Source organism: Hirschia sp., assembly GCF_058892565.1.
In genome coordinates this window covers 82,196-139,866 of the sequence record NZ_JBZXVU010000032.1, presented here as the reverse complement: position 1 = coordinate 139,866, position 57,671 = coordinate 82,196, and the positions used below count along the sequence as shown (strand labels likewise).

Annotated in this window: 57 protein-coding genes, 1 pseudogene and 1 riboswitch (2 of these 59 running past the window's edge); of the genes and pseudogenes, 25 read left to right on the top strand and 33 right to left on the bottom strand. The window is 46.7% G+C overall.

Features of this window, described 5'->3' with window-relative positions; all coding sequences use genetic code 11:
* From AC5EF3_RS12585 to AC5EF3_RS12565, 5 genes are all read right to left on the bottom strand, one after another.
* Window positions 1-655, bottom strand: the 5' portion of a protein-coding gene (locus tag AC5EF3_RS12585; RefSeq protein ID WP_493548282.1) for a glycosyltransferase family 4 protein. Its footprint begins 458 nt before the window's first position; only the first 655 of its 1,113 coding nucleotides appear in the window; its start codon is at window positions 653-655; its stop codon lies beyond the left edge, outside the window.
* An 89-nt stretch (window positions 656-744) separates the two neighbouring features.
* A complete protein-coding gene (locus AC5EF3_RS12580; RefSeq protein WP_493548281.1) occupies window positions 745-1,644 on the bottom strand; it encodes a 4-(cytidine 5'-diphospho)-2-C-methyl-D-erythritol kinase in 900 nt (299 codons plus the stop codon).
* A gap of 35 nt (window positions 1,645-1,679) precedes the next feature.
* Window positions 1,680-3,443, bottom strand: coding sequence for a tetratricopeptide repeat protein (locus AC5EF3_RS12575; RefSeq protein WP_493548280.1), 1,764 nt, complete (start codon window positions 3,441-3,443; stop codon window positions 1,680-1,682).
* 38 nt (window positions 3,444-3,481) lie between these two features.
* Window positions 3,482-5,425 carry a tetratricopeptide repeat protein gene (locus AC5EF3_RS12570; protein ID WP_015826917.1) on the bottom strand — a complete coding sequence of 648 codons (1,944 nt, stop codon included), beginning with the start codon at window positions 5,423-5,425 and terminating at the stop codon, window positions 3,482-3,484.
* Window positions 5,426-5,637: 212 nt separating this feature from the next.
* Window positions 5,638-7,323, bottom strand: coding sequence for an electron transfer flavoprotein-ubiquinone oxidoreductase (locus AC5EF3_RS12565; protein ID WP_015826916.1), 1,686 nt, complete (start codon window positions 7,321-7,323; stop codon window positions 5,638-5,640).
* 117 nt (window positions 7,324-7,440) lie between these two features.
* Here AC5EF3_RS12565 and AC5EF3_RS12560 point away from each other — a divergent pair, with 117 nt between their 5' ends.
* Window positions 7,441-8,247: a uracil-DNA glycosylase gene (locus AC5EF3_RS12560; protein WP_493548279.1), complete on the top strand. Its 807-nt coding sequence runs from the start codon at window positions 7,441-7,443 to the stop codon at window positions 8,245-8,247.
* A gap of 2 nt (window positions 8,248-8,249) precedes the next feature.
* Here AC5EF3_RS12560 and AC5EF3_RS12555 read toward each other — a convergent pair whose 3' ends face one another.
* On the bottom strand, window positions 8,250-9,968 hold the full coding sequence (locus tag AC5EF3_RS12555; RefSeq protein WP_493548278.1) for a GAF domain-containing hybrid sensor histidine kinase/response regulator: 1,719 nt from the start codon (window positions 9,966-9,968) through the stop codon (window positions 8,250-8,252).
* A 217-nt stretch (window positions 9,969-10,185) separates the two neighbouring features.
* Here AC5EF3_RS12555 and AC5EF3_RS12550 point away from each other — a divergent pair, with 217 nt between their 5' ends.
* The 5 genes from AC5EF3_RS12550 (at window position 10,186) to AC5EF3_RS12530 (ending at window position 14,529) form a co-directional block, all read left to right on the top strand.
* Window positions 10,186-10,884, top strand: a complete 699-nt coding sequence (locus AC5EF3_RS12550) for a TIGR04283 family arsenosugar biosynthesis glycosyltransferase (RefSeq protein ID WP_015826913.1) — start codon at window positions 10,186-10,188, stop codon at window positions 10,882-10,884.
* 3 nt (window positions 10,885-10,887) lie between these two features.
* On the top strand, window positions 10,888-11,493 hold the full coding sequence (locus AC5EF3_RS12545; protein WP_493548277.1) for a TIGR04282 family arsenosugar biosynthesis glycosyltransferase: 606 nt from the start codon (window positions 10,888-10,890) through the stop codon (window positions 11,491-11,493).
* A 98-nt stretch (window positions 11,494-11,591) separates the two neighbouring features.
* Window positions 11,592-12,806, top strand: coding sequence for a PA0069 family radical SAM protein (locus AC5EF3_RS12540; protein ID WP_493548276.1), 1,215 nt, complete (start codon window positions 11,592-11,594; stop codon window positions 12,804-12,806).
* A 188-nt stretch (window positions 12,807-12,994) separates the two neighbouring features.
* Window positions 12,995-14,086 carry a site-specific DNA-methyltransferase gene (locus tag AC5EF3_RS12535; protein WP_015826910.1) on the top strand — a complete coding sequence of 364 codons (1,092 nt, stop codon included), beginning with the start codon at window positions 12,995-12,997 and terminating at the stop codon, window positions 14,084-14,086.
* Window positions 14,087-14,139: 53 nt separating this feature from the next.
* On the top strand, window positions 14,140-14,529 hold the full coding sequence (locus tag AC5EF3_RS12530; protein WP_493548275.1) for a VOC family protein: 390 nt from the start codon (window positions 14,140-14,142) through the stop codon (window positions 14,527-14,529).
* A 7-nt stretch (window positions 14,530-14,536) separates the two neighbouring features.
* Here AC5EF3_RS12530 and AC5EF3_RS12525 read toward each other — a convergent pair whose 3' ends face one another.
* Window positions 14,537-15,208, bottom strand: coding sequence for a M23 family metallopeptidase (locus AC5EF3_RS12525; protein ID WP_493548274.1), 672 nt, complete (start codon window positions 15,206-15,208; stop codon window positions 14,537-14,539).
* A 79-nt stretch (window positions 15,209-15,287) separates the two neighbouring features.
* Window positions 15,288-16,373, bottom strand: coding sequence for an A/G-specific adenine glycosylase (locus AC5EF3_RS12520; RefSeq protein ID WP_493548312.1), 1,086 nt, complete (start codon window positions 16,371-16,373; stop codon window positions 15,288-15,290).
* 47 nt (window positions 16,374-16,420) lie between these two features.
* On the opposite strand from AC5EF3_RS12520, the gene AC5EF3_RS12515 reads away from it, so the two are divergent.
* The 8 genes from AC5EF3_RS12515 to AC5EF3_RS12480 all read left to right on the top strand — a co-directional run bounded on the left by AC5EF3_RS12515 (window position 16,421) and on the right by AC5EF3_RS12480 (window position 24,383).
* Entirely contained in the window at window positions 16,421-17,155 is a 735-nt protein-coding gene (locus AC5EF3_RS12515) for a DUF721 domain-containing protein (protein WP_049763127.1), read from the top strand.
* Window positions 17,156-17,293: 138 nt separating this feature from the next.
* Entirely contained in the window at window positions 17,294-18,004 is a 711-nt protein-coding gene (locus AC5EF3_RS12510) for a thioredoxin domain-containing protein (protein ID WP_015826905.1), read from the top strand.
* 29 nt (window positions 18,005-18,033) lie between these two features.
* Window positions 18,034-21,531: a chromosome segregation protein SMC gene (gene smc, locus AC5EF3_RS12505; protein WP_493548273.1), complete on the top strand. Its 3,498-nt coding sequence runs from the start codon at window positions 18,034-18,036 to the stop codon at window positions 21,529-21,531.
* Between the two features lie 177 nt (window positions 21,532-21,708).
* A complete protein-coding gene (locus tag AC5EF3_RS12500) occupies window positions 21,709-22,029 on the top strand; it encodes an AtpZ/AtpI family protein (protein ID WP_015826903.1) in 321 nt (106 codons plus the stop codon).
* A complete protein-coding gene (locus AC5EF3_RS12495) occupies window positions 22,026-22,811 on the top strand; it encodes a F0F1 ATP synthase subunit A (protein ID WP_015826902.1) in 786 nt (261 codons plus the stop codon). Before AC5EF3_RS12500 ends, AC5EF3_RS12495 begins: the two co-directional genes overlap by 4 nt.
* An 80-nt stretch (window positions 22,812-22,891) precedes the next feature.
* Window positions 22,892-23,116 (top strand): F0F1 ATP synthase subunit C, encoded by a 225-nt coding sequence (locus AC5EF3_RS12490; protein ID WP_015826901.1) that lies wholly within the window; start codon window positions 22,892-22,894, stop codon window positions 23,114-23,116.
* A gap of 112 nt (window positions 23,117-23,228) precedes the next feature.
* The gene (locus AC5EF3_RS12485) at window positions 23,229-23,765 is read left to right on the top strand and encodes a F0F1 ATP synthase subunit B family protein (protein WP_015826900.1); all 537 of its coding nucleotides are present in this window, start codon (window positions 23,229-23,231) and stop codon (window positions 23,763-23,765) included.
* A 3-nt stretch (window positions 23,766-23,768) separates the two neighbouring features.
* Window positions 23,769-24,383, top strand: coding sequence for a F0F1 ATP synthase subunit B family protein (locus AC5EF3_RS12480; RefSeq protein ID WP_493548272.1), 615 nt, complete (start codon window positions 23,769-23,771; stop codon window positions 24,381-24,383).
* A 127-nt stretch (window positions 24,384-24,510) separates the two neighbouring features.
* Here AC5EF3_RS12480 and AC5EF3_RS12475 read toward each other — a convergent pair whose 3' ends face one another.
* From AC5EF3_RS12475 to AC5EF3_RS12445, 7 genes are all read right to left on the bottom strand, one after another.
* Window positions 24,511-24,867, bottom strand: coding sequence for a hypothetical protein (locus tag AC5EF3_RS12475; RefSeq protein WP_015826898.1), 357 nt, complete (start codon window positions 24,865-24,867; stop codon window positions 24,511-24,513).
* Between the two features lie 201 nt (window positions 24,868-25,068).
* Window positions 25,069-26,595 carry an aminomethyl-transferring glycine dehydrogenase subunit GcvPB gene (gcvPB, locus tag AC5EF3_RS12470; protein WP_493548271.1) on the bottom strand — a complete coding sequence of 509 codons (1,527 nt, stop codon included), beginning with the start codon at window positions 26,593-26,595 and terminating at the stop codon, window positions 25,069-25,071.
* On the bottom strand, window positions 26,592-27,938 hold the full coding sequence (gene gcvPA / locus AC5EF3_RS12465; protein ID WP_493548270.1) for an aminomethyl-transferring glycine dehydrogenase subunit GcvPA: 1,347 nt from the start codon (window positions 27,936-27,938) through the stop codon (window positions 26,592-26,594). Before gcvPA ends, gcvPB begins: the two co-directional genes overlap by 4 nt.
* A gap of 6 nt (window positions 27,939-27,944) precedes the next feature.
* Entirely contained in the window at window positions 27,945-28,319 is a 375-nt protein-coding gene (locus AC5EF3_RS12460) for a glycine cleavage system protein H (RefSeq protein ID WP_015826894.1), read from the bottom strand.
* A gap of 13 nt (window positions 28,320-28,332) precedes the next feature.
* The gene (gene gcvT, locus AC5EF3_RS12455) at window positions 28,333-29,496 is read right to left on the bottom strand and encodes a glycine cleavage system aminomethyltransferase GcvT (RefSeq protein ID WP_493548269.1); all 1,164 of its coding nucleotides are present in this window, start codon (window positions 29,494-29,496) and stop codon (window positions 28,333-28,335) included.
* Window positions 29,497-29,665: 169 nt separating this feature from the next.
* Window positions 29,666-29,755, bottom strand: a riboswitch (glycine riboswitch).
* A gap of 119 nt (window positions 29,756-29,874) precedes the next feature.
* Entirely contained in the window at window positions 29,875-31,707 is a 1,833-nt protein-coding gene (gene argS, locus AC5EF3_RS12450; protein ID WP_493548268.1) for an arginine--tRNA ligase, read from the bottom strand.
* 97 nt (window positions 31,708-31,804) lie between these two features.
* Window positions 31,805-32,398, bottom strand: coding sequence for a hypothetical protein (locus AC5EF3_RS12445; RefSeq protein WP_015826891.1), 594 nt, complete (start codon window positions 32,396-32,398; stop codon window positions 31,805-31,807).
* A gap of 188 nt (window positions 32,399-32,586) precedes the next feature.
* On the opposite strand from AC5EF3_RS12445, the gene ispH reads away from it, so the two are divergent.
* Together ispH and AC5EF3_RS12435 are read left to right on the top strand one after the other, a co-directional pair.
* Entirely contained in the window at window positions 32,587-33,537 is a 951-nt protein-coding gene (ispH, locus tag AC5EF3_RS12440) for a 4-hydroxy-3-methylbut-2-enyl diphosphate reductase (RefSeq protein WP_015826890.1), read from the top strand.
* A 4-nt stretch (window positions 33,538-33,541) separates the two neighbouring features.
* On the top strand, window positions 33,542-34,474 hold the full coding sequence (locus tag AC5EF3_RS12435) for a sulfite exporter TauE/SafE family protein (RefSeq protein WP_493548267.1): 933 nt from the start codon (window positions 33,542-33,544) through the stop codon (window positions 34,472-34,474).
* Between the two features lie 14 nt (window positions 34,475-34,488).
* Here the strand turns inward: AC5EF3_RS12435 and AC5EF3_RS12430 are convergent, their stop codons facing one another.
* Complete coding sequence (locus tag AC5EF3_RS12430) at window positions 34,489-34,833, bottom strand: DUF3147 family protein (RefSeq protein ID WP_174256050.1); 345 nt, start codon at window positions 34,831-34,833, stop codon at window positions 34,489-34,491.
* 185 nt (window positions 34,834-35,018) lie between these two features.
* On the opposite strand from AC5EF3_RS12430, the gene thrB reads away from it, so the two are divergent.
* The 3 genes and pseudogenes from thrB to rnhA (AC5EF3_RS12415) all read left to right on the top strand — a co-directional run bounded on the left by thrB (window position 35,019) and on the right by rnhA (AC5EF3_RS12415) (window position 37,014).
* Complete coding sequence (gene thrB / locus AC5EF3_RS12425) at window positions 35,019-35,981, top strand: homoserine kinase (RefSeq protein ID WP_493548266.1); 963 nt, start codon at window positions 35,019-35,021, stop codon at window positions 35,979-35,981.
* Between the two features lie 67 nt (window positions 35,982-36,048).
* Window positions 36,049-36,486, top strand: a pseudogene (rnhA, locus tag AC5EF3_RS12420) (ribonuclease HI); the annotation flags it as partial.
* Window positions 36,487-36,585: 99 nt separating this feature from the next.
* Window positions 36,586-37,014, top strand: a complete 429-nt coding sequence (gene rnhA, locus AC5EF3_RS12415; RefSeq protein WP_493548311.1) for a ribonuclease HI — start codon at window positions 36,586-36,588, stop codon at window positions 37,012-37,014.
* A 4-nt stretch (window positions 37,015-37,018) separates the two neighbouring features.
* Here the strand turns inward: rnhA (AC5EF3_RS12415) and AC5EF3_RS12410 are convergent, their stop codons facing one another.
* Window positions 37,019-37,396, bottom strand: coding sequence for a winged helix-turn-helix transcriptional regulator (locus AC5EF3_RS12410; RefSeq protein WP_493548265.1), 378 nt, complete (start codon window positions 37,394-37,396; stop codon window positions 37,019-37,021).
* Between the two features lie 134 nt (window positions 37,397-37,530).
* Between AC5EF3_RS12410 and AC5EF3_RS12405 the strand changes: the two genes are divergently transcribed.
* The 3 genes from AC5EF3_RS12405 to AC5EF3_RS12395 are packed head-to-tail and all read left to right on the top strand — an operon-like array spanning window position 37,531 to window position 38,749.
* Window positions 37,531-38,157, top strand: coding sequence for a glutathione binding-like protein (locus AC5EF3_RS12405; RefSeq protein WP_493548264.1), 627 nt, complete (start codon window positions 37,531-37,533; stop codon window positions 38,155-38,157).
* A 2-nt stretch (window positions 38,158-38,159) separates the two neighbouring features.
* On the top strand, window positions 38,160-38,537 hold the full coding sequence (locus AC5EF3_RS12400) for a nuclear transport factor 2 family protein (RefSeq protein WP_015826883.1): 378 nt from the start codon (window positions 38,160-38,162) through the stop codon (window positions 38,535-38,537).
* 2 nt (window positions 38,538-38,539) lie between these two features.
* Complete coding sequence (locus AC5EF3_RS12395) at window positions 38,540-38,749, top strand: tautomerase family protein (protein WP_493548263.1); 210 nt, start codon at window positions 38,540-38,542, stop codon at window positions 38,747-38,749.
* Between the two features lie 70 nt (window positions 38,750-38,819).
* Here the strand turns inward: AC5EF3_RS12395 and AC5EF3_RS12390 are convergent, their stop codons facing one another.
* The 3 genes from AC5EF3_RS12390 to AC5EF3_RS12380 all read right to left on the bottom strand — a co-directional run bounded on the left by AC5EF3_RS12390 (window position 38,820) and on the right by AC5EF3_RS12380 (window position 40,944).
* On the bottom strand, window positions 38,820-39,284 hold the full coding sequence (locus tag AC5EF3_RS12390) for an NfeD family protein (protein ID WP_015826881.1): 465 nt from the start codon (window positions 39,282-39,284) through the stop codon (window positions 38,820-38,822).
* Between the two features lie 90 nt (window positions 39,285-39,374).
* The gene (locus AC5EF3_RS12385) at window positions 39,375-40,349 is read right to left on the bottom strand and encodes an SPFH domain-containing protein (RefSeq protein WP_015826880.1); all 975 of its coding nucleotides are present in this window, start codon (window positions 40,347-40,349) and stop codon (window positions 39,375-39,377) included.
* 112 nt (window positions 40,350-40,461) lie between these two features.
* Entirely contained in the window at window positions 40,462-40,944 is a 483-nt protein-coding gene (locus AC5EF3_RS12380) for a peroxiredoxin (protein WP_015826879.1), read from the bottom strand.
* Window positions 40,945-41,162: 218 nt separating this feature from the next.
* Between AC5EF3_RS12380 and AC5EF3_RS12375 the strand changes: the two genes are divergently transcribed.
* On the top strand, window positions 41,163-41,720 hold the full coding sequence (locus AC5EF3_RS12375) for a YqgE/AlgH family protein (RefSeq protein ID WP_015826878.1): 558 nt from the start codon (window positions 41,163-41,165) through the stop codon (window positions 41,718-41,720).
* A 16-nt stretch (window positions 41,721-41,736) separates the two neighbouring features.
* Here the strand turns inward: AC5EF3_RS12375 and AC5EF3_RS12370 are convergent, their stop codons facing one another.
* From AC5EF3_RS12370 to coxB, 11 genes are all read right to left on the bottom strand, one after another.
* Window positions 41,737-42,834 carry an EAL domain-containing protein gene (locus AC5EF3_RS12370; protein ID WP_015826877.1) on the bottom strand — a complete coding sequence of 366 codons (1,098 nt, stop codon included), beginning with the start codon at window positions 42,832-42,834 and terminating at the stop codon, window positions 41,737-41,739.
* 103 nt (window positions 42,835-42,937) lie between these two features.
* Window positions 42,938-44,221 (bottom strand): M16 family metallopeptidase, encoded by a 1,284-nt coding sequence (locus tag AC5EF3_RS12365; RefSeq protein WP_493548262.1) that lies wholly within the window; start codon window positions 44,219-44,221, stop codon window positions 42,938-42,940.
* On the bottom strand, window positions 44,218-45,606 hold the full coding sequence (gene thrC / locus AC5EF3_RS12360; protein WP_493548261.1) for a threonine synthase: 1,389 nt from the start codon (window positions 45,604-45,606) through the stop codon (window positions 44,218-44,220). Before thrC ends, AC5EF3_RS12365 begins: the two co-directional genes overlap by 4 nt.
* A 24-nt stretch (window positions 45,607-45,630) precedes the next feature.
* On the bottom strand, window positions 45,631-46,320 hold the full coding sequence (locus tag AC5EF3_RS12355) for an SURF1 family cytochrome oxidase biogenesis protein (protein ID WP_493548260.1): 690 nt from the start codon (window positions 46,318-46,320) through the stop codon (window positions 45,631-45,633).
* Between the two features lie 65 nt (window positions 46,321-46,385).
* Entirely contained in the window at window positions 46,386-46,763 is a 378-nt protein-coding gene (locus tag AC5EF3_RS12350) for a DUF983 domain-containing protein (RefSeq protein WP_015826873.1), read from the bottom strand.
* Window positions 46,764-46,785: 22 nt separating this feature from the next.
* Window positions 46,786-47,676 carry a cytochrome c oxidase subunit 3 gene (locus AC5EF3_RS12345; RefSeq protein WP_493548259.1) on the bottom strand — a complete coding sequence of 297 codons (891 nt, stop codon included), beginning with the start codon at window positions 47,674-47,676 and terminating at the stop codon, window positions 46,786-46,788.
* Between the two features lie 56 nt (window positions 47,677-47,732).
* On the bottom strand, window positions 47,733-48,305 hold the full coding sequence (locus AC5EF3_RS12340) for a cytochrome c oxidase assembly protein (protein WP_493548258.1): 573 nt from the start codon (window positions 48,303-48,305) through the stop codon (window positions 47,733-47,735).
* On the bottom strand, window positions 48,302-48,601 hold the full coding sequence (locus AC5EF3_RS12335) for a cytochrome c oxidase system small membrane protein (protein ID WP_493548257.1): 300 nt from the start codon (window positions 48,599-48,601) through the stop codon (window positions 48,302-48,304). Before AC5EF3_RS12335 ends, AC5EF3_RS12340 begins: the two co-directional genes overlap by 4 nt.
* Window positions 48,598-49,563, bottom strand: a complete 966-nt coding sequence (gene cyoE / locus AC5EF3_RS12330) for a heme o synthase (RefSeq protein WP_493548256.1) — start codon at window positions 49,561-49,563, stop codon at window positions 48,598-48,600. Before cyoE ends, AC5EF3_RS12335 begins: the two co-directional genes overlap by 4 nt.
* 115 nt (window positions 49,564-49,678) lie before the next feature.
* Window positions 49,679-51,352: a cytochrome c oxidase subunit I gene (gene ctaD, locus AC5EF3_RS12325; protein WP_015826868.1), complete on the bottom strand. Its 1,674-nt coding sequence runs from the start codon at window positions 51,350-51,352 to the stop codon at window positions 49,679-49,681.
* A gap of 22 nt (window positions 51,353-51,374) precedes the next feature.
* Window positions 51,375-52,301 carry a cytochrome c oxidase subunit II gene (coxB, locus tag AC5EF3_RS12320; RefSeq protein WP_493548310.1) on the bottom strand — a complete coding sequence of 309 codons (927 nt, stop codon included), beginning with the start codon at window positions 52,299-52,301 and terminating at the stop codon, window positions 51,375-51,377.
* 524 nt (window positions 52,302-52,825) lie between these two features.
* On the opposite strand from coxB, the gene tldD reads away from it, so the two are divergent.
* Window positions 52,826-54,220, top strand: coding sequence for a metalloprotease TldD (gene tldD, locus AC5EF3_RS12315; protein WP_015826866.1), 1,395 nt, complete (start codon window positions 52,826-52,828; stop codon window positions 54,218-54,220).
* A gap of 97 nt (window positions 54,221-54,317) precedes the next feature.
* Here the strand turns inward: tldD and AC5EF3_RS12310 are convergent, their stop codons facing one another.
* Window positions 54,318-56,066, bottom strand: a complete 1,749-nt coding sequence (locus AC5EF3_RS12310; RefSeq protein WP_493548255.1) for a peptide MFS transporter — start codon at window positions 56,064-56,066, stop codon at window positions 54,318-54,320.
* 286 nt (window positions 56,067-56,352) lie between these two features.
* Between AC5EF3_RS12310 and AC5EF3_RS12305 the strand changes: the two genes are divergently transcribed.
* The gene (locus AC5EF3_RS12305; RefSeq protein WP_493548254.1) at window positions 56,353-57,384 is read left to right on the top strand and encodes a retropepsin-like aspartic protease; all 1,032 of its coding nucleotides are present in this window, start codon (window positions 56,353-56,355) and stop codon (window positions 57,382-57,384) included.
* 53 nt (window positions 57,385-57,437) lie between these two features.
* Here AC5EF3_RS12305 and AC5EF3_RS12300 read toward each other — a convergent pair whose 3' ends face one another.
* Window positions 57,438-57,671 carry the final stretch of a glutamate--cysteine ligase gene (locus tag AC5EF3_RS12300; protein ID WP_493548253.1) on the bottom strand. 1,143 nt of this gene lie beyond the right edge of the window, so the window shows 234 of its 1,377 coding nt (coding positions 1,144-1,377); its start codon lies off the right edge, out of view — the gene reads right to left on this strand; it ends in the stop codon at window positions 57,438-57,440.

Sequence of the window (57,671 nt, the reverse complement as noted above, 5' to 3'; positions counted from 1 at the left end):
CGAGCGCTCCGGCATCACCAGCAAATAGTTTTCCGCCAACATTCCAGATGAGGAAGCCTATCAGCGCACCCGTCAGCGCAGCAGCAGCGATGGCTAATTCCCACTCACCCGCAAAGCCTGCAACGCCGCAAAACCCCATACACGCAAAACTTGCCATGCCCATGGAAACACCATTGGCACCATCCATAAAATTGACGGCATTGGTCACGACAACAAACCAAATAACTGCCAGAATAATGCCGCCAATCATTCCAAATTCACGCACCTTGCCAAACCCTGGCGATATCGCATCGGCATAAACGCCGGCGCAAGCCACACCAACACCTATTGCTATTTGGGCAAATAACTTGGCTTTGGCATTTATCGCGGCAAGGTCATCGATTAGCCCCAACACCATCATAGCGACGACGCCAACGCCTAACCATCCAATGGGCGTGTCTAATTGAAAAGCGACGCTAGAAGCCAACAGGGCCAACAAACCCGCAGGTATAAACCCAGCCCCGCCAGAGCTTGGCACTGCTTTCTTTTGGGATACCAGTTTGCGTTCGCTATCGGGTGTATCCATCAAGCGCACAGCAATGAGCACGCGGCACGCAATCGCGGAGATGAGTAATGCCAAAGCGCCGACTACAAATATATTTAAAGCCGGATGCATGTCTGTCACCATAATTGGAAAAACGAATTCAAAGCTTGAGATGGTTTGCCGTCTGTTTCAGCCAAGGACAAGCTATTTTCTCAAAAAAACTAGCGCGACCCAGAAAGCAAACTTGCCTTCACCCACCATTTTTTCTTGCGTTTGGAAATGATATAGGCGGCTGCTTGCGCCGCTTCCATCGTTTCAAATACACCAAAGCAAGTCGGTCCACTGCCCGACATGCGCGCCATTAATGCACCTTCGGTTTTCTCAATGGTGTCCAAGACATCTTTGACGGCTGGACATAGTATTTTTGCTGGCACTTCCAAATCATTGGAATAGCGCTCTAATGATCTGGCTAGGACTTCAGGGCCGCCCGATGAGTCAGGGCCTTCTCTTTCTTTGAAGTCACTACCTAAGCCCATTGCATCAAACTTTTTAAAAACATCAGCCGTTGATAATGGGACGCTTGGATTGACCAATACAATCGGCAATGGCTGCATTTTAAACGGTGTGAGCTGCTCTCCAATGCCACGCATCAAAACCGGTTCAGACTGCAAACAGGCTGGCACATCTGCGCCTAATTCAGCCCCAAGATTGAGGATAGCTTGATCGCCAAAACCAATATCCCAATAATGGTTTAATGCTTGAAGCGTTGCGGCTGCATCTGCTGAGCCGCCACCAATTCCCGCTGCAACGGGAAGCTCTTTATGTAAATTGAGCGCCGCCCCTAAATCGCTACGCCCCGCCGCATCCATCAGTAATTTGGCAGCGCGCAAAACAAGATTGTTTTTTTCGCCTTTGAGCGCTTTAGCTGCTGGGCCATCTACTTTTAAAACAACGGTCTGATAGGGGCGCACAGAAACACGGTCAGCTGCATTGCCATCGGCAAACATAACCAGACTATCTAGCGGGTGTCGCCCATCTGGCAGCGGCTTACCTACATGCAGGTAAAGATTGACTTTTGCGGGTGCCCAAACAGTGGACAGGCTGGTCGCCCTATCAATCATTTTGTGTACTCACTCGTCCCAATTCACAAAGAATTTTATTTGGAGACCTGTAGCTCGGTCAATTGAGCATCCAGACCATGTTGCAGTTTTTGTTTTGCAGACGCTTTAAGAAATGGATCTTCAGAATATTGCGCCACGCGGGACCATTGATACTCAGCTTGCGTATGGCGGCCAATGCGCCAATATGCGTCACCCAAATGATCATTAATGACGGGATCAGACGGATCGAGTGCGGCAGCTTCTTCCAAAAACTTCACTGCTTTTTCATAATGGCTAAGGCGGTAATAAGCCCAACCAAGACTATCTCTAATATATCCCTGATCTGGGCGTTGTTCCATAGCGCTTTGGATCATTTGGAATGCGCGATCAATGTTAACGCCGCGATCTACCCATGAATAACCTAGATAATTGAGGACTTCCGGCCTGTCTGGTGCATATCCAAGCGCTGCAATAAGATCTGCTTCTGCCTCTTCCCAACGTAAGAGTTTATCTCTCATGCCAGCACGGGCAAACAAAACGCGCCAATCGACAAATCCTTCTTCAGCGTCTTTTTTAAAGACATCATCAAAGAGTTGTTCGGCCTGCTCATACATTTCAAGACTTCGATACAAGTCTCCTATCTGCATTTTCAAAGAGCGGCCCGGTTTTGTTTCCAAAGCGGTTTGCGCCAGATTGATCGCGCTGTCATGCTTGTCCTGATCGTAAAGCACCCATGCCTCACGCGCACGGGCCGCGCCATAATAGACCGATCTATCATCTATATATTGAAGTTGTTCTATGGCCGCATCTAACCGATCAGCGCTGCGCATTGAATCAGCCAACAAAAGCCGCGCTGCATCTTGGTCTGGATCAAGCAGTAACACGATTGAATAATATAGATTGGCGATATCTCCGCTCTGGCCGGCGGCAATTGCAAGTGCAAATCCTAAAATAGACGAGGCTGCGCCTTCATTGGGCGACAAGCGAGGGGCAGAGATATCAATACCTGCACGCAAGTCTTTATCGACCTGGTCAATCAGTGGATTGTCACCGATTTCTTCGTAAAACTGATCAACAATGTTTTTGGCGGCGTCCAAATCGCCCTTTTCTGCATGCAAGCGCACCAAAGCATCCACACCGACAGGATAACGGCCACCCAGTTTCCATGCTTTTTCCAGACTTTCTAAGGCTTGCTGATCTTGGCCATTGGCCAATTGCAACAATCCATCAGAATATAAACGGACACCGCGAAACAGGCGGGATTCTTTTCCTGTATAAGCGATGGGCAGTAATACACCCTCTTCCTGCAATCCTAATTGCGACCAATTCCGCAATGATCTGGCGACAACATTGCGCATCAGGCCAGTGCTTAATTCGCCTTGGAAATTGACGGTTGATTTGTATTTTTCGCGTGAGAATTTATCAACGGCGAGCAAAATTTCGACCATGCTGCCATTATCTTGCGTGTTGGAAGCATTCTCTTTTGCTAATTTCAAAGCTTGCTTCGTGTCACCTGCCACAAGCGCGTATATAATAGCTCTTTCCAGCAGGGATTCATCATCTGGCGCGCGCTTCAAAGCCTGAGAATAATATGTTGATGCAGACCCACCATCGCGCATTAGGCCGGCATACCGCGCAGACAAATAATCAGCATATTGCGGCCGATTTTCATCTAGCCCCGCCAAACCACCAGAATTTGTTGATGAAAGCCCTGCACAGGAAACCATGCTTATGCACGCACTTCCCACCAATAAGCTTTTCCAGAAGGCAGTTTGCCCAAACAGACCAGAAAATGCCGTTTGCAATTGAGATTTCTTCACGAATTTTTCCACGGCAGATCTACTACTTTACACTAAAACTATATCGAACGTATTTTAGGCGGAGCTTCATTTTTTGGTACAAATGGCGGCACACGCGGAACCGGCGCTGCTTCTGTTAGCCCATTTTCCAATTTAGACGCAATGGTTGCGCGATCTAACGCTGGCGGAAATTGATCAAGTGAAGTCTGCCAAGACGCACGCGCATCATCTTCACGGCCCAAACGCCAATAGACATCGCCTAAATGCGAATGCAATTCCCAATGATCAAATGGCAAAAACAAATCTAGCGCTTTGCTGATATATTCTTCTGCGCGCTCATAATCACCATAGAGATAATATGCCCAACCAAGACTATCTAAAAGGTTTGGCTCAAATGGGGTGATACGGTTTGCTCGCTTAAGGAGGCGAAAACCCTCATCTAGTTCTTTGTCTGTGGTTGCGTTTACGATCAACGCATATCCGAAATTATTCATCATGCTTGGACTGTCAGGGGACTGAATGAACAATTCTCGATATATATCCAGCCCTTCTTCGCGCGTCACATCCGATTTGGTGAGTGTCGATGCTAGAAATCCTCGTGTTTGATCAGAATCATCAACTTCCACAGCCACGCGTGCCGCTTGTGAAGCCGCAAGCAAATCACCCGCTTGCTGTTTATTTTCAGCAAATAGGATATTGGCATATGCGCGCGTCTTTGGATCTAAATCTTCTTTATCAAGAATTTGCATGATCAACGCATCAGCGCGATCTGTGTCACTGATGCGCACCATTAAATCAGCGATATTAAGCAATGTGAAAGGCTCGTCCGTCAACGTTAAAGCACGTTTATTCAGGCTTTCCATAGCTTCAGAATTGCCAGCTTCCAGATGCGCTTCTGAGGCACGAATTAGCAGGCTTGCTTTCGCATCATCATCCTCGACATTTCCAGCAAGCGCAAATCGAGCAGCAGCATCGAAAAAGCCATACTGATACAAATTGTCAGCTTCAATCTGACGAATTTCTAGGCTTGATGGATTTAGCAAAGCCGCCGTCTGACGTATCGCGCTTAGAAAGTGATTAAACGGACTTTTCGCGCCTTTGGCCAATACCATGCCAGCAAACACTTCGCGCTGTTGAATAAGCTCGGCTTGATCAGCCAATGCCACACCAAGCGCTGTGTGTGCGGTGTGAAATGGTTTTACCTTTTTTTCACCCGACGATAATTCTTTCATACGCGCATTTGTGTAGGCATCATCTTCATTGGCGTGAAGCAAAGAGGTGTAAATCACCATCGCTTCGGCATCGCGGTCTAGCTTCACAAGCAGATCAGCATGACGCAGTGCTAAAATGCGTTCCGCGTTAAATGCCAAACTTTCAGCGATAAATTTTTGATAGGCTTCAGCAGTATCCACATCATCTTCATCTGGATTTACGAAAAAATCCGGACCTTGCTGATAAATACCTAAAGCTTCTTCATACAGGCCCACACCTTCTAAAAGCAGCGCCTGATACCCACGAAAGCTGTGATTAGGCATAGTGTCTTTTTGTGCAAGCATTGCTTCTTTGGCAAGTTCCACATCGCCTTTTGCGCCCAATATCCAAGGACGCAAAAAGTCAGATGTCATCGCTGCCCATGGCGTTGTTTGCTGCGGCATTTCATTAAGCACAGTCAACGCTTCAGTGTATTGGCCGGCCAACATCATATCGACCGCAGTAAAGCCCCAAGCGCCTGACTTTTCAGATTTCAGATAGGCATCGCGCGCTTCAAGCATGAAAGCTGCCATATCAGCATTTTCAAGCATCGCATTTGGACTGTCATATGATGTCACTACACCAGACTGAGTCTTAGCTGCAATTTGAGAAATACCCGATTGAGAAATTACATATGCAGATGGTTCAACATCGCTTTTAGGAGAGACAGCACAACCAGCTAATAAGCCCCCTATCAGTACACTCGCACATACCTGAGTTAGTTTTGTGTATCTAAATGAGGAACGGCGCATATATAACTCCAGCTTACAACTCGTCTTTGATTGACGTAGTGACATCACTTTATGACCAAATCGAGCCGCACTTGAAGTCATGCAGATGTTATTTTTGACCAAACTTCAAAAAATATGGCTTTAGAGACGCTGAAAAAACCTTAACGCGCCGAATATTAGCGTAAAAAGGGAATTCAGGCTCCAAAGCCATACAATTTTTGGACTGATATCAATTACATATTTGGATAGTTGGGACCGCCAGCACCCTCTGGTGTCGTCCATGTGATGTTCTGATTAGGGTCTTTGATATCACATGTTTTACAATGCACGCAGTTTTGTGAATTGATCTGGAAGACATCTGTGTCCTGAGCATCCTTGACCCACTCATAAACACCAGCCGGACAATAACGTGCAGATGGGCCAGCAAACACAGCCAATTCTGAATTTTTCTGAAGCGCTAAATCTTCCACTTTCAAGTGGATTGGCTGGTCTTCTTCGTGATTGGTGAAGGAATACGACACGCTGGTCAGCTTATCGAATGAAAGCACACCATCCGGCTTTGGATATTTTATAGGCTTGTGCTTCTTGGCTGGCTCTAGGCTTGCTGCGTCTGTTTTGCCATGCTTGAGCGATCCGCCAAATGGCGTGAATGGTGACCATCCGCCAAACAGAGTCGTGCTCCACAAATCCAAGCCAAACGCAGGAATACCCATTGTTGTACCAAGCTTAGACCAAAGCGGTTTAGCGTTGCGAACTTTCTTAAGTTCTTTTGCCACCCAGCTTTTGTTATAAGCAGTTTGATACTCAATCAATTCATCAGACTGACGGCCATTTACAATTGCATCAAAGGCAGCTTCAGCCGCCAACATGCCTGTTTTCATTGCATTATGACTGCCTTTAATACGCGGCAGATTCACAAAACCAGCTGAACATCCGATAAGCGCACCACCGGGGAAAGTCAGTTTCGGCACGGATTGATATCCGCCTTCAGTAATTGCCCGCGCACCATAAGAAATACGCTTACCGCCTTTTAAGTGCTGCGCGATATCTTCATGGTGCTTCATACGCTGGAATTCATCATATGGAGACAGGTATGGGTTTTTGTAATTCAGGTGAACCACAAGGCCCACGGCCACGTAATTATCACCAAAGTGATAAAGGAATGATCCGCCACCTGTTTTATCATCTAGCGGCCAACCAAATGTGTGTTGTGCAAGACCTGATTGGAAAACCTCATCAGGCACCTGCCAAAGCTCTTTAATACCAATACCGTGTTTTTGTGGCTCTTTGCCTTTTGCCAGATCGAAATCGGCAATCACTTTCTTGGCAAGCGATCCACGGACACCTTCAGCTATGAAGACGTATTTACCGTTAAGCTCCATGCCTGCTTCAGCACCAGGCTTGGGTTGACCATCTCGGCCAATACCAGCGACACCGGCAACCACACCTTTGATCGAACCATCTTCATTGTAGGTAAATTCAGAGGCAGCAAACCCCGGATAAATTTCTACACCCAACGCCTCGGCTTGTTCAGCCAACCAACGCGATACATTTCCAAGAGACGCGATGTAATTGCCGTGGTTTTTGATCATTGGCGGAAATGCAAATTCCGGCAATGTGATCGAACCAGCAGGTCCAAGATACATAAACTTGTCTTTTGTAACCGGTGTTTCCAGCGGCGCGCCTTTTTCTTTCCAATCTGGAATAAGTTCATTCAGCGCGATTGGGTCAATCACAGCACCAGAAAGAATATGTGCGCCTACCTCGGATCCCTTTTCAAGAACAACAACACTAAGCTCTTGTCCTGTTTCTTGAGAGCGCTGCATGAGTCGAATAGCGGCACTTAATCCAGCTGGACCACCCCCAACAATAACAACGTCCACATCCATGGATTCACGTTCTATTTCTTCCAATGCCATTCTATTTCTCCCGAATCCAGCCGATTCCCTACAGCTCGCTATTTTCTTATTTTATAATTCGCTTATAGTCACTTAATCTGTATTGCAGCGCAACAAAAGAGATAATTTTAGTCAAAAATGCAATGGTCTCCCGAAGAATTAGCGCTAAAAAGTCTCCATGAGTGGTGGATTGACGCAGGGGTTCCACCAGATCAGCCTATTTCTTTAAAGAAAAAACCCACACCTACAGCTGCGACTAAAACGCCCGCCCCAATTTCCAAAGCGGAAAAAAGCGCGCCAGCGCAACCGCGCCGCTTGCGAACTGACCAGATTTTGGCTGCTCAAAAACTTGCAGACCATGCTCAAACCATTGAAGACTTAAAAAAATCCGTCAATGATTTCACAGGTTGCGATCTTAGAGCCACGGCACGCTCTACTGTGCTTTGCGATGGCAATATCAATGCTGACATGATGATCATTTGCGGCGCACCTGATCGTGAGGAAGATAAATCAGGTCGGCCAGCAGCTGGTGCCAACGGGCAATTGCTGGACAAGATGTTTGCAGCCATCAATTTTACTAGACAGGACAATCTTTACATCGCGTCATTAATGCCATGGCATATGCTGGGCGAGCGTAATCCAGATGATCAGGAATGGGCGATTTGCCGTCCATTCTTGCAGAGACAAATTGAACTGGTCTCTCCCAAGATAATCGTCACGATTGGCAAAATGTCTTCGCAAATCTTGCTCAACAAAACAGATAATATTGCAAAATTGCGCGGTCAGGAGTTTCAGTACAAACAAGAAAGCCTATCTCAGGAAATTCCTTGCTTTCCTTTATTTGCCCCAAGCTATCTGCGCGTGCGGCCAGCTGAAAAAGCTAAGACTTGGAAAGATCTGCAACTGATCAGAAAACGCGCCGAGCAACTGGGCGCGATTTCCTGAAACTAAACGCATTTGGATAAAGCGCTATGCATAAGCGCCCAATCAAACGGCTTGGCAAGAATATCATCAAAGCCAGCTTCCTGACATTTGGCATACGCATCTTGTGTCGTATCCGCACTACACGCGATCAAACGTGTCGACGAAGTATATTGACGTAATTCTCTCGCTACCTCAAACCCAGATTTATGCGGCATGTGAAGATCAAGAATAATCGCGTCAAAACTATGCGACTTGGCTTCCTGTAGTGCATTATTTCCATTTTCGGCGATAATTGCGTCACATCCCCATGTTTCCAATACGCGAGATAAGATAAACAGGTTTTGACTATTATCGTCCACAACAAGCACTTGCAGACCTTTGAGTGCATCAGCATCAACGGCCTCTAGGCTTCCTTCTTTTATGTCTTCCAATTCAGGGCGTCTATCTACAACCCAACCATCTTCAACGATTTCAAAAGTGGGGATTTGTATCTTTAACTGCGTGCCGACACCTCGCTGCGAACGCACGGCAATAGTGCCCTCCATGCGATCCACTAATTGTTTAACGAGTGTCATGCCAAGGCCCGTGCCACCATATTCACGATCATCACCGACATTGGCCTGATTAAATGGCACAAATAAATTCGCAACTTCAGCCTGCGTCATGCCGATACCGGTGTCACTCACCTCAATGTTCAACAAGCACGCATTTTCGATGTTATCCTCACGCGGCAAGAGGCTGATGTCACAACTCACCTCGCCTTTGCCCGTAAATTTCATCGCATTATGGATAAGGTTAAAGAGAATTTGACGGATGCGCGTAGGGTCAGCTTCGATATGTTGAGAAAACTCACCCAGACCATCAAACCGAATATTCAGATCTAGGCCCTTATTTTCAGCAAGTGGCTTAAAGTGATTTTTTAATTTTTCACAGAATGCGATCAAATCAAACGACTGATTATGTATCTGAACACCATCTGCTTCTATTTTAGCCGCATCTAGGGTTTCATTTAATAATTGCAACAAATCCGAAGCACTGGACCAGACTGTATTAAGCAGCTCTTTTTCAGCTTCATTGTCCTCATATGCTCGGTTATTCACTTTGGCGATCAACATGTCTGTCGCGCCCATAATACCAGCTATAGGCGTACGAATTTCATGTGAAATCAAAGACAAAAAAGACGATTTTGCATTGAAAGCTTTTGTTGCCGCAAATCTTAGTGATGCTTCTTCCTGCATTTGCAATAAAAGCCGTAATTCACTTTCAATTTGGTCAGCCAAACAGCGCAAAACATTACGCTCTTCTGAACTCAAAGTCCGTGGAGATTTACTCGCCAGCACAAAATGCCCACATACTTCTCCAGAAGGACCGGCGATAGGGGCAGACGCATAAAAACGTATCCCTGTTGTACCGTCAAAACTGGGAAGATCGAAATAATCCGGATCTAATCGTGCATCCGGGATCTCAAATACATCATTAGATCGCGTTTCAGCTTGTAGCGGCTTGAGATCATGGATGAGGTGCTGTTCATCACAATGCTCTAAGCTGTAAAGCCAGTATTTTTTTCCGCCTAATAAAGATACAAATGCAATTGGAGCAGATAGCACTTTAGCGGCAAGCCATGCGATTTTTTCAAATGCACTTGCCTGTGTACTATCCAAGACACCTGAACTGAAAAGTTCGTCTAATCCATCAGGGTAAAATGTCTCGTCATCTATCGCTCTAGCATACTCAGAAGCCAAACCGTCTCGCCTTTAATCAAAATACCCACTTCCCTCAATGTTAACCTTATCAAAAAAACCTTACAAATCGTTTCATTTTTCACGATTTGAATAGGGATAGACCGCACTTATTATCTGAAAATATTGCTTTATCTATCTCTTTGCGTGTATTTAATGACCTATTCAACGCTACACATATATTTTGTAAAAAAGACTCCCATATCCGAGGTTTTAGGATATGACACCAACTATGACACGCGGCGAACTATCTATCATTATCCCAACCCTAAATGCGGAAAAGCATCTGCCGCATTGCCTTGATTCTCTCAGCGCGGGATTAGGGTCAGGATTAATTCGAGAAGTTCTAATTGTTGATGGCGGTTCCACAGACCATACAATCGCAATGGCAGGCAGTGCTGGATGCCGCGTTATAACCAGCCCCAAAGCTGGACGCGGACGTCAACTTCATATCGGCGCAAAAAATGCCAAATCCAACTGGTTTCTGTTTCTACACGCCGATACAGCCTTGGAATATAATTGGGCGGATGCCGTGAATGCACAAATGCATTTTCCAAAATTTGCGGCAGCTTTCACGCTCGCCTATGACAGCCCCAAAAAGGAAGCACGCTGGCTGGAGAGACGTGCAGGTCAACGCGTCCGCGCATTAGGGCTGCCCTATGGAGATCAGGGATTGCTTATTCACAAATCTGTTTATGAAGACATTGGCGGATTTAAAGATATCGCGCTCATGGAAGATGTTGATATTGCCCAACGCATTGGCAAATCCCGCCTTCGGATCATGACGACAAAAGCTATCACATCCAGCGAAAAATATGAGCGTGATGGCTGGAGAAAACGGTCTTGGAAAAATGCTTTTCTTCTCTCCAGATTCCTTATGGGTGCCTCCCCCGACAAACTCGCCAAGGCCTATAAATAACCCATGCAGTCCACGCTTCTAATTTTTGCAAAACCACCGCGCATGGGGCTCGCAAAAACACGTTTGGCCACGGCAATCGGAGCAACACACGCACAGCGCATTAATCGCTATTGCCACACAAAAACCATGCAAGCAGCCCTATCACCGCGCTGGAAATCCTATTTATGCATCGCGCCAGATAAAGATATACTCTCGCCGACGGGAAATTTGTGGCCAGCAAATTTTGTGAGGCAAGCGCAAGGCCAAGGCGATTTAGGCCAGAGGCTTTCTCTCGCTTTTAGATCTGCCCCCAAAGGCCCCGTCATTGTCATTGGCACAGATGCACCAGATATTTGCAAAAGCGACATTCACTTCGCTTTTAATAGCTTAAAAAAACATGATGCCGTTTTTGGCCCAGCAGATGATGGCGGCTTTTGGTTATTTGGTGCATCAACCCAATTGAGACGGCAAGCTTTGCACTTTAATCCGGTCAGATGGTCCAGCCAATATGCCCTCGAAGATATGCGCCAAACCCTGCCAAACGGCACGCAAACAAAACTTCTCCACAGCCTGATTGATATTGATGATTTAGACTCTCTAAAAAAATGGTCTGCGAATTCAAAACAATAGCCGTTTCGTAAAACAAATCGATTGTGTTTTTGTTTTGTTCCGCTATTGTTCTATTCCTATTCAATATATCCTACCAATTACCTTTTAGGCATTCTATTGTGGAAAACTCAACCAATAAACGTGCGCGCGCTAAGCCTGATAGGCATAGAATAATTGATGATACGCCCCAAAATCTGAGTGCAAATACCGACGATGACGACATACCAAACAGTCTGGAATGGCCTAAAGAAATGGGATGGGAAGCTACCCAATTGCGTGCACGTGGACGCGGCGCAGTTTCAAATGCAACGGGCAGATATGAAACCTATGCCCGACTGCCATTTGATGATGGCTGGAGTGATTTTTCCGAAGATATCCAACCTATCCGTACAGAAACAATTCGCGAATCCGCCAAGAAGGCAATCACCTATAATTCATCACCGGATTTACCTTTTGACCGGACAATAAATCCATACAAGGGCTGCGAACATGGATGTATCTATTGCTATGCGCGACCAAACCACACTTATGCAGGATTATCGGCAGGCATTGATTTTGAAAGCAAAATTTTCATAAAACCCGGCATTGCCAAATTATTGGAAGCTGAAATTGCAAAACCCAGATATCGCCCTAAGACATTGATTTTAGGCGGTGACACCGATATCTATCAACCGGTTGAACGCGACCTAAAAATCACGCGTGAGATATTGCGCGTCGCCTCTGAAGCGCGACACCCTATCGCATTCGTCACAAAATCAGCGCTCGTTCTGAGAGACTTAGATATTCTCGCCCCCATGGCCGAGCAAGGTCTTGTGCGCGCCTGCATTTCTTTGACATCGCTGGACAATAAGCTCTCACGCAAAATGGAGCCGCGTGCAGCCGCCCCTCACCGCCGTCTGGATGTTATCCGTCAATTAGCGCAGGCGGGCATCCCTGTCACTGTTATGACAGCGCCAATCATTCCCGCTATAAATGACATGGAAATAGAAAACCTATTAGAAGCTGCCGTAAATGCTGGTGCAGACAATGCTGGCTATGTTCTCCTAAGATTACCCAATGAGATCGCATATCTTTTTGAAGAATGGCTGCAAGTAAATTACCCTGACCGTGCAGATAAAGTCATGAATATCTTGCGCAGTATGCGCGGCGGTAAAACCTACCAATCCGATTTTGGATTACGTCAACGCGGGACCGGTCCATATGCTAAACTCATCGCCCAACGCTTCAAACTCGCGATTGAGCGACTGAACATAAGAAATACCAGATCAGAGCTACGAACGGACCTTTTTCGTCCACCAAGACCAGACGGATATCGGCAAATGAATCTTTTTTAGATTTTACCCAATGATTCAAGATTGACTCTTTAACGACTCATCTATTTGGAAACATGCATTTTTTTGAATTCAGGTAATATCTTGTTAACCTGAATTTTCTCGAACTTCTTGGAATCGTTAGAGTTTCTTAACCTGAATTCGGCTTCCTTAGAGCGAATCACTCATTCGTTCTGGAGCTAAAGCAAGACATGTCGAAAATAGATTTCCCAAAAGATCACATTCTTATTGGCGACTGCATTGAACTCATGAATTCATTGCCGGAAAAATCTGTCGATTTGGTTTTTGCAGACCCTCCTTATAATTTGCAGCTTGGCGGCGACCTTGTGCGTCCTGACAATTCCAAAGTGGATGCTGTGGATAATGAATGGGATCAGTTTGCCTCTTTTGAGACATATGACAATTTCACCAAGGATTGGCTGACAGCTGCCCGCCGCGTCCTAAAAGATGATGGTGCTATCTGGGTGATTGGCTCTTATCACAATATTTTCCGCGTCGGATCTCAGCTTCAAGATCTTGGCTTCTGGATATTAAACGATGTGATCTGGAATAAATCCAACCCAATGCCAAACTTTAAAGGCACGCGTTTCACCAATGCACATGAAACGCTGATCTGGGCAACAAAATCCAAAGAGCAAAAGAAATACACATTCAATTATGACGCGCTAAAAACGGCCAATGATGATGTGCAAATGCGATCAGACTGGACAATCCCAATCTGTTCAGGTGGTGAACGCCTCAAAAACGATGAAGGCAAGAAAGCACACCCAACACAAAAACCCGAAGCCCTGCTCCACCGCGTTATCATGGCAACAACAAAACAAGGCGACACAGTGCTAGATCCATTCTTTGGCACTGGCACAACCGGCGCTGTCGCCAAAATGCTCGGGCGTCACTTTATTGGTTTAGAGCGTGAAGAAGATTACGCAGCTGTTGCTCAAGCTCGCATTGATAATGTGCGTAAAGTTGATGACGTCGATCTTCAAGTCACGCAGCCAAAGCGCTCCGCGCCTCGCGTTCCATTTGGTGCCTTGATTGAACGCGGATTTTTACGCCCAGGTGATCGTTTATACTGCCCAAAACAACAACATATTGCCCGCGTACGGGCAGATGGTTCGCTTGCAAATGGCGACGACACAGGCTCCATCCACCGCTTGGGTGCACAAGTTCAAAATGCACCTTCTTGTAATGGTTGGACTTTCTGGCACTATAAATCAGATCAAGGGCTTGCCCCAATTGACTTGCTTCGCCGCAAATTCCGCACGGAAATGGGCTTGCACTAAACCCATAAAATACTGAGCTTGACCTTCAATAAAAATCACTTCAACTGAAGGTCATGGCTCAGTTTATATCAGCACTCACACTTGTCGTACCCAATTATGATGATGGCATCGCTTTTTATGTCGACATGCTTGGGTTTGACCTGATTGAAGACACAAAAATCTCTGCAAAAAAACGCTGGGTATTGGTTGCTCCTCCAGGCTCAACAGAAACAAAGATTCTGCTGGCCAAGGCCGACAAGCCAGAACAATTTGCAGCAATAGGCAATCAAGCCGGTGGCCGTGTCGGTTTTTTCCTGCAAACAGATGATTTTGATGCTGATTATGCCGCCATGCGCGCAAAAGGCATCATTTTCCTAGAAGAGCCACGCGATGAACCCTATGCCAAAGTTGTGGTTTGGCAGGATCCGTTCGGCAATAAATGGGATATGTTGCAGCCCAAATAAGCGCGATTTATTGTGGCCACATTTGCGGTAATTCAAAAATATTAATCGCGACAAGTCCAAATGATTTTTTCGGCGTATTATAATTGCCCTTGAGCACTTCATAATGCAGATGCCGCCCGGTCACTCTGCGGCCAGTGCGTCCCATACGTCCAATCGTCTGGCCCATGTCAATTTCTTGCCCATATGCCAGCTCAGGCGTGATGGATTCCATGTGCGCATAGCGCGTATAAATGCCTTGCCCATGATAGATCAGCACGTAATTGCCAAAATCTCTGTGCACACCCGTTTCTAGAATGCGCCCGCGTCCCGCCGCGTAAATTTCAACAGGCTGCGAATGATGATAATCTATACCTTTGTGCATTCTATTTGATCGCAAACCATATCCTGAAGATAAACACCCCGCCTCAAGCGGCGTGGTCGCCAACACGATGGTTTCATCAACTGCGATAAAGGGCGCAAAATCCACATAACCCACAGCGTCTTTTTCTGGTGGATTTTTTACATTCATGGACGGACAAAGCGCAACACGCGACAAAAATGGCAAGGTTCCAAAAGACGTGATGGAAGCTGCCTCTGCCGGTGGCTGATAAATCTCTTGATCAGATGCACATCCAGCAATCAAGCCAATACCTAAAAGATATACAGCCTTTCGCAGGCAGGATGTAACATATTTCAACATTAAGCCGGCACCTCCAGAATGAGATAGCCTATTCACCCAAAATTGAAGCGAAAACTACTTAAATCGAGTTTAAGTACAGCTAAGCATCCAACGCCAGCTTCAGTGCTTTCCTGCCAACTGTGGGCAATCCAGCTTCCAAACACATATCAATGTCGATCCAATCACCTGATAAATCTGGCTTTTTCGTCAGGTGTGCGACATACACATCCCAATGCAGCGCAAAATGGGTGAACACATGCCTTGCCTGCCCGCGATGATGCCAATCGGCTTTGACGGGCTGATAGTCTTCCAATGTGTATTCCCCGCCCTCTTCCCAAGGCGAAGAAAGCGGCATCAGCATACCGCCCAATAATCCGCTATCAGGGCGGCGCTGCAAAAGCACTTTACCCTCATAAATAATCACAAAAGCCAGTCCATTGCGAATAGGCTGAGGCTTGCGTTTGGGTTTTGCCGGATAGCTTTCCTGATTGCCTTCTTTCCTCGCCAAACAGATATCCATCCAAGGGCAAATCATACAATTGGGCGATTTAGGCGTACACACGCTTGCGCCCAAATCCATCATCGCTTGCGCAAAATCACCCGATCGCTGGGGCACGAGTGTCTGCACACGCTGCGTAATCTCTTTTTTATCCTGCGCCCAGCCAGCAGCGCTGCCATCGCCGGCAATCGCCATAAGACGTGAAATGACACGCTCAATATTGCCATCCACAGGGGCCACCGGCAGATCAAACGCGATAGAGCCGACCGCCGCCGCTGTATATGGCCCCACACCCGGAAGCGCCAACAACGCTTCGATTGTGTTGGGGAAAGCATCCAGCCCAGCAAGCACTTTGGCGCATTTGTGCAGATTGCGGGCGCGCGCATAATAGCCAAGGCCCGCCCATTCGCGCATCACATCATCATTATGCGCTGCCGCCAAATCTTCAACTTTGGGCCAGAGACGGGTAAATTTATCAAAATATGGTGCGGCATGAGGCACAGTCGTTTGTTGCAGCATGATTTCCGAAAGCCACACGCGGTAAGGATCTGGCATGTCTCCGTTTTTGCGCGCTTGCGGACTTAACCGCCATGGCAATCGGCGCGCCATCTGATCATACCATTGCAACAATTCGTGTGCAGCGTTTTCAAAGTCAGACTTAACGAATGTGGATTTTGCATTTACCATGCTTTGCGTCATTCCTTTTTTCACGAGATTCTGCAAGCCCAGCTTTCATGTCAAATTCCGATCACTCCTCACCTCCACCTCCCAAAGCGACAAGGTCCGCTGAGGAAGAGGCGTTGATGAAGCTCAAAAAAATGCGCGGCAAAAAGCTTCAAACCGAGCATGATCTGAGTTTGATGTCAGCGAGAGAAGACACACGCGGCGCAAAGCAGGATCTTGCGCGCAGACGCGGAAAAGCCGTTTATAATTTCGCGCGCCCCGTCTCCAAATCAGTTTATAAGACACTCTATCCAGCATTAAGAGGCAAGGATTCAGGTGCTGCCCTGTCCTCTCTTCAGCGCCGCTGGCCAGAAGTGCTTGGGCGTGATTTGGCAGCATTGTGTGAACCCGTTCAAATTATAAAACCCTCAACCGGTTATGTGCTTGTGCTGGAAGCCAATTCGGCCTCAGCAGCGCTGAAGCTAAAACATCAAAGCGATATCATTCTTGAACGCGTGAATGCTGGTAGCGGCGCGCGCTTTAAAGGCATCCGCCTGCAACAAACCACAACCAAACACCAATCGGTAAAAACAACGTCCCAACTGAAACATCGCCTCACCCCAGAAGAAGCCCACGAAATCGAGGCCGAGCTACAAGGCGTTGAAAGTCCAGCTTTAAGAAAAGCGCTTCAGGGTCTTGGTGAAGCCATCCGCATTAAACGTGAAACCGAGAGAGCCGCACGCGCCAAAGCCGCTGCCCCAACATCAGCATCGCGCCGTGTGCGATCATTTCGATCAAAAAAATAGGCAAATGACCATGAATAGCCAATTTGATCACAAGTCGTTGAATTGCCCTATTTATCACTTCAGACTATCACAACAGTCACAAAATCTATTATTTGCTTATTTTTAAGTAGACTCACACTGCAAACAGGACATGTCTAAATGCGCACTAAACATCTTCTTTCAGCCATCGCGATCGCTGCACTAACAGTTGGATGCTCTCAAGCTGACTCAAAACCAGTCGCTGCGAATGATGTCAAAGGCTCAAGCGTGAGTTATGTTGCCGGTGACGTTATTCTAGGGAATGCAGATGCAAAAGTTCAGATTGTTGAATATGCATCAACAGCATGTGGACATTGCCGCACTTTCCACAAAACAATCCTGCCTAACATCAAAAAAGACTTCATTGAAAACGGTTCAGTTAGCCTGATCTATCGTGATCTTCCTACACCGCCAGCTCAACTTGCTGCCGCTGGTGCAGCGCTTGCGCGTTGTGCAGGTAAAGATGAATATTACAAAGTTCTTGACGACGTTTTCACAAGTCAGGGTGAAATCTTTGACGCTGCTCGCAGCGCTGGCGGCGCATTGCCAGCTTATAATGAAATTGGTGCGCGTCATGGCATGTCTGAAGAGACCGTCAAAGCATGTGTCACTTCAACTGAGGTTTTGAACGAAATATCACGCACATCCGATCTTGCTCAAGCAGCAGGCGTCACTTCAACACCAACACTCTTTATTGATGGCGTTAAAGTTGAAGCAAAAGACATGTCCAATGAAGGTATCGCCGCCTTGTTGAACGACGCTTTGGGGATTGAAACAACCTCCGAATCAGCCCCCGCTGAACCAGAAGAAGCTGCAGAAGCAGCGCACTAGAAAAACGGCACGCGCCTAGAAAGGCTAAATTGCATTTCACCGGATTAAAAATAGTTGGATTTAAATCCTTCGCAGATCCGGTAGATTTTGCGATACGCGAGGGGCTGACAGGCATTGTCGGCCCTAATGGTTGCGGAAAATCCAATATTCTAGAATCACTACGCTGGGTGATGGGCGCAACATCAGCGCGCGCCATGCGAGGCGGTGAAATGGATGATCTGATTTTCTCAGGCTCATCCAACCGTCCCCAACGTGAAAACGCTGAAGTCGCGCTTATTCTAGATAACTCAGCTAGACGTGCACCGGCTGAATTAAATGATAGCGATGAATTAGAGGTCAAACGCCGCCTAAGACGCGGCGCGGGTTCCACGTATAAAATCAATGGCCGCACAGTGCGCGCCAAAGATGTGCAACTTCTTTTTGCCGATGCCTCCACTGGCGCAAATTCTCCTGCTCTTGTGCGTCAGGGTCAGATTTCTGAACTGATCGCATCAAAGCCGCAAAATCGCCGCCGCATATTAGAAGAAGCCGCTGGCATTGCCGGCCTAAACCAACGCCGCCATGAAGCTGAATTAAAGCTTCGCGGCGCAGCCGACAGCTTATCGCGTCTTGATGAAATCATTGGCGAAGTCGACAAACAGCTCAACACGCTCAAACGTCAGGCATCCCGCGCAAAAAAATATCGCGCCCTGCAAGAACAAATAGAAATGCTAGAAGCGCAGATCGCTTATTATAAATGGAAGGCCGCACGCGAAGAAACCGCATTGGCTCAAGCCAGCGTTTTAGAAACATCTCAATCTGTGCAGGAATATGCCCAGCTTGAAGCTTCATCTGCAGCTACCGAATTAAACCTACGCGATCAAATCCCGCCACTTCGCGAAAACGAATCAGAAGCATCAGCACATCTAGGCTTGCTCAAATTGGAAATTGCAAAATTAGATGGCGAACGCAAAGCTGCTTCTGATTCCATTGTCCGCCTGGAACAAGATTTAAAACGTATTGTTGAAGACCAATCGCGTGAACATGCTTTAAGAGAAGAAGCCCTCACATCTGCTGAGCGTGCAAAAGTCTCTCTCAATGCGCTTCCTGAAGAAGATCAGGACACATTCGATACGCAATTAGCATCACTTCGCACTGAACTCGCAGAAGCTCAACACAAATTACGCATTGCAGACACAGAATCAGACAATCTGGCTACCAAATTAGCAACAGCGCAGGCAGAGGCAAGCAGCGCCAAGGCCGCATTAGAGCGCGCTATTTTAAAACAAAATAATCTGGAAACAGAAAAGCAAAACGCGCTTGCAAGCCTTGCAGACCTTGGATCATCTGAAAAACTTGAAGCGCAACAAACAGTTTTAGCAAAACAATTGAAAATGGCTGAAAAAGCCCTATCGGATGGGCAAGATCTCGCCGATAAATTGGATGTTGAAGCAAACACCGCACGAAAAAACGAAAAAGAATCAATAACTCCGCTCAATGAAGCGGAAAAAAACATTCGTAGCATTGAAGCCCAGATTGCTGGCCTTCAACGCCTTGTCGGCAAAAAACAATCCAGCCAATCAGCGCCAATACTTGATGAGACCCACCCCAATGCCGGATTGGAGCGCGCCCTCGCCGCCGCATTGGGCGATGACCTAAACGCCTCGATGAACCAAGCTGACAGCCAATATTGGTCAGATAGTCAGGCGCAACACTTATCCCCCATGCCCGATGGCGCAACGCCCCTCAACCAATTGGTCGAGGCACCAGCAGCACTTGCTGCACGTTTATCCCAATGCGGACTGGTAGAAGCAGAAGACGCTGCAAGGCTAAAATCACAACTAAAACAAGGTCAGCGCCTTGTCTCCAAGGAAGGTGATTTATGGCGCTGGGATGGTTTTGTCCGCACGGCCAAAGCACCCAGCTCTGCCAGCGAAAAGCTGGAACAACGCGCGCTTATTCTTGATCTGGAAAAGCAGTTATCCAAAGCCAATAAAGCCGCTGATAAACTACGCACCGCCCAGCAAAATGCCGCTAAAGCACTTGTTATCGCTCAGGAAAAAGCCCGAGATTCGCAACGCGCTTTGCCTGTTCTGACGCAAGCTGCATCCCGCGCCAAACAGGAATTGATGCAAAACGAGCAAGCTTTAGAACGGCTTATGCTACGCAGATCCAATGTCGAAGATAATGTTTCCCGCATTGAAGACGCATTACTGCAAACGCTTGAAGATGTCGTACAAGCAAAGGCATCTTTATCAGGTGGCCCATCGGAGAAAGACACAAGAGCATTAGAGGATTTGCGCGCAGATGTTCGCAAATTGCGTGAAGAAGAAAGAGAATATCATAATTCTATCAATAATTTAGAGCATGAACAATCGCGTTCACGCGCTCGTAAATCTGCTCTTGAAAGAGAGTTAAAAGATTGGTCCAGACGTGCAGACTCTGCTGACATTCGGCTGACAGACCTTCACACACAGCGCACTGGCGTGCGTCGCCAATTAGAAAGCGCCAACGCCCAACCAGATGATATTGCCGATAAATTATCCACGCTAAATTCCAAACTTGAAGCTGCAAATGCCACCCGCACAGAGGCAAGCAATGCGCTCTCCCAAATGGAAACCCAATTGCGAGAAGCAGAAACGCAGGCCCGACAAGCCAGAGACGCAAGCGCAAAGGCAAGAGAAACGCTTATCCGCAGCGAAACCCGCCTAGAAGCAGCACAGCGGCGTGAAGAAGATATCAGCGAAAACATAAAAGCCCGCTTTGAGCTTGATTTTGAAGCTCTCGAAAAGCTCAACGCTTCGTTTGCTGCTGAAAATCTCAGCACAGAAGAAAATCAAAACATTGAAAACAATGAAATTTCATTCAGTGTCCCGCAAGCGGAAACGCAATTAGCCCTATTAATGCGCGACCGTGAAAGCCTTGGCGGCGTCAATATGGAAGCTGATTTGCAGGTTGAGGAAACAGCGAACCGTCTGGAAACTCAGCTTCGCGAGCGTGAAGATCTAGACCAAGCCATCGCCAAACTACAAGAAGGCGTACAAGCGCTAAATGCGCAAGGCCGCACGCTTTTGCTGGAAGCCTTTGAAAAAGTATCCGAACATTTTCGGGTCTTGTTTGAAGCCCTATTTGAAGGCGGCGAAGCCCATTTAGAACTAACCGAATCAGATGACCCTTTACAGGCTGGATTGGAGATTTTCGCGTGTCCTCCGGGCAAACGCCTCTCTGCACTTTCGCTTATGTCAGGCGGCGAACAGGCCCTGACAGCTGCAGCCCTAATTTTTGCAGTCTTTCTATCCCAACCCTCCCCTCTGTGTGTGCTAGACGAGGTCGATGCACCGCTTGATGATGCCAATGTCGACCGTTTCTGCCGAATGCTGGATACAATGCGCTCAAGAACCGATACGCGCTTCATCGTCATCACACATAATCCGGTGACAATGTCGCGGATGGATCGCCTCTACGGGGTCACAATGCAGGAGCGAGGCGTGTCCCGACTCGTCTCAGTAGACCTTCAGTCAGCGGAACAATTGGTCGCAGCCCAGTAATTTTCACGGCATTAATGGTAAAAATCCATTAAAAACAGCACACTATCTATTTTTAAATTGTCTTGACTTCGTGAATTTTGTTCCCTAGTTTCCGCCCAAGCTTGGCAAGCTAAGCTGTGACGATGAAAACGGGGCAATATTTTCCTTACCTTTTACGGTATTTAGTGGATTGAAAGCATGAGCAATGACGATCTCAAAAAGCAGATCGATGAGGCACGTGCTGCTTATGCGAAAACGTATGAGCGACCACTAAACCAAGAAGGTCAGGCTAAGGGCATGGCTCTGGGGTTTAGAATGGCAACTGAATTTGCTGTTGGACCTCTCGTTGGTGCAGCCATTGGCTGGGGATTAGACCTTGTGTTTCACACGAAACCTTGGATGCTAATCATCTGGATGATGTTTGGGTTTGCCGCAGGAGTTATGAATGTCGTGCGCGCGGCCACAGCCTCGCAAAACGCCGCCGGAAGTGAACCGGTTGAAGGAGTTGAAGAAGAATGATGCTGGAATCGATCAATTCAATGATCAACCAAGTCGCTACCGACCCGATTCACCAGTTTGTGCTGAACAAAATCGCGGACTTCCAAATTGGTGGTTTCGACGTTTCTTTCACAAACTCATCAGCATTTATGCTGTTAGCAGTTGTTTTGGCTGTTGTTTTATTAGGTGTTGCCTCTTCTAAAAGCGCGACAATCCCAAGTCGTGGCCAATCAATTGCTGAGATCGCCTATGGTTTTGTTGCTGGCATGGTCCGCGACATGATGGGCGAAGATGGAATGAAATTCTTCCCTCTCGTATTCTCACTTTTCATCTTTATCTTCTTTGCGAACATGCTTGGTATGTTCCCATATTTCTTCACCACAACATCTCACATCATCGTTAACATGGCGCTTGCCCTTCTCGTGATGGCAGTTGTGATCGGATATGGTATCTGGAAAAACGGATTTAAATTCTTCAAAATCTTCGTTCCATCAGGTGTTCCTCCGGTTCTTTATCTCTTGGTGACACCAATTGAGATTATCTCTTTTGCGTCTCGTCCGCTTTCATTGTCAGTGCGTTTGTTCGCCAACATGCTCGCCGGACACATCATGCTTAAAGTATTCGCTGGCTTTGTGATCATGCTTGCAAGTGCTGGTGGCGCATTAATTCTGCTTGCACCTGTTGCCCTTGCCGGTACGGTTGCAGTAGTTGCTCTAGAATTCCTGGTGGCGTTCCTCCAGGCATATGTATTCGCTATTCTAACATGCGTTTATCTAAACGACGCATTACACCCAGGACACTAAGTCTCGGGCGTAAATTGAATTTTTGGTTGACCTGCCCGCCCATTTAGGGTTTTAGGGCGCAAACTCTTGGGAGATCCGTTATGGAAGAAGGTCTAAAGTACGTCGGCGCAGGTCTAGCCTGTTTTGCTATGTTTGGTGCAGCTCTAGGTGTGGGAAACATTTTCTCTAGCTACCTTGATGCAGCTATGCGCAACCCATCTGCAGCTCAAGGTCAGTTCGGTAACCTGATCTTTGGTTTCGCGGTGACAGAAGCCCTAGGTATCTTCGGTTTCTTGATCGCGATCTTGCTTTTGTTTGCTGTTTAATAGCACTCAACAGAATATCGTCTGACGCGGAATTTGAAACTGCCCTTCTCGGGTTGACTTCAAATTCCGTAGTTGGGTTTTAAGAATATACCTAAGTATCAGGGGTTAAACCATGGCGACTACGCCAGCACACGGCGCTGAAGCAGCAAGTGGCATTTTTCCGCCGCTGAACGACTACGCCTCATACCCATCACAGATTTTTTGGCTCGCTCTAACATTCGGCGTGCTTTACCTATTTATGTCGCGCATGATTTTGCCGCGCATTGGTGGAGCTATTGATCGCCGTGCAGACAGCATTACACAAGACTTGGAAGAAGCCTCACGCATGTCTGATCGTGCAAGTGCTGCCCAACAGTCTTTAGAAAAAGAACTCGCAGAAGCACGCGCAAAAGCTCGCGCCACTGCAGCTCAAGCAAAAGCAGAAATCGAAGCTGAAGTTGCTGCTGAAACAGCAAAAACAGAAGCTGAAGTTGACGCCCGCCTTGCCAGCGCAGCAACACGCATTGCCGAAGTACAAGCAAGCGCAATGAAAAATGTTGAAGACGTTGCATCTATGACAGCAGCGAATATCGTCAACAAACTCATTGGTGTGAGCGTTTCAAAAGATGACGCCGCTAAAGCTGTCTCAGCCGTGTTAAAAGGAAACTAAGTCATGGCCGATCAAAAACACGCTGATGACGTAAAACACGTAGGTGACGTTCTTCAATCAGAAATTTCTGACGAATTACACGAAGCGACAGGCGTTGCAGAACATGGTGAGCATGTAGAAGCCGCTGGACCGTTTGCAGATCCTACATTTTGGGCGACAATTGCTGTACTTATCTTTTTAGGCATCCTTGTTTGGAAGAAAATTCCTGCAACTATTGCTAAATCGCTTGATGATCGTGCGCAGAAAATTCAAGATGAATTAGACAATGCCCGCCTCCTTCGTGAGAAAGCACAAGCTGCTCTTGCTGAAGCAGAGCGTAGCCAAGCACAAGCTGAAGAAGATGCGAAAGCGATTGTCGCAGCCGCGAAAGCTGAAGCAAAAGCATTTGCTGACACATCTCGCGCAGACCTAAAAGAACGCATGGAGCGCCGTGAGAAAATGGCTGAAGAGCGTATCGCACGCGCTGAAGCAGAAGCCACTCAAGCAGTACGCAACACTGCAGCTGAAGCAGCTTCTACAGCTGCAGCTGGTATACTTCGTGAAAGCACAGCAAAAGGCCCCGCAAAGAAAAGCCTTTTCGAAACAAGCTTAGAAGATATCAAAAAGTCCCTTGGCTAAAGCCTTACTGAGATTTGATTGAGACGCGTCCCTGACTTAATTGGACGAGTTACAACAAAAACGAATTTGAAACGCAGCATTTATCCATATCGGATTTGCTGCGTTTTTTATTTGTAATCGGGTGATTTTATTGAATTTGGTTGTCACCAAATATCAAATTTAACAGCCAGTTCGGCGCGAAGCGCTTCAAATTTGGATGTTTAGCGATTGTCTTCTGCATCCAGCGACGCCCAGCCAATGAATTGCGTGCAAGCAACACCACCCCTAAAATCACAATGGGCAATCCAATTGGCACGAATGGAATTGGTGTTAGAAATGCGATCGGCACCCCAATAATAATAAAGAACAAGCCCAATGCCGCGAGTATAGGCCGGATAATTGCCATCACACCGCCCCTAGCGACCTGAGCTGAGCGTTTGGGTAAAGTTTGACGTGCGTGTGGGGGTTCTTCTTTAGAAAAAGGCGTCACAATATTGTTTTTCATAAATAATCTTTATTCATTCTGAGCGCTAATTATCATCAGGAATATGTGCCCAGAATATGGCTGTTCGTCATTAAAGATATGTATGAAATTAATCAAGCAGTTTGCAATCATATCTGCTCTAAGATGATTAGAACTAGACAAAAAAGCGCCCTTACATAATGAAGGGCGCTTTTAGTTTTAATTGCTAATCAACAATTGTCGCTAAGCCTCTTCAGCTAGCCAACGCAAGACAGGTTTACGCGCTGCCAGCGTCTCATCTAGGCGGCGCATAGGGGCAAGATATGGCGCTTGTTTTAGCGCCTCATCACCCGATTTTGCTTTGCGGGCAACGCTTTCTAGTGAGTCACAAAAACGATCCAGCTCAGCTTTGCTTTCTGTTTCTGTCGGCTCAATCAACATAGCGCCATGCACAACAAGCGGGAAATACACCGTCATCGGGTGATAGCCCTCATCAATCATGCCTTTTGCAATATCAACAGTTTCAATGCCGCTGTCTTTTAGGAATGCATCCGAGAACAAAGCCTCATGCATGCAATAGCCCTCAAAAGCAGGTGACATAACTGACTTTAAACGCGCTTGAATGTAATTAGCGTTCAAAACAGCGTCTTCCGCCACTTGTTTTAGGCCGTCAGCACCGTGTGAGAGAATGTATGTCAATGCACGCGTAAACATGCCCATTTGACCATGAAACGCACACATGCGGCCCAATGGTTTCAAATCAGTGCCTGCAAGTTCTGCTTCATCATCCACATAAATAAGCTTGTAATCGCCGTCGCGCTTATCAACTGTCATAACTGGATAAGGCGCATATTTCGCCAAACGCTCAGACAGAACAGTTGGACCAGCACCAGGGCCACCACCGCCATGAGGCGTTGAGAATGTCTTGTGCAGATTAATGTGCATTGCATCCACGCCCAAATCACGCGGACGCACACGCCCGACAATCGCGTTGAAGTTAGCACCATCACAATAGAAATAACCGCCGGCTTCATGGATCAGATCTGCGATTTCTCTGATGTCACGCTCAAATAACCCACATGTATTTGGGTTGGTCAGCATAATGCCCGCCACATCAGATGTGTCGCCTTCAAGCTTTGCTTTCAGATCATTTAGATCAACGCGGCCATCACTAGAGGCTGCAATTTCTTGCACTTTAAAACCACACTGCACAGCTGTCGCAGGGTTTGTTCCATGCGCAGATTCAGGCACCAACACACGTGTGCGCGTGTTCACTTCACCGCGATCAATCAAAGCGGCGCGTATCGCTGCCATACCGCACCATTCACCATGCGCCCCTGCTTTAGGGCTCATCGCCACAGCCGGCATGCCTGTTAGCTTTTTAAGCCAATCTTCAAGCTGCTCGATCACCTCCATTGCGCCTTGCACAGTTTGTTGAGGTTGTAATGGATGTATATCGGCAAAGCCCGGCATACGCGCGACTTTTTCATTCAGGCGCGGATTGTGTTTCATCGTACACGACCCAAGCGGGAAAAGCCCCAAATCAATAGCGTAATTTTTCTGTGACAAACGCACATAATGGCGCACGGCTTGTGGCTCTGACAAACCCGGAAGCCCTGTTCCGTTTTTGCGCTTTAAACCACCAAGGCGATCTTTGCGCCCTTTAGGGGTAGGAAGGTCGACACCTGTTGTCTCAGTTGTGCCGATATCGAAAATCAGCTCTTCTTTTTGGAGAAGCCCCTTAGAGCCAGAAACTGTTTGAATGCTCATGCCAGCACCTCCTTCAGCGCTTGTGCATAGGCGGCAATGCCTTCAGCAGTGTTGCATTCTGTTGCTGCTGCAATCACCACATTCTCCAGACGAGCGCGCGGGAATAAACGCGATGCACGTACGCCGCCAATGACGCCTTTTTCATCCAAAGCAGCCAGCAAAGCGCCCGCTTCCATCGGTGTTTCAAATGAAATCTCGTTGAAGAATGTCTCTGTTTTTAGCGTCACGCCATCAATAGCTTCTAATGCATCGGCTAAATCACAAGCTGCTTCATGATTTAACGTAGCCAATTGCGTTAGCCCCTTATCACCAAGCAATGTCATGTGGGCTGTAAACGCCAAGGCACATAGCCCCGCATTCGTACAGATATTGGAAGTCGCTTTATCGCGGCGAATGTGTTGTTCGCGTGTGGAGAGTGTCAGCACGAAACCGCGTTTGCCATCCGCGTCCACAGTCTGCCCACACACACGGCCCGGCATTTGTCGCACTAACTTTTGGCGACAGGCCAAAAGACCAACATATGGACCACCAAAACCAAGCGGATTTCCAATGGATTGACCTTCACCCACCACTATATCAGCCCCCATCTCACCCGGAGGTGTGATCAGGCCAAGCGATACAACTTCGGTAAACACAGACACAAGCAAGGCTTTTTTCGCATGTGCGGCATCTGCAATTGGCGTGAGGTCTGTCACTGTTCCAAATACGTTTGGAGACTGCGCAATCAAGCAAGCTGTATCATCCTCAGCATATCCAATGAGTGCTTTCTCATCATCAAAAGCTGGCGGCAGAATAACCACTTCAATGCCCTGCGTTTCACAGGCAGTACGAATTGTTTCTGCATAATGTGCATGTACGCCGCCTGAAACGATTACCTTTTTACGCCGCGTCGCACGACACGCCATCAAGGCCGCTTCAGAGGCCGCTGTTGAACCATCATACATAGACGCATTCGCCACTTCCATCCCAGTTAGCATCGCCACTTGGGATTGAAATTCAAACACGGTTTGCAAAGTGCCTTGCGCAATTTCTGGCTGGTAAGGTGTATATGTTGTCAAAAATTCAGAGCGCTGAATAATGTGATCCACGCTTGCAGGCACATGGTGTTTATACGCACCACAACCGACAAAAAATGGTCCTTCAGACGCTGTCCGGTTTTTTGCAGCTAGAGCGCTCATATGACGCTCAACAGCCAACTCGCCCTGATGCATTGGCAAGCCTTCAATTGGGCCTGTCAAACGTGCAAAGTCTGGAACATCTTGATAAAAATCATCAACGCTTTTTGCGCCAATCATCTCAAGCATTTGCGCCCGATCATCAGGCGTCAGTGGGAGGTAACGCATATATTCCTAGCCCTCACAAAATGCTTTATACGCAGCTTCGTCCATCATACCTTCAAGCTCAGAAGGATCAGACATTTTAACTTTGTAAAGCCATTCAACAGCTGTCAGTTTTGCATGAAACTCTTCTGAATCGCCCTCTAGGAAATCATTCAATTCTGTAATTTCACCAGAAACAGGGGAATAGACTTCTACTGCGGCTTTTGCTTTTTCAAACACAAACAGGATGTCACCCTTGGAAACATCGTCATCCACTTCCAACAAGTCTTCAGCGGCCACGATATCATCGCCCAATTGCTCTGCTGCATAAGCGGAGACACCGATCGTCGCAATGTCACCTTCTACTGAAACCCACTCATGATCTTCTGTGTAAAGTTTAGTCATAATTCTCTAGCCCCTAGCCGCGATAATAATTTTGTTTGACGAATGGCATACGGCTGACAACCGCTGCCCTTGGTTTGTTTCTGACAAGAACGTCCAGCTCTGTGCCTGCTTGCGTGTAGCCGCGCTGCACATAGCCCATAGCCACAGGCTTGCCCGCAGTGTGTCCGTGACCGCCTGATGTGATGACACCAATGATTTTGCCATCTTTCGTGGCAATCTCAGATCCTTCACGTGCTGGCGCTTTATCTATCAATGTCAGGCCGATACGTTTCATATCTGTGCCATTTTCAATCTGAGCGATAATTTTTTCACCGCCAGGAAAATCAGCTTCATCGCGGCGCACTTTAGACACCGCCCAAGTGAGTGAGGCCTCAATCGGCGTTTTGCTGGTATCCATATCATGCCCGTATAGGCAAAGCCCTGCTTCCAAACGCAAACTATCGCGCGCGCCTAAACCAATCGGCGCTATTCCAGAATCTTCCAGCAAAGTCTTGGTTATGGTTTCAGCATGTTCTGCTGGGACAAGAATTTCATATCCATCTTCGCCTGTATAACCCGAACACGAAGCCAGACAATTTACGCCACATACATCCACGCGTTTAGCAGTCATAAACACCATATCAGCAAGCTGGGGTGCGTATTTCGCCATAAGCTTGCGTGTTAGCGGGCCTTGCACAGCAATCAGCGCGTTATCATCAGCTCGCTCTAGCACAGCGCCTTCACATTTTTCGCTAATCAGCGCGAAATCTTCTTCTTTACAGCCAGCATTCACAACAATGTAGAGGCTGCCTTGTTCCTCGGGTGCGAATGGACGCGTCACCATGAGGTCATCCAAAATGCCGCCATCATCATTTAGCAGCAACGTATAACGCATTTCACCCGGTGCGAGGCCTGCAATATCTCCACATACAAGCTGTTCAAAAATACCGGCAATTTTAGCATGAGCTGCGTCACCGGTTAGCGCGGTTTCGCTGCCCATTTCTTCAAGTTTCAGAAAAGCCGGCCCCATGTGGGAAACATCAAACAGACCACATTTTTCACGTACATGATGATGTTCAGGAATGATACCAGAATCAAACTGGATAGGCATGGAATAGCCAGCAAAATCGACCATTTTGCCACCCATAGAATGGTTCAGTTTTGATAAAGGTGTAAGCTTCAGATCTGCATTGGACACAGTACAAGGTTCTCCACGGTCGGCATAAACTTCTACGCACTCATGCACGTAGATATTTCATGCCCCCGCTGTCCCTTGCGCCTGAGAGATTCCGCAGTGCTTAATTTAGCAACTGCTTGCTCCTTCGGCGAGGCTGCGCATTAAAATGCCGCCTCTTTCCAGCGTTTTATAATCTTTCGCGGTCCTTTTGCCTGAGCGTTTCCGGGGCGGTTGCGCCTTCGGCCATGACTTTTATGCCATTCTCTCCCGCGAGAGATACAAGGCTGCAATGAGCAGCCCCGATAGTTTCTAATGTTCAGTGAATAAGCGAATCGTCAATAGAGAAACGACTCATCCACTGATTTTCATATCTTTGCACAAAGCCTGTGCATAATTTGGTTACATACGCTCAGGCGTTTCTATCCCGATAAGCGATAAACCTGTTTCCAATTGTTTGAGCGTTGCTTGAGCCAGAGCCAATCTCGATGCTTTCACGTCATCTGGTACACCTGCTTTTAAAATAGGTGCATTCGTCCAGAAGGATGAAAATGCCTGCGCCAGATTATAAACATGATCACAAATCCCATGCGGCGTGCGGTTGGCATAAGCTAGCTTTAGCGCACCTTCAAAAGCATCCAGTTGAAGCGCTAAGACACGCTCTTCTTTCAGCTCAATCTTCATCGCACCCGCAACTATGCCTTCTTCTTTGGCGCGGCGCATAAGTGATTTCACGCGAACAGCTGCATATAAGAGATATGGCCCAGTTTTACCTTCAAAAGCCACAAACTGATCTAAATCGAACACATAATTTTTTGTACGAACATTTGACAGGTCAGCAAATTTAATCGCTGCAAGCGCCACTTTATCCGCAATATCAGCACGTTCTTCCGCTGAAAAATCAGCCCCCATACCTGTTTCTTCAAGGCGCTCACGCGCTTTATCTTTGGCTTGCTGGATAAAGTCATGCAATTTCAACACGCCGCCTTCACGGGTCTTGAAAGGTTTGCCGTCTTTCCCATTCATCGTGCCAAAGCCGATATGCTCTAGGGATGCTTCTTTTTCATAACCCGCAATCTCTGCTGCACGGAAAACCTGTTCAAAGTGAAGCGCTTGACGTGCATCCACAACATACAAGGTCAGATCGGGTTTGTTTGTCCGTTTCCGGTCGAGAATGGTTCCCATATCTGTCGCATGATACCCAACAGCTCCTTGAGAATTGAGCAGCATGAATGGCGGCATGTCTTTTTTATCAGACTCACGTTCGACATAGATGACCCATGCTCCATCGCTTTCAACTGCGACTTTGCGTGATTTAAGATCTTCAACAATTTCAGGCAGCAATACATTCGCGTCAGACTCGCCCTTCCAAAGGTCGAACTGCACACCAAGATCACCACATTCCCGCTCCAGCCCGATTTGTGTGACTGCACAAAATTGTTTCCAAAGCGCGCGATATCCACGACGCCCTGCTTGAAGTTCTGCGGTTGCCGTTTGCGCCAATGCGCGCACATCTTCACGGTATTCTGGGTTGGGCACTTTCTTATAAACAGTCTTTCCATCTTCGATGGTTTCAACCGTATTTTCAGCTTTCATCTTCCCAGCATATAACGGGTAGAGACGCTCTAAATCATCCATTGAAACGGGAGATTCTTCTGGATATTCGCCTTCAAAATTATCATCAAAATAAGGAAGGTCGGGTTGTTCTTCGCTTACGCCAACGATTAGCAACCCCATTTGAAGCCCCCAATCTCCAAGATGAACATCAGATGTCACATCATCGCCGAGAAAACGCAAGAGACGCTGAAGACTGTCACCGATAATCGTAGAGCGTAAATGCCCAATATGCATGGGTTTAGCGACATTCCAGCCACCAAAATCAATCATCACATTGCGCGGCGTTTCAACAGATCCACCCCCTGCTTTATCATCAGCAAGTATTTCAGTTGTCCGTCCCTCAAGTGCAGCAGCAGATACAGTGATATTGAGAAATCCTGGTCCTGCTACATCTACACTTTCAACCAATTCCAGTGCTTCGATTTTAGGTGCGACTTCGCCGGCTATCTCACGCGGGTTTCGTTTAGCTGCTTTTGCCGCAGCCATTGCACCATTACACTGAAAATCAGCAAGATCAGGACGGTCGGCGCGGCGCACTTGCCCAAGTTTCCCGTCCAGCCCTAAGCCTTCAAATATGTCGCCAACAGCGCCGCTTAATATATTTGCTATATCTGTCATTACTATTTTTCCGCACGCTCCTATTAGCGTGCGCCTACAAAGCCTGAATTTATAAAAATCAGATGATTTTCAGCCAATCCCGTCATCGACTGATGTATTAATCTTGTCCAGCATTCACACGGAAACGTTTACCAGCGCGATTGAATTCCAATTCCTCTTCATTCAACACAAAACCAACAAACACTTCGAAGTTGGAGCCGGAAATACTCGAATCAGCTCGAGGAATAACAATATTTTCAACAGTGTCACTCACGGTTACACGATCCGCACCTTTGGGAAATGTAACTTGCAGAGGAAATGTTTCTTTTTCGATCACAGCACGTCCACGGCGCGTTACAGAAACAAAATAATCATAATTATGCGTATCACCTTGGGCATTGGGACCACGTCCCATCGCAAAATCAATGCTGACCTCCATCTTTATGGGATCATCACCTACATACCGACAAAAACTACGAACGCCGACAATTTCACCTGTGAAACCTACATTCTCGAAAGTCTCATTTCCATTGATCTGTACCTTGCGAGATGCATCATATAGAGACGCGACAACAGGACACGGCCCTTCATTTGGACGGCTATCTAATGTATTTTGCACTGAAGAACAGCCGGAAATACCCAAAGCTATAAGTGAAAAACCTGCCGCTTTTACAAAGCTAGCCACTTTTGAACGTTGAATCAGTCCTGTCACGCGCAAAATCCTCGCATATTTTAACACATCCAGCTAAGTCAGTTTGTGAATCGAAATGAAGCACTAACCCTGAATGCGATTTGAATTTATAGAGTGTGATAGCCGTCACAGCGCTTGGGCGCAATGAGTTCATCGCTTATGTATGTGCAACAAATGAGATAAACGTGCGAGTAAGAGGAAAAATCACTATGGAAACACGCCCCAAACTGACAATTTCGCTCGCTTCGCCTCGCGGATTTTGCGCTGGCGTGGATCGCGCCATCCATATTGTCGAGCAAGCAATCGAAAAATGGGGTGCTCCCGTCTATGTTCGCCATGAAATCGTTCACAATAGGCACGTCGTATCTCGGCTAGAAAATCTAGGCGCAATCTTTGTTGAAGAACTTGATGATTGCCCAGATGACCGCCCCGTTGTCTTTTCCGCTCACGGTGTTCCCAAAGCTGTCCCTGCTGAAGCTGCACGCAGAGAAATGACTTATGTAGATGCCACATGCCCTCTTGTTTCCAAAGTTCACATGGAAGCTGCGCGTCATGCCAAAAATGGCTTGCACACTTTCTTGATTGGTCATGCCGGTCATCCTGAAGTCGTTGGTACGATGGGACAGACTGCCGAAGGCACAATGACATTAATCGAAACCGTAAAAGATGCTGAAACTGTTACGCCAACAGATACCGAAAACCTTGCCTACGCCACTCAAACAACATTGTCGGTAGATGATACAGCAGAAATCGTGGCAACGTTAAAACAACGTTTTCCAACAATAGCAGAACCAGCCAAGGACGATATTTGCTATGCCACGACAAATCGGCAAGAGGCAGTTAAAGCCTTAGCAGAAAATATAGACCTCATGCTTGTTATAGGTTCACCCAACTCATCCAACTCTCAACGTCTTGTTGAAGTGGCGCAACGCGGCGGCGCAAAGGCTTCTCATCTCGTTGGAGCCGCCGAAGAAATAGACTGGTCGTGGTTTAAGGATGTTTCAACATTGGGTCTTTCCGCTGGAGCCTCTGCGCCTGAAACACTCGTGCAGGGCGTTATCGCGGCATGTCGTGCTAGATTCGATGTTGAAGTGAAAGACGTCATAACAGCTAAAGAAAATGTTGTGTTCCACGCCCCTAAATGGCTCACAAAAGCCTAATAGAGTGAGTCTCACATCTCCGACCATAAATAGGGTCACGCTTTGCGTATCCGCTGCCTGTTGTTTGCTGGCTCTTTTATATGCTTTCGTGCTTTTCAACGCACGTTTGAATATAGATACGCTCTTATCAAACTGGTATCTTTTATTTGTCGGGATTTTCGGCGCGACGATTGCCAATGCTTCAGGCACTGGAGGCGGCGTTGTTTTTCTGCCTGTTTTCAACGCGATGAACGAGAGCGGTCAAACGTCTTTATCTCAGGCCAATATTCTTGCAGCCAGTTTCCTGATCCAATGCTTTGGAATGACAATGGGCGCAATTGTCTGGTGCAAAAATCTGTACAAGCCAAATACGCAATCTATCTCAATATCAACATCCGACTTCTGGAACAGCGCTGGTCTAATATTGCTGTTAGCCATTCCGACCATGCTTCTCACCCAATATTGGGTGTCCATTGATCCATTCTGGGTGTTATTCGCCTTTAAAATTTTTTCAATCTGCTTGGGTATTGCTGTTGTTGTCAGCACGCTGAAAAATGCCAATCAGCCAAACAATACTTTGAAAACTCAAATTTCATCTCAAGACATGCGGATTTTGTTATGCCTTGCGCCTATAGGCGGATTTGCGAATGCGCTTTTCTCTGTCGGCCTTGGCGAAATCATTGCTCTATTTCTTTTTGTCAGAGGGTATTGCATCACCACCAGTTCAGGACTGGCCGTATTTATCTCTAGCATCAGCGTATTAATAGGCGCACCATTTCACATATTCGCCGGCAATGTTCCTTGGACGATCATAGCCATCACCGCACCCGGTGCTCTAATTGGTGGCTTCATTGCCCGTAAAATTGCCCTCAGCCTCGGTGCGTTTAAACTTAAACTTCTCGCTGGAGGCTGGATCGCAATATCGGGCATTTTATTGCTCTTCTTCAAAATCAACTAAGATATGAAAACCTGTTAGAGAGCTATTCCTGCGCGGCGCAAAAAGAAGATCACCGCCCAACAACATACAGCCGTTGCTATGATAGACAAACCAAAACTCGGCCAAAATGCCAAACCAAGTTTCTGACCACCGATCAAAACGATGAAAAACGCAATTCCCGGCGGAACAAGGAAAAATGTCGTCGTTGCAAATCGCGTTGCGCCTGCTGCGTCTTTGCCATCAATATAGATATTGGCAACTGTCATCATCGTCGCTAATGGCAATGCCACCATTAAAGATGCCACCAAAGTTGATCTTTTTGCGATTTCAGAAAGAGCCGCAATGAAAAGCGCTGTCCCCACAGTTTTCAGTAAAAACATCCACATCTAAACCAGCCTTCCCTGCTGGATGCGAACGTGACGCAGATTCTTTCAACCGACAAGCGAAATATATTGATCAGAACGCGCTATTATTTATGCAAACGACATATTTGTTTCAAAAATTGCCGCCTGCTCTGCAAATTTAGAAGACATTACCCGTAAAACTGCGCTAAAGCATAAGAATTATGGCAGTATATACCGAAGTAGACGACAAAGCGCTGGCCGATTTTCTGGCTGATTATGACCTTGGCCCCGCAATCGCCTTTAAGGGCATTGCCGAAGGCGTGGAAAATTCTAATTATTTATTGGAAACAGCAAAAAGCCGTTTCATTCTCACCCTATTTGAAAAGCGCGTAAACGAGGAAGACCTTCCCTATTTCATGGGCGTAATGGATCACCTCGCTTTAAAAGGCTTTCCTGCGCCTCTTCCCGTTAAAGCAAATGATGGCAAAGCCCTGCGCACACTGTGTGGTCGCCCTGCTGTCATCATCACATTTTTAACAGGCATGTCGCTTAGTCGCCCCAATGTCGAGCAATGTCGTGATTTAGGAATTGGTTTGGCCAAATTCCACGAAGCTTTATCTGATTATTCCGGCAGCCGGAAAAACTCACTCTCTGTTGATGCTTGGCATCCCATGTTTAAAGGCCGCGAAAAAGAAGCAAATGCCATAAATGCAGGCCTCACCTCACATATCCAATCAGATCTGGATGAACTCAAAGCCAATTGGCCAAAAGATCTGCCCAGCGGCGTGATCCATGCTGATCTTTTTCCCGATAATGCTTTTTTTCTGGATGATAAACTCACTGGCGTTATCGATTTTTATTTCGCGTGTAATGATGCTCTCGCCTATGACATCGCTATCTGTCTGAATGCTTGGTGTTTTGAAGATAGTCGCGGCGAATATAATGTCACCAAAGGCCGCGCTATGCTGGCAGGATATCAATCAATACGTCCATTAGAAGACGCAGAAAAAGACGCCTTGCCAATCCTGTGTCGCGGTGCCGCGATGCGTTTCTTCCTCACGCGTCTTATCGATTGGGCTGATACCCCACGCGATGCACTTGTGCGCCCTAAAAACCCAATGGAATATGCCGAAAAGCTAGGCTTTCACCGCAATGCTAAAGGCTTTTTTGATTATGGTGGATAGCCTGTAATCCACAGCCAAATTTAAAGATGATCTTGACCTCTTTTACAAATCATCTCACCTCGATCCTATGACAGATATGATTGAAATATGGACTGATGGTGCGTGTTCGGGAAATCCCGGACCGGGTGGCTGGGGTGCTCTGATCGTCAATGATGGCCAAGAAATTGAGCTATATGGCGGCGAAGCTAACACCACCAATAACCGTATGGAATTAATGGGGGCGATTGAAGCGCTGAATTCAATCAATAAGTCATCCAAGATCACGCTGCATACCGATTCCACTTACGTCAAAAATGGCCTCACACAATGGATTCACGGCTGGAAAAGAAATGGCTGGAAAACAGCTTCCAAACAACCCGTGAAAAATAAAGACCTTTGGCAAGCGCTCGATGAAGCCTGTAAACGTCATCAAATAGAATGGAAATGGGTCAAAGGCCATTCAGGTGATGAAGGCAATGAACGCGCCGATAGTCTTGCGGTTAAGGGCGCTCGAGAATCAGCAGGTGGTAAGCTCGAAGTCAACAAAACTGAAAAAGAGCCTTCAACGCCTGTTCTAGCAGAAAAACCGACTGCGCCAGCTGCGTCAAAATCAGGCCAAGTTCAAATATGGACAGATGGCGCATGTTCTGGAAACCCAGGTCCAGGTGGTTGGGGAGCCCTCCTCAAAATGGGTGAGCACGAAAAAGAACTCTATGGCGGCGAGAAAGATACGACCAATAATCGCATGGAATTGATGGGCGCAATTAAAGCGCTCACCTCACTCAAAGGCCCGTCAAATGTTATCTTGAGCACTGATTCAACTTATGTGAAAGATGGCCTGACCAAATGGATACATGGCTGGAAAAAGAATGGTTGGAAAACGGCTGCCAAAAAGCCAGTCAAAAACCAAGACCTATGGCAAGCACTCGATGAAGCTTGCAGTCGCCATCAAATAGAGTGGCGATGGGTTAAAGGCCATGCGGGCGATGAAGGTAATGAACGCGCCGATAGCCTCGCTGTTAAAGGCTCTATGGAAGCGTCAGGTAAAGCCTGATTTCTTAGGAACGACTTTTCTCAACATCGTCCACATTCAATCCACGTGTTTTAAGTTTATGCCCAACTGTCACTAACGCATCGAGTGCCGGAATAATTTCTGTACCGATCTGGGTTAACTTGTATTCCACAGATGGAGGTGATGTCGGCAGAACATTGCGCTCGATGATACCGCGCTTTTCAAGCTCAGAAAGACGCGTAGACAAGACTTTTGCTGATATGGGCGGAATATCTATCTTCAGCTCACTAAATCGCCTTGGCCCTTCTCTTAAATTCCAGATCACATTGGGTGCCCAAGCCCCTGAAATAAAAGACATACAATGCGTCAATGCACATGGTGCAGGCGGATCAGGACTCTTATTTTTGCGAATTTTTAACGCCATCAGATTTCTCGGTAACTGCCAATACACCTAGTTACTCCATAGTAACTGCATAATGGAGTTACTACAAGAAACCTAGTTGGCAAAGGAAACTATCTATATCAAATAAGTGTCGTCACTAAAACAGGAGATGACACATGAAACTCTATTTCAAAACCGGCGCTTGTTCCCTCGCTTCTCGAATAACATTCAATGAATTAGGTCTGCCATTCTCATCTGAAGCAGTCGACACGGATAAAGGCCTGACGCAGAGTGGTGCGGATTTCAAAACCATAAACCCCAATGGTTACGTCCCTGTTCTTGAAGTGTCTCAAGGCATTTATCTTTCAGAAAACCCAGCCATTCTTCAATACATCGCGGATCAGAAACCTGACTCAACGCTTGCGCCAGTGAATGGAACCTTAGAACGTGCAGGCCTGCAAGAAGCGCTAAACTTCACCGGTTCAGAACTTCACAAAGCATTCTCTCCATTCTTTAGAATACCAGATATGAGCGATGAAGTGCGCAGTGAACACATCAAAAATCTATACAAAAAAGTGCAACACATCGAAAATCAGCTCTCTGATGGTCGCACATTCCTGCTTGGAGAAGATTTCACAATCGCTGATGCCTACACAATAGTTGTATTGAACTGGGCAAATTTCATCAATGTCGACCTTAGCCAATATACCAAAATCGGTGCCTATTTAAAAAATGGTTTTGCGCGTCCTGCTGTGATTAAATCATTAAAAGAAGAAGGCATTTATCAGGAAGAAGCGGCCTGATCGTGTCTAATTTTGCAGCCATAGAAAAAGTGCTACTAGATTATTTTGACATGCTTTATTTTTGTGACGTTGAAATACTGGACCGTGTTTTTCATCCCCAAGCGCTCTATGCAACAGCCGATGAAAAACCCGCTTTGTTTCGGTCGAAAGACGAGTACCGATCCGTGATTGCGACAAGACAGTCTCCAGCTTCACGTCATGAAATCCGCAAAGACAAGATCGAAAAAATAGAATTAGCTGGAGAAAACACTGCATTTGTACGTGCACGATGCAGCATCGGCCAACGGGATTTTATAGATTTTCTAACCTTCATCTATACCGATGGAGAATGGCAGATCATCTCTAAAGTTTTTCATTTCACTGACAGAAAAGCAATTTAAACATGCCTTATGTAAACATCAAAATCACGCGCGAAGGGAATGTCACTGCCGCTCAAAAAGCGAACCTGATCAAAGGCACGACAGAGCTACTTCGAGACGTTCTCGGCAAAGATCCAAACACCACAATGGTTGTTATTGATGAAGTGGATCTAGACAATTGGGGTATTGGCGCGCTTCCAGCATTGGAATTTCGTGCACAACGCCAAAAGTAGAATGATAAAAGCCTGCTTCACCAAATGAGGCAGGCTTTTTCAAACATAGCTAACGATCTAGCCTTTAACACTAGGCTGGTTTCACGATGACTGTAGAGCCTTCACCCGAAACAATTTCAACATTGTCTCCGATGTTCAGCACACCCTCTTCATTAAATTGAGCGCGCCATTCAGAGTCATTGACTTTTACACGGCCAAAGCCACCCAAGAATTCACCTGTTACAATTGCTTTTTTCCCTATCATGGAAGCATAGCGATCATTGAGATTTGGATGGGACGTAGGAGGATTACGTATCCCCGCAAACATAGTGCGCCCTAATACCATCAAAATGATGGACGAAATAACAAACACACCGACTTCATATTCCCATGAAGATAAGCTTCCCGGAGCAAGCGAAGCATAAAGTGCTGTTATGCCTGCAGCTATAGCAATCCACAATAAATCAAATGTGCCGAGCATCATCTCAAAAATCAGCAAACCAATGGCAAGTGCAATCCAGTGCCATACAGTTAGCTCAGTAAACAAAGCATCCATTTAAACGGCTCCTTCCATTCTATCGGTACAGCATTCTAGCCGAAGAAGGCGGACAAATTGTGTTCGCCTTCTCCGCAAAATAGTCAGAATTTAACCTTCCCAAGGTGAATTTGAACCAGATCCACCATTTCCATTGGAGCCGTTCTTCGCACCCTTTGGCGGGTTTAGGCCTGTCAGTGCACCAATGCCTTCAATTGCGCCTGCAATCCCTGCAAATTCAGCCGGAATAATAACAGTGCGCTGCTGATCAGATGTCGCCAGTGCTTTGAAGGCTTGGATATATTCCTGACCAAGGAAATAATTCACAGCATTCACATCACCAGCCGCAATCGCCTCAGACACCATTTGCGTTGCCTTGGCTTCCGCTTCCGCTTCACGCTCACGCGCTTCAGCGTCACGGAAAGCTGCTTCTCTACGCCCTTCTGCTTGAAGAACAGCAGACTGCTTCTCACCCTCTGCACGCAAAATAGCTGATTGCTTATCACCTTCCGCCTGCAAGATTTCAGCCCGCTTGATGCGCTCTGCTTTCATCTGGCGTGCCATGGCTTCTGTAATGTCATGTGGCGGAGACAGATCAGCAATTTCAATCCGCGTGACTTTTACGCCCCAAGGATTTGTCGCAGCATCTATAACGTGCAGCAGACGCGCATTAATATCATCGCGGTTAGACAAAACTTCATCCAGATCCATAGATCCAACAACAGTACGAATATTGGTCAAAGCAAGGTTGGTTATTGCACGCGTAATATCATTGACTTCATAAGACGCGGGCACAGCGTCCACAACTTGCGTAAACACAACAGCATCACACGACACCATCGCATTATCTTTTGTGATCACTTCCTGCTGGGGCACATCCAGCACGGTTTCCATCATGTTCACTTTGTGACCGATACGATCAAAAAACGGCACGATGAAGGACAATCCCGGACTCAGTGTTTTTGTGTAGCGTCCAAATCGTTCGACAGTATATCTATGCCCTTGAGCAACGACTTGCACAGAACTCAAAATTACGACAACGGCAAAAATGATTCCTGCCACCGCAACAATAGAATAACCTTCCATTTACGTCCCTTTCCAAAAATGAATATTTGTTCACTTTACCATATCACAAAGTAAAAATCCAATATAATTCAAGGAATAACGAATTATGTCAGAATTCTATACTAAACTGTGTTTAAAGCTGGGCAAGCATATACTCAGCAGATGATACTTTAAACTCTCCACCATCTTCTATATTCAATTCTACAACCTTGCCATCTTTGATCAGCATTGAATAACGTTTACAACGCGGGCCCATACCAAAGCCACGACCATCAAGTTGCGTGCCTGTCAGGTCAGCAAACTCAGCATTTCCGTCCGCAAGCATGATAATGTCTTCACCAACATTTGAGCTTTTGCCCCAAGCATCCATGACGAAAACATCATTCACGGATATACAAGCGATTTTATCAACGCCCTTCGCACGTAGAGCTTCAGCATTATTCAAATATCCAGGTAGATGACTGACTGAACAGGTAGGCGTGTAAGCGCCTGGAACAGCAAACAGAGCAACAGTTGCACCCGAAGTCAGATCTTTCGTCGAAAGCGGTTCAGGACCATTTTCACCCATCACAACGAAGTTAAATTCTGGGAGTGTATCGCCTTTGGAAATAGTCATAAATAAAATCCCTTTCATAGGATAATCTGATTTTAGAATTTAGAATCAAAAACTGTTACAATGAGAAATATGTTACAGCTGGATACTCCTCGCGCAATCAAGATTCAGTGACATTAGAAATTACAATACTGAAATTCTCTCGTTTTTGATCAAACATCCTCTTGCAGAACGCCGCATTTAGCGCAACCTTGCCTAAGCTAGTCATCTGGAGTTCGGCATTGGAAGGTTCACTCAAAGGTAAACTGCTTATTGCACTCCCAACGCTCAAAGATCCCCTCTTTGAGCGCGCCGTTATTCTTTTGTGTGCCCACAATGAAGAACATGCGATGGGAATAGTCATTAATCACGCAATGACTGATATCGGATGCAATGAATTATTCGATCAATTGGGCATGCAGAATGCGCCATCAACGCAAGTTCCGCTGTTACTGGGCGGCCCTGTTTGCCCCGAGCGCGGCTTTGTTCTTCATTCAGATGATTATGATGCAGAAGGCGCAACAGCGTCGATTATGGATGGCGTATGCCTGACAGCCACCGAAGATGTATTGCTTGCCCTCGCATCAGACACACCACCAGAAAAAGCAGTCTTAGCGCTTGGCTATGCAGGTTGGGGTGAAGGCCAGCTAGAAGAAGAAATCATGGAAAATGTCTGGCTGGTTGCCGATGCATCAGAAGCTCTGATCTATGATAAATCTTACAACACTAAATGGAACCGCGCCTTAGCAAGCATCGGTGTATCTCCAGAAAACTTAAATTCTCAAGCCGGCCACGCTTAATTTAGGCAGGCCACGCTTAATATTCACCGACATGTTGCATTGAAAATGGTGCGATCTTAGAGCGTAGAAATTCCAGTATCGCATCTTCGCAAACCGGCTCACCACTCACATAACCTTGCAAAAAATCACACCCGACATCACGCATATGATCAGCCAATGCATGTGTCTCAACCCCTTCAGCCGTGACGCTCATGTCCAGATCATGTGCAAGATCGATAATCGCCTTGATAATAACGCGCCCGCGTGGCCGGCTCATCATAGAGGTCAAACGTTGATCCAGCTTCAACCCATCCGCAGGGATATCTGCCAGCCAAGCAAGAGAAGAATGCCCCGCGCCAAAATCATCTAGCACAATGCCCGCACCTGCGGCCCGAAAAGCTGCAAAAGCACCCAAAGCACGGTTCACATCCCTTAGTGCAGCCTGTTCCGTCAATTCGATACGCAAAACATCACGCGGAAGGTCACATGCACGAATAATGCTCTCAACTTCCTGCACTAATGTAGCACGCGCTATTTCGGCAGCGGAAAGATTGACCTGCATGAAAACATCGCCCGCAGAGCGCCGAAAACGCGCTAATGCTTTAGCGGCTTTGTCCAGCATAGTTGGCGCAACATGTGTCCAGTCAGCAACCAAGCCATATTCATACAGCCCTTCAGGCCCAATCAGCTCCCCCAAAGGTGTGCGCCAACGGGCAAGCGCTTCAAATCCTGCCAATTCCCGTGTCTTTGCATCCCAGATTGGTTGGTAAACCGGCTCAAGCCCATCTAAATTCGTCACAGTGACTTTGCCCGCAGATGAGCGCACATATAACAATCCACGCGCCGTGCCATCATCGATAGCAGATCCGATTATGCGTGCTGAATCGCCATTTCGTAATATGACTTTTTGATCTATGGCAAAATCAGGCGTATTGCCGACAAGTATTTTTTCAATACCAGAGCGTGCTAATCCATCCAGCTGCGCAAGAAACTCATTGAGTGTCCACTCGCCTGACATATATTCCAGAGGGCTCGACGGATCTGCCTCAATCGTGAAGCGTGCATCCAGTTTAGACCAATGCCATACAGCAGCGCGCGCGGCACTGATTGCTGTGCTTTCATCTAAACTTGCCATTCACTTCTCCTAGATCGGAAGCAAATTCTAAACCGCGTTTTGGTAAATAGCGAGAAGGTTATTTTTAATTCTTTCTCACAAATCACTTAAAGTGATACAAGCTCTATCCTTGGGTGAAATTAAAGGCAGCATCTAGGCAATTTGCAGGACCAACACAGCTTGCTGTCGCCTTGCCTTGCGTAGAATTTTGGGCGCATAACTTCACTTCATCCAATGATACTTTATCAATCGCCACAAGGGCTTCAGATAAATTGATCAACCGATCAAATGTAAACAATTCATATGCCCCAGAGCTAGCACGCGCTGATGGACCTTCAGAAGACATCGCAAACTGCGCTTTTTGAATAGCGATTGCACGTTTTAGTTCAGCTTCGCTTGGCCCCGCATTCGCAAACTCTAACCAAAGCTCTTTGACGATTTTCTGCACTTCCATCGTATCTGATGGGTCACATCCGCAATAGACATTAAACCGCCCAGTATCAGCATAAGAATCAAATTCAGCATCAATCGTATAAGCAAGGCCGCGCTTCTCACGCACTTCCTGATAAAGGCGTGAAGACATACCGCCGCCAAATATCTCTTCAAATAAACGTGCTGCGAAACGATCTTGCGTGCAAGAATCAGGAGCTGGAAAAGACAACACCATATGCGCTTGTTCAGTATCGCGTTCACGTACAATAGCGCCATTGCCATATTCAGGTTTCAACCGAACAGGAGCAGCTCCCGCTTTAAGCGGCTCTAACCATTTTTGAGATTGTGCAATAATCTGGTCATGATCAAAATGCCCAGCAACAGACATCACAACGCGATTGGCAACATAATTTGTTTCAACAAAATCACGCAATTGCGCACAATCAATATCTTTTAGGCTTGCTTCTGTTCCCAGCACAGAACGCCCGATTGCATGATCTGGCCAAGAGGCTGCTTGGGCAAGTTCAAACACCAAATCTTCGGCTTGATCAGATGCTTCGCCAATCTCTTGAACAACAACACCCTTTTCGCGTTCCAGTTCATCTTCTGGAAGCTGTTGATCTAATGCCAAACCCGCTGAAATATCGAGCATGTCGGCTGCATCTTCAGCAAGGCAGCGCACATAAAAACCGGTGCGCTCATATCCAGTCGATGCATTCATCACACCGCCACGATCTTCCACACGCTCAACAAGCTCTCGCGCGCCCAGACCACCCGCGCCTTTAAACGCCATATGCTCAAGCAAATGAGCAATGCCGTTATTTTCAGGTGTCTCATCGCGCGCGCCCGCATCCACCCACACACCCACACTTGTCGTTTGCAAGTGCGGCATGGGATCAAGCACTAAACGTGCGCCATTGGGAAAAGTGACAAGCTCGCGATTGTCGTCATTTAAATTATCTAAAGAACCGCTCAAGCAGTCACCCGGGATAGTGCAACCATACGCTCTTTAACATGATTGATATCCATTGGCCCTGTCTCAAAAACTTCTGGGCGAGATGTAAATTCATGCGCACGTGCAGGCAGCGGTGCATCTTGTCCAATTGCTTCCAAAACTGTCTCAGGAAATTTCGCGGCATGTGCAGTTGAAAGCACAACATCGACAACATCTTTTGATGGATTATGCCGCAAAGCGTGCAATCCAACAGCTGTATGTGGACACACTTGCCAGCCAGTTTCATCCAGCGTCTTTTGCATTTCTACAAATGTCTCAGCATCAGAAACTGCACTTGCCGTAAAGCCCATGCAGCCAAGCGGACCAATTGCTTTTTCTGGCAATGGTGCAGCGCCATCTTTAGCAAGTTGATCATAAGCTGCTTTAATCGCAGCACCGTCTCGACCAGTGGCTTCAAATAATAGACGCTCAAAGTTAGATGGCACCTGAATATCCATAGCAGGACTTTTCGTTGGTGTTGTCTCGCCTTTTTTCAATTCCTGACCATCCAGCAAACGGGCCATTGCATCATTGGCATTCACGGCTACGTGACATTCAAATCCGTTCAACAGGCCAGAGCGCGCAGCAACATACCCAGCTAACGCATCCCCAAAATTACCTGATGGCACCACAAAGCGAATTTTGGCATCAGCCCCCAATTGCGCTTGCGCGGTTGCAAAATAAACAGATTGCGCCGCTATACGTGTCCAATTGATCGAGTTCACACCCGATAAATTCAAACGGCGTTTGGTTTGCTCATCAGCAAACAATTGTTTGACGATCGCCTGACACTGATCAAAATCACCCTCAAGCGCAAAATTATGAATATTAGACGCACCCGTCGCTGACATAAAAACACGCTGCACTGGAGAGATACGATTGTGCGGATGCAGGATCATAACATCCACATTTTCAGCACCAGCAAATGCAGCCGCAGCCGCCCCGCCTGTATCACCAGATGTTGCACACACAATCGTCATACGCTCACCGCGCTGACCAAGGGCATAATCATAAAGCTGCGCAATAAAGCGCATCGCCACATCTTTAAACGCAAGCGTCGGACCATGGTGCAATTCCATCATCCATTTGCCTTGTCCAATTTGCGTCAAAGGCGCAACAGACTGGTGTGAGAATGCACCATAAGCTTTGGCAGCAAGATCTTCAATCACATCATATTCAATGGACTCACCTGCAAACGCTTTTAGAATGCGTGCAGCAGTTACATGGTAAGGCTCATCCTGCGCCGGACGATCAATCGTTGGAAACTCCTGAGGAATGTACAAACCACCATCAGGTGCAAGTCCTGCAAGACTGGCTGTTACAAAATCAACGGGCTCTGCTCCGCCTCGAGTAGAAATATAGCGCATGGGGTCTATCGCCTTATAAGTCGTCTAACTGTCTTTTTTGCCAAAGCTTAAGCGCCCGGCACGAATATGGAATGCGAGGTACAACACAAATAGCGCAATTGCCATCCCATACCACGTCAAAGAATATCCAATATGTTTAGAAGGCGGCGTTTGCGTTAGATCGGCAGGCAGACCATTGCTCGCAAGCAATACAATATCAGTGTTCAGAAAATTTGGCTTGGTCACAAATAAACTGTCTTCCATCGCCTCCAGATCAAACCAATACCATTCATTGGTCTCTGGTGAATTTTCATTTGAAAAAGCTGTTTTGTTTTCACTCATCGGCGCAATCCGAAAAGTATCAATCAACTCTATTTTGCCATTGTAATCTTCAAAAGCAGATTCTGCGAGTATCGCGCCCTCAATGCAATCAGGTTGTTCAATCGCCGTAAAAATACGCCACCCCGGACGTCCATCCGTCGATTGACCAAAAACACGTAACCATTCCGGCGATACAGCGTTACTAGATTGCACGCGAGAGCGCACTGACTCGTCATTGTCCGCACATAAAGCCGTATCTAGGTCGCGAATACCTCGAGACTCTTGTTGATGAAATTCGCTGATAAGTTCAGCTTTCCAGCCCGCACGTTGCCATTGCCATTGCCCCAACCACAATAGCAGGCCCAACACCAGCACACTGCAAATTGTCAAAATTGGAAGGGGTTTAAATGTCATTGAGACATGGCGCTCCGCAGGAGAAAAACAGGAGAAAAATTGGATTTTAGCGATCCAAATTCTACCTAATTTTGTTGATCAGCATGCTTTTCAAACTGAGCTTCTTCAGCCTTATTCGCCCATTGAGAAGCGAAAAGCAAAGACTTGGCTGGACGCAAAAGCCACAAGCAAAACAATATAATAACAGGTGGAAATATCAATAAGTGCACCCAGACAGGTGGTCTCAACCAAAGATGAAACAACATGCCCAAAGGTACGATGACAATCATGGCAATCCACATAACGAAAAATGCAGGACCATCACCAGAATCTGCGACGGTGAAATCAGCTCCACACGCCGCACATTCATCATTCATTTCAAGATAGCCACGAAAAAGCTGACCTTCCCCGCATTCTGGACAACGACAATTAATGCCGGCGGAAAACGGGGAAACTTTAGCCATATCGTCGCTTTCTTAAGTCAGACTAGTGGTGACCTCCGCCACCGCCTAAAACGATGTGTGGTGCCACATATACAAATGCAAACAGGAACAACCATACTACATCCACGAAGTGCCAATACCATGCGGCAAATTCGAACCCGAGATGCTTCTCTGCAGTCATGTTATTAGCCAATAGGCGGAACAAACAAACGGCAAGGAATAGCGTTCCAATAACAACGTGCGCTCCGTGGAACCCAGTCGCCATGTAGAAAGCTGATCCGTAAAGTGATCCATCAAAAGAGAAGCCTGCGTGCTGATATTCTATAACCTGCAAGAAGGTGAAGAATGCACCAAGGATAACTGTCAGAAAAAGACCAAGCTTAGCGCCTTTATAGTCTGCTTCTTGAAGTGCATGGTGTGCCCAAGTCACTGTTGTTCCTGATAAAAGCAGGATCAATGTGTTGATCAATGGCAAGTGGAAAGGGTCAAAAGTTTGCACTTGATGACCATCATTCTGCATCACAGGCCAGTTTGCCCACGCTGCAAGATTTTCAAATTGCGCTACATCCATTCCCGTTGCACGGTGCTCATGGAAAATAACCATTTCGAAGAATGACCAAAACCAGCCAACAAAGAACATAACCTCAGAGGCAATGAACAGGATCATGCCGTATTTCAGAGACATCTGAACAACAGGTGTGTGGTCTCCTGCACGGCTCTCTTTAATCGTATCAGCCCACCAGCCGATCAATACGACTGTGATGATTAAAAGACCTGGCACAATCGTCAGGATATTGCCTTCAGGAACGCCCAACAGGCCTTTCATAAAAGCAACGCCGCCAAGCGCCAATACAAATAGACCCAATGAGGCCAATACAGGCCAAGGACTTGGGTCTACAATGTGATAGTCATGTTTTGTTGCGCCGTGCGCCATGGCCAATTCCCTCAAGTTTAAGTCGCGTTCGTCAATTCTTTTGCTGGCTGCGAGGTTTAGTGTGGTGAAACCTCGTTATCAAGCCGAGCGGTTAGGTGTTTTTCCGCATCCGTATCGTAAAAAGTATACGAAAGCGTAATATCAGTTATGTCGTCCAACTGTTTTTCGGTATCCATTTCAGGGTCAATGTAGAAGATAACGGGTAAACGCTCTTTGGCACCCGGTTCAAATACGCGTTCCTCAAAACAGAAACATTCAAGCTTATTAAAATACGGCCCTGCCTTATGCGGCGCTACATTATAAGCTGCCATTGCCGTAATCGGATGGTCCGTATCATTGGAAATTTCAAAAAACACCATGCCTGTTTCACCAAGGTGAATAGGGAAAGTGCGATCGACAGCCTTAAAACTCAGACCAGTCTGCGGCCCTGTGTTTGTATCCAACCGGACAATCACTTCACGTTCCAGCACTTGGTCAGGACGTTTTTGGGCAATTTGTGTGGTTCCGCCAAAGCCAGTCACTTTGCAAAATGCATCATATAAAGGAACGGCAGCAAACCCTAAACCCAACATCCCCAGAGCAACAACTCCAAGGATACCAGTGGTCTTGGCATTACGAGATATTTTCATTGCCCGGCCTCATCGTCTTCGGATTCGACAATTAAATCAGGTACTTCTTCGATAACTTTACCATCAGCAGTAATTTTGGTGCCGTCGTCAGAGAAATATTCAACGGCAGTCGAAAAATCTCTCGAGTTTGCGACGACCGATGCGTTTTCACCCAATCGAACCAAAGTGATGACAAAAACGAGAATCACAAAACTAAACAATGCCAAAGCCAAAAGAAGGCCACGTCTTTTGCGAATTTTCTCTTGAGCAGGTGTCAACTTAATCGTTTCCATTACAGGCGTTGTTTGCTCACTCATGATAACCCCTCCAACACAAAGGGAGTTGCAAAGTGAAGCCCTAGCCCCTGCTCGATCGCTAAAACAGCGAACAACGCAAACAGATAAACTATGGATATCCCAAACAGTTTTTTGGCGTGAACAAGATCGCTTTCGCCAACCGCATCATCATCCCCAGCTTTAGACAGATAGACACGAATTGCTGCCCACAAAAACCATACACCAAGACCAAAAGAAGCTGCCATGTAAACATATCCGCCCAATCCAGTTACCACAGGAGACATACCGATTGGTAATAGAAGAATGGAATATAGCAGTATTTGTAGACGTGTATTTTTTGAACCATGCGTGACCGGCAACATGGGTACACCCGCCTTGCCATATTCCTTGCTTGTCCAAAGTGACAAAGCCCAGAAATGCGGCGGCGTCCAGAAGAAGATTATGGCAAATAACAACCAAGCATTTAACGGCGCTTCACCAGTGGCAGCAGCCCACCCAATCATTGGCGGAAATGCACCAGCGGCCCCGCCAATCACAATATTTTGCGATGTCGAGCGTTTGAGCCAAATCGTATAAACGACGGCATAGAAGAAAATAGAAAATGCCAATATACCCGCTGCGAGCGGATTGGCTGCAAGCGCCATAATCGTCACCGAAACAAAAGACATGATCAGGCCAAGGCCTAACGCTTCATCTCTTGGAATAAGGCCCGATGGAATAGGACGCACAACAGTACGCTTCATGATCGCATCTATATCGTGATCATACCACATATTCAGCGATCCAGCCGCGCCAGATGCCAACGCAACTGATAAAACAGCTGCAGACGCAGTCACCCAATTCATAGAACCCGGTGCAGCAATCAAGCCAGCAAATGCAGTGAACACAACAAGCATCATCACGCGCGGCTTCATAAGCTGCACGTAATCGCCAAAACTGGCCATGCGAATGTCATCTTCTAAAGGGGTGGCTATATCGCTCATTTTTTCAATCTAATGATACAATCGCTCCCCTGCTGAAGCAGTATGGCTTTGCAGGAGAGCGATTGAGGTTTCTTTAGCATATCGGTGTCACTCGCGAGCCGATATGCGTTTTCACTTAGTGTCCGCCAGCGTTTTTAACGACAGGTAGTTCGTTGAACTGGTGGAAAGGTGGAGGTGAAGACAATGTCCACTCAAGTGTTGTCGCATACTCTCCCCAAGGGTTCGCTTCAGCTTTCTTACGCACGATCATGGAAAGGATCAGTCCGGAGAAGAAAACAATCATAGCAACAGCAGTGATCATGTAACCATATGTCGAAATTCTATTCCAGAACTCAAATGCATCTGGGTAATCCACATAACGACGTGGCATACCGTTTAGACCCAAGAAGTGTTGCGGAAAGAAAATCATGTTCGTACCGATAAACATCAGCCAGAAGTGCAAAGCAGCCAAAGGTGCGTTGTACTTGATACCAAACATTTTCTCGAACCAGTAATACCAACCAGCAAACAGTGTAAACACCGCACCAAGTGATAGCACATAGTGGAAGTGAGCCACGACGTAATATGTGTCGTGAAGCATGTGGTCGACACCAGCATTGGCAAGCATCACACCCGTTACACCACCCACGGTAAACAAGAAGATGAAACCAATTGCCCAAAGCATTGGGACTGTGAAAGTGATAGATCCACCCCACATTGTCGCGATCCATGAGAAGATTTTCACACCTGTAGGCACAGCAATAACCATTGTCGCCGCCACAAAGTATGCTTTCAGCTCAACGCCCATACCAACAGTATACATGTGGTGTGCCCACACGATAAAGCCGATAAAACCAATCGCAGCCATCGCATATGCCATCGCGAGGTAACCAAAGACTGGTTTCTTAGAGAAGGTAGAAACGATGTGGGAAATGATACCAAATCCCGGCAAAATCATGATGTACACTTCTGGGTGTCCAAAGAACCAGAACAAGTGTTGGAACATGATCGGGTCACCACCACCAGCAGGGTCAAAGAACTGAGATCCGAAGTTACGGTCAGTCAGAAGCATCGTCAGCGCAGCAGCAAGAACAGGAAGAGCAAGCACAAGAAGGAATGCAGTGATCAACAAAGCCCATGCAAACAAAGGCATTTTGTGGATCGTCATACCCGGTGCGCGCATGTTCAAGATTGTCACGATGAAGTTAATCGCACCCAAAATTGAAGAAATACCAGCGATGTGAAGCGACAAGATCAGAAGGTCCATGGAAGAACCTGGGTGACCTGATGTCGAAAGCGGTGGATATAGCACCCAACCACCACCAAAACCTTTGGCTGTTTCATTCACACCCGGCACAAACATAGACAGCAATGCTAGACCAAATGAGAAAGGCATAAGCCAGAAAGAAATATTGTTCATGCGCGGCATCGCCATATCCGGCGCACCAATCATGATTGGAACAAAGAAGTTACCAAATCCACCAATAAGCGCAGGCATAACCATGAAGAAAATCATTGTCAGTCCGTGCATTGTCGTCACAACATTGTAGTTGTGCTGATCACCCCAAGAGCCTTCTAGGCCGGTGAAATATTGTACACCCGGCTCCATAAGCTCAATGCGGATCATCCCCGAAAGGCCAAATCCGATAACACCCGCAAACATAGCAAAAACAAGGTACATGATACCAATGTCTTTGTGGTTTGTTGAAAACAACCAGCGTGCTGGAGACCAGACACTTGGTGCACCCGTGTGATCACCATCATGGTGGTCTGCCACGGCTTCTCTTTTGATCGTCGGTTCCGTCGTCATGGGACCTTCGCTCCTTCTTAAATTATTGAGCCGAGGCCACACGAACAGGCGCAGCTGGACGTGGGGCGACTTGGTTGATGTATGTAGTTGCTTCGTCAATGTCATTCGCCGCTAGGCTCAGCCATTGATCATATTGATCTTGAGGCACAATGCGCATTTCAATCGGCATGAATGCGTGATCGCGGCCGCAAAGCTCTGAACATTGACCGTAATACACACCAAGCTTTTCAGCTTTAAACCAAAGTTGGTTCAAGCGACCTGGCACAGCATCTGTCTTCAGGCGGAAAGCAGGCATTGCCCATGAGTGGATCACATCTGAAGCAGCAAGGTTCATACGAATGTATTTGCCCTGAGGCAGAACAAGCGGATTATCAGTTGATAGATTGCGGCGTGCACCCGGTGTAGAAGGAATATCATCTTCAGCGATCATACGCGCATCAAATTCAACAACCTCTACTTCACCATCAGCGTTTTCAGTGTCGATGAAGTAAGACCAATACCATTGGCGACCATATGTTTTGATTGTCACCCAATCTTCAGGTGCAATCTCAGCATACTCACCATTTTCAAGTTTTTGCTTGGTTGGCTCAACGTCTTGTTCAAATAGAAGCGGGAATGAGAAGATCGCAATCGCAAACAAGATCAACACTGGAGCAACTGTCCAGATAACCTCAATTGCGGTGTTGTGCGAAAATTTTGCAGGAACAGGATTAGCTTTGGCGTTGAATTTCAAAATCACCCAACCAAGCAAAACCGTTACAAAAATCGTGATCACGGTAATGATCACCATCACATAATTGTGGAACCAAGTCACATTTTCCGCAACAGCAGACGCCGCAGGTTGTGGGCCAAGTGCCATCGCTACTGGTTCATTGGCAAACGCAGCACCTGCGCCAACCGTGAGAGCACCTGCAATCGCAGCGCCCAATTTTAATCCGTGCAAACGCATAGCTTTGCGCGTCTCCCTCAATTCTTCACGCATATTCAACACGATATCAAACATGCAACTTTAATCAGGACCAATGCGAATCTATGCGCAATCCAGCCAAAGCCCAAAATTACACACAATTCACCTATTTGTCCCCTCGCTAACATGACCCTTTAGCCTTTGAAAAGTCGGCTAAGTGTCAAAGCAATGGGTTTTCGTCACTTTATCGCCAAAATCCCCGTAAACTCAATGAAAAAAGCCGATATTTTTGTGCTGAGACGTATTGCCGCGCTAAGCCCAAAATGGGCAAATAGAACGGATTGGTGCGATTCGAATCGACGATTGAAGCCAATATTTATTTCTAATCGTTCCACCAGATACATGGTACAAAGCGCAATATCACTATTGAATGTTATCACGGCGCACCCTAACATTTAGATTAACACGCAAAGTGCAAAATGCTGATCACTCGCTCTAACCCAACGAGTAAAACTGTCAGCTCACTCCCCTGTTCAGTTTGAACATTCAACAACGGACCCTCTTTTATGTCAGAACTTTACGACCGCTCTGCTGCTTCTAAAATACTCGATGACGCCCTTCATGGTGCAGATGATGGTGAGCTTTATGTAGAGACGGCCCGCTCAGAAAGTTTTGTATTTGATGATGGTCGGCTAAAATCAGCTGCCTTTGACACAGGTAAAGGTTTTGGCCTGCGCGTTGTGTCTGGCGAAACAACTGGATTTGCCCACGCTAGTGAAATCACAGAACCCGCATTGAAACGCGCTGCAAATGCCGCTTCCGCTGCAAAGCAAGGTCGCTCAGGCGTGCTTGCCGAACCACCTGCCCCCGTAAATTCACGCCTCTATGCAGATGTTGACCCAACAGACGCACCTGATTTTGCCGCAAAAACAAATTTATTGGCCGAAATTGATGCGTGGTGCCGCGCACAAGACAGCCGCGTTGTGCAAGTTTCTGTATCGCTTGCAGGATCACGGGCGGAAGTCGAAATTATGCGCCAAGGCGGTGCAATCGTCACAGATGCCCGCCCCCTCGTGCGATTAAACGTATCCATCACAATGGAAAAAGATGGCCGCCGTGAAACAGGTGGAGCCGGCGCAGGTGGTCGCGCAGCCTATGATGAGTGGATCCAACCAGCTCGCTGGAAAGCGCTTGCCGAGCGCGCCATGAAAAAAGCTGCTGTAAATTTAGAATCCATCCCTGCCCCTGCTGGTGAAATGCCAGTTGTTCTTGGCCCTGGTTGGCCAGCAGTCTTGCTCCATGAAGCTGTAGGGCATGGCCTTGAAGGTGATTTTAACCGCAAAGGCTCTTCCATATATTCAGGAAAGATCGGTGAACAAGTTGCCGCCAAGGGTGTCACAATCATTGACGACGGAACAATACAAGATCGCCGTGGTTCTCTCTCCTTTGATGATGAGGGCACCCAAACACAACGCACAGTCCTGATCGAGGACGGCATTCTTAAAGGCTATATGCAAGATCGTATGAATGCGCGCCTCATGGGTGTTGCCGCAACAGGAAATGGTCGCCGCGAAAGCTATGCGTGTTCGCCCATGCCACGCATGACAAACACATTCATGACAGGTGCAGATCACGATCCTGAAGAAATGATAAAATCAGTTAAACGCGGCATCTGGGCCGTTGATTTTGGTGGCGGACAAGTCGACATCACAAACGGTCAGTTCGTATTCCAATGCACAGAAGCTTACATGATTGAAGATGGTAAAGTGGGTGCACCTGTGAAGAATGCAACACTCATTGGACATGGCCCAACAGTGCTTCAGCAAGTTTCTATGATCGGAAATGATTTTGCTCTTGATGATGGCGTTGGCACTTGCGGAAAAGCTGGCCAATCAGTGCCGGTTGGGGTTGGTCAACCAAGCTTGAAAATTGATGCCATCACAGTTGGTGGTGCTGGCTAATCGTCACAAAGCCCCAAACTAAATAACTAATCACCACTAAAAAGGGCGGCTCCTAATCACGAAGCCGCCCTTTCTTATTTTAATTCACCTCAGCGGTTTAGGTATCCGCAATCTGGCTTTCTTCTTTTTCACGCATCCACTTTTTAACAAGCGGACCCATTGCCAGCATAGCCACACCAATTCCCATACCGACATAAGCCAGCTTGGTATAAACAGCTTCATATGTTGCCTTCGCAGTAACAGCATCGACCATCTGACCACCAATTGTTTCAGCACCGGCCATTGTAGCAATCACACCAGCAAGAGAATTCGATAATCCTGTATACAAGAACCAAACACTCATGGCCAAAGCAGCAGCAGTCAAAGGTGCCATTTTCGTTGTCGCAGACAAACCAACAGGCGAGATGAAAAGCTCTCCCATCGTGTGAACCCAATAGACGAGGAAAATAAACAACACGCCTGTCATGGCACCAGGCCCTGTTAGCTTCATTCCGGCAACAAGCACCAAGAAACCAACTGCAACAAGGAATACACCAATTGCAAATTTGACCGGTGCGGAAGGTTCAAGCTTACGTTTTGCAAGGAAAATCCACATCCAAGCGATCAACGGTGCGAACAAGAAAATAAAACCTGCGTTCAATGCCTGAAAGACCGGAGCAGGTACATTCCAGCCCAAAATAGTACGATCAACAAGCCTGTCCGTGAATAGGTTCAAAGATGAAGCTGCCTGCTCAAATAGAGACCAGAATGGAATCTGTGCCAAAGCAAAATACATTACAGCAAACATTCCACTTCTTTCCCCGCCCTCAAGCTTAAAGAAAGCATAAGCAAGCAAAGCTATGAATGTGACAATCCCGACAATCCCCATCAGAGGTGCAACGATTTCTGCATTCTTAATCAGCCAGATAGCTAAAATGGCAATTATAACAGCGCTGGCATAGCAAAGCATTTCCACATTGATCGGTCCTAAAACTGATTGTTTTAGCTTGGTTTCGGAAGGAGCTTCTCCCTTTCCGTTCAACCACCCTTTAAATCCAATAAAGGTAACAAGGCCGAGCAACATTCCAATACCAGCAAGACCAAAACCATATTTCCAGCCATATACAATACCGAGAATTCCACATGCAAATGACGCTATGAATGACCCGAGGTTAATCCCCATATAGAAAATGGTAAAACCAGAATCACGGCGTACATCGCCAATGCCGTATAGATCACCCACAATTGCAGAAATATTTGGTTTCAGAAACGCAACACCAGCAATGATAATCGCAAGAGAGAGATAGAGTATGTTCACATACAAATCTTCTTGAACAACCGACGTGGTGTAATCTTCTCTAGCAATTGTTTCAGGCAATCCAACTTGCGCTGAATCAGCAATCACCATCACTGAACCACCCTCATCATATGAAATATCAGAGCGACCAGTTTCAGACAGCACGTATGGGATTGCATCACCGCCGCGTCCATCAAGTTTCAGTTCATATTCAGCGCCTGAATACGTCATTATCTGCTTGGAACCTGAACCTTCAAATGCCATTCCAAAATGGCCAATTGTCAGCAATACCGCTCCAAAAATAATAGCTTTACGTTTTCCAAGATACCGATCGGCAAGTATACCGCCAACAATTCCCATGACGTAAACAAGGGAAACATAAGCCCCATAAATTAGAGATGATTTATGATCTGAGAATAAGAAATGTTGCGTCAGATACAGTATTAATAGACCGCGCATACCATAGTATGAAAAGCGTTCCCACATTTCTGCAAAGAACAATACAAATAATCCGCGCGGATGACCAAGAATGGTCTTGTCCTGCGAATCTTCAATAGTCGTTTCTGTCATTTCGCCCCCGATGGCGTTGTTTTAAGTTGGCGGCAAGACAAGCACGCAAATTCGAGTTTCTCAAGCGATTTGAAGAAATGGACGCATGAATTGAAGGATAAAAATGCAGTTTCAGGCAAAACGGCAGGGAAAATGCCCTAAGATCTACTAGAACACGAAATATTCTGATCCGAACTCACCAAACTTTTGTCGCATTTAACCATTTTAGCCGCCCAAATCCATTTTTGGTGAAATTTATGCTATTGTTACGAAAAAAATAAATAAAAATAGCGAGGAAATTACCATCATGTTGACGACTTTCTCAAAAGTTTTGCTCACTTCTGTCGCCATATTTACGGCCCATGTCTCACCTTCAGAGGCTGTCCAAAAAGAAAATGCGGCCTTCACAATCCCCCTCACACGCTCGATAGATGGACTATATGCCTTTGACATTTCCATCAATGACAGCACGACTATTCCTGTCATTCTTGATACTGCCGCGAGTATGTCAGCGGTCAGGAAATCAACATTTTCTCAGCTCAAACTGGAACGACATGTCGCAAACAGAATGGTACATGGTCTCATTGGAAGCGAACTTTCTGACACAGTCGTCATGGAAGCATTGTCAGCCGGTCCTTTGAATTTTGCGGGGCATGTCTTAATCCTCGACGACTCTGATAGTATCGCCGACCCTTCCGTGCAGGGATTGATCGGAACAGACTTCCTAATGTCTGCAACCGAAGACCAGCGCTACCTCATGATTAATTTCTTAGATAGTGAGTTATCCCTAGGAAACAGGCTGTCTCATTTTGATTTTGATAACAATATTGACCAACTTAGATGGTCAAAACTCACAAATTTCGGAGACAATATGCGTCTCCTCACAGTGCCCGTTAAGGTCTCAGGTGTGCGCGCAACCGCTATTCTTGATACCGGAATAAATTTTACAGTAATCAATACAACGCTCGCAAAAAAATTAGAGAAGCGTGGTCGAACTTTAAAAACTGCTACTTTTTCAGATGTAAACGGCGAAGAAACCACAATGCATCACGTGAATTTGGGTAAAGTTAAAACGTCCAATCTCACATGGAACCCTTCGCGTGCACTTATTTTTGATGCGCCAGCCCTTGAGCATATAAATTTGACCCAAAGCCCGTCTATCTTAATTGGCCTAAACCTGCTCAATGATATGGCAATTATTGTTGATAGAAAAACTGAAAAAATGGCATTTGTTACCAAATACTGGCTAGAGCAGGACGCGAACGACTGTACAGGTTCGAGAATAAAATGCGTCGGTGTAATGTCTTCTACATACAAAACGCCAGGAGGTGCGAATTAACTCGCCACCTCACTTTTGAATGCACGCTAATATTTGATTGAGCGTTGCAAATGCTAGTATGCATATTCTTTAAATGCATGTGAAAGATCGCGGTTCCACTCACCATGATATTTCTTCAACATGATTTGCGCAGCATTTTCACCTGTTTCTGCAATCTGATCGAGCTGTGTCAAGAACCCTGTTTCGTCGTCACCAGATGAAGACAGTTTTGCACGTCGTTTTAGACCAGCTCGAGACAAAGCCAACACTTCTTTAGCAATATCTTGCAAAGTTTGTGTACGAATTGG

What these genes read in the sequence shown, in the direction of transcription:
- AC5EF3_RS12580 (WP_493548281.1), bottom strand. Translation starts at nt 1,644, where the DNA reads ATGATTGATAGGGCGACCAGCCTGTCCACTGTTTGGGCACCCGCAAAA.
- AC5EF3_RS12570 (WP_015826917.1), bottom strand. Translation starts at nt 5,425, where the DNA reads ATGCGCCGTTCCTCATTTAGATACACAAAACTAACTCAGGTATGTGCG.
- AC5EF3_RS12565 (WP_015826916.1), bottom strand. Translation starts at nt 7,323, where the DNA reads ATGGCATTGGAAGAAATAGAACGTGAATCCATGGATGTGGACGTTGTT.
- AC5EF3_RS12560 (WP_493548279.1), top strand. Translation starts at nt 7,441, where the DNA reads ATGCAATGGTCTCCCGAAGAATTAGCGCTAAAAAGTCTCCATGAGTGG.
- AC5EF3_RS12550 (WP_015826913.1), top strand. Translation starts at nt 10,186, where the DNA reads ATGACACCAACTATGACACGCGGCGAACTATCTATCATTATCCCAACC.
- AC5EF3_RS12545 (WP_493548277.1), top strand. Translation starts at nt 10,888, where the DNA reads ATGCAGTCCACGCTTCTAATTTTTGCAAAACCACCGCGCATGGGGCTC.
- AC5EF3_RS12535 (WP_015826910.1), top strand. Translation starts at nt 12,995, where the DNA reads ATGTCGAAAATAGATTTCCCAAAAGATCACATTCTTATTGGCGACTGC.
- AC5EF3_RS12530 (WP_493548275.1), top strand. Translation starts at nt 14,140, where the DNA reads ATGGCTCAGTTTATATCAGCACTCACACTTGTCGTACCCAATTATGAT.
- AC5EF3_RS12525 (WP_493548274.1), bottom strand. Translation starts at nt 15,208, where the DNA reads ATGTTGAAATATGTTACATCCTGCCTGCGAAAGGCTGTATATCTTTTA.
- AC5EF3_RS12520 (WP_493548312.1), bottom strand. Translation starts at nt 16,373, where the DNA reads ATGGTAAATGCAAAATCCACATTCGTTAAGTCTGACTTTGAAAACGCT.
- AC5EF3_RS12515 (WP_049763127.1), top strand. Translation starts at nt 16,421, where the DNA reads ATGTCAAATTCCGATCACTCCTCACCTCCACCTCCCAAAGCGACAAGG.
- AC5EF3_RS12510 (WP_015826905.1), top strand. Translation starts at nt 17,294, where the DNA reads ATGCGCACTAAACATCTTCTTTCAGCCATCGCGATCGCTGCACTAACA.
- AC5EF3_RS12500 (WP_015826903.1), top strand. Translation starts at nt 21,709, where the DNA reads ATGAGCAATGACGATCTCAAAAAGCAGATCGATGAGGCACGTGCTGCT.
- AC5EF3_RS12495 (WP_015826902.1), top strand. Translation starts at nt 22,026, where the DNA reads ATGATGCTGGAATCGATCAATTCAATGATCAACCAAGTCGCTACCGAC.
- AC5EF3_RS12490 (WP_015826901.1), top strand. Translation starts at nt 22,892, where the DNA reads ATGGAAGAAGGTCTAAAGTACGTCGGCGCAGGTCTAGCCTGTTTTGCT.
- AC5EF3_RS12485 (WP_015826900.1), top strand. Translation starts at nt 23,229, where the DNA reads ATGGCGACTACGCCAGCACACGGCGCTGAAGCAGCAAGTGGCATTTTT.
- AC5EF3_RS12480 (WP_493548272.1), top strand. Translation starts at nt 23,769, where the DNA reads ATGGCCGATCAAAAACACGCTGATGACGTAAAACACGTAGGTGACGTT.
- AC5EF3_RS12475 (WP_015826898.1), bottom strand. Translation starts at nt 24,867, where the DNA reads ATGAAAAACAATATTGTGACGCCTTTTTCTAAAGAAGAACCCCCACAC.
- gcvPB (WP_493548271.1), bottom strand. Translation starts at nt 26,595, where the DNA reads ATGAGCATTCAAACAGTTTCTGGCTCTAAGGGGCTTCTCCAAAAAGAA.
- gcvPA (WP_493548270.1), bottom strand. Translation starts at nt 27,938, where the DNA reads ATGCGTTACCTCCCACTGACGCCTGATGATCGGGCGCAAATGCTTGAG.
- AC5EF3_RS12460 (WP_015826894.1), bottom strand. Translation starts at nt 28,319, where the DNA reads ATGACTAAACTTTACACAGAAGATCATGAGTGGGTTTCAGTAGAAGGT.
- argS (WP_493548268.1), bottom strand. Translation starts at nt 31,707, where the DNA reads ATGACAGATATAGCAAATATATTAAGCGGCGCTGTTGGCGACATATTT.
- ispH (WP_015826890.1), top strand. Translation starts at nt 32,587, where the DNA reads ATGGAAACACGCCCCAAACTGACAATTTCGCTCGCTTCGCCTCGCGGA.
- AC5EF3_RS12430 (WP_174256050.1), bottom strand. Translation starts at nt 34,833, where the DNA reads ATGTTTTTACTGAAAACTGTGGGGACAGCGCTTTTCATTGCGGCTCTT.
- thrB (WP_493548266.1), top strand. Translation starts at nt 35,019, where the DNA reads ATGGCAGTATATACCGAAGTAGACGACAAAGCGCTGGCCGATTTTCTG.
- AC5EF3_RS12410 (WP_493548265.1), bottom strand. Translation starts at nt 37,396, where the DNA reads ATGGCGTTAAAAATTCGCAAAAATAAGAGTCCTGATCCGCCTGCACCA.
- AC5EF3_RS12405 (WP_493548264.1), top strand. Translation starts at nt 37,531, where the DNA reads ATGAAACTCTATTTCAAAACCGGCGCTTGTTCCCTCGCTTCTCGAATA.
- AC5EF3_RS12395 (WP_493548263.1), top strand. Translation starts at nt 38,540, where the DNA reads ATGCCTTATGTAAACATCAAAATCACGCGCGAAGGGAATGTCACTGCC.
- AC5EF3_RS12390 (WP_015826881.1), bottom strand. Translation starts at nt 39,284, where the DNA reads ATGGATGCTTTGTTTACTGAGCTAACTGTATGGCACTGGATTGCACTT.
- AC5EF3_RS12385 (WP_015826880.1), bottom strand. Translation starts at nt 40,349, where the DNA reads ATGGAAGGTTATTCTATTGTTGCGGTGGCAGGAATCATTTTTGCCGTT.
- AC5EF3_RS12380 (WP_015826879.1), bottom strand. Translation starts at nt 40,944, where the DNA reads ATGACTATTTCCAAAGGCGATACACTCCCAGAATTTAACTTCGTTGTG.
- AC5EF3_RS12370 (WP_015826877.1), bottom strand. Translation starts at nt 42,834, where the DNA reads ATGGCAAGTTTAGATGAAAGCACAGCAATCAGTGCCGCGCGCGCTGCT.
- thrC (WP_493548261.1), bottom strand. Translation starts at nt 45,606, where the DNA reads ATGCGCTATATTTCTACTCGAGGCGGAGCAGAGCCCGTTGATTTTGTA.
- AC5EF3_RS12355 (WP_493548260.1), bottom strand. Translation starts at nt 46,320, where the DNA reads ATGACATTTAAACCCCTTCCAATTTTGACAATTTGCAGTGTGCTGGTG.
- AC5EF3_RS12350 (WP_015826873.1), bottom strand. Translation starts at nt 46,763, where the DNA reads ATGGCTAAAGTTTCCCCGTTTTCCGCCGGCATTAATTGTCGTTGTCCA.
- AC5EF3_RS12345 (WP_493548259.1), bottom strand. Translation starts at nt 47,676, where the DNA reads ATGGCGCACGGCGCAACAAAACATGACTATCACATTGTAGACCCAAGT.
- AC5EF3_RS12340 (WP_493548258.1), bottom strand. Translation starts at nt 48,305, where the DNA reads ATGAAAATATCTCGTAATGCCAAGACCACTGGTATCCTTGGAGTTGTT.
- AC5EF3_RS12335 (WP_493548257.1), bottom strand. Translation starts at nt 48,601, where the DNA reads ATGAGTGAGCAAACAACGCCTGTAATGGAAACGATTAAGTTGACACCT.
- cyoE (WP_493548256.1), bottom strand. Translation starts at nt 49,563, where the DNA reads ATGAGCGATATAGCCACCCCTTTAGAAGATGACATTCGCATGGCCAGT.
- ctaD (WP_015826868.1), bottom strand. Translation starts at nt 51,352, where the DNA reads ATGACGACGGAACCGACGATCAAAAGAGAAGCCGTGGCAGACCACCAT.
- coxB (WP_493548310.1), bottom strand. Translation starts at nt 52,301, where the DNA reads ATGCGTTTGCACGGATTAAAATTGGGCGCTGCGATTGCAGGTGCTCTC.
- tldD (WP_015826866.1), top strand. Translation starts at nt 52,826, where the DNA reads ATGTCAGAACTTTACGACCGCTCTGCTGCTTCTAAAATACTCGATGAC.
- AC5EF3_RS12310 (WP_493548255.1), bottom strand. Translation starts at nt 56,066, where the DNA reads ATGACAGAAACGACTATTGAAGATTCGCAGGACAAGACCATTCTTGGT.
- AC5EF3_RS12305 (WP_493548254.1), top strand. Translation starts at nt 56,353, where the DNA reads ATGTTGACGACTTTCTCAAAAGTTTTGCTCACTTCTGTCGCCATATTT.